Origin of the sequence: Vibrio sp. A11, assembly GCF_013048705.1 — a bacterium.
In the GTDB taxonomy this organism is placed as follows: Bacteria; Pseudomonadota; Gammaproteobacteria; order Enterobacterales; family Vibrionaceae; genus Vibrio; species Vibrio metschnikovii.
The window spans coordinates 1-57,671 of the sequence record NZ_VHSI01000009.1; the positions used below are offsets into that span (position 1 = coordinate 1).

The following is a 57,671-nucleotide window of genomic DNA, read 5'->3' on the forward strand; positions in this document are numbered from 1 at the left end:
TTGGGGTTATACTCATTGTTGGAAGGGTATGAAACATTGAAAATCTATTCGGAACCGCCGTATGCGATCCACGCTTGTACGGTGGTGTGAGAGGACGGCGGGAGTGATCCCGCCTCCTACTCGATTTGCAGCGATGGTTTGACATTTCTGATTGATAGCTACAAAAAAGCGGCTCTCCTAAAAAGCCGCTTTAATAATGGCTGAATCTGAATCAAGATTAATTAACTCGATTCAACGTCACGACTGGGTAATCCAACGCTTCTAATACAGGTTGTTGTTCTGCGATATACTTAACCACAGCACGCGCATCGGTATTACACACGACATTATCCGCCTTACAATTGAGTTCATTGCCTTGATAGCGTACTTGATAACGCCCAGCGGCTTCTTCAATGTGACTGACTGGGAAAGCGGTCAAATTACCATCGACATAAGCAAAATCGACTCGACCAGATTGCTCTTTTTGTGCTTCAAATAATGGTGTCCAACCATCATTACCGGTCGCGTTGTAGCTATTCATCGCCACATTGTAGATTTTATTATCCTCTAATGGGCTCCAGATTGGCTCATTCAATGTACCGGTATTAACTTCAATTAAACTGAGAGTCCCTGCTTGGTGTTGAACGGTTTCATCAAACACATAACGCAAGTTACCCCCATACGGGAATTTCCCTGCATGAGCGGTAGGCGGCAACGTTTCACTGACGGTTTTCGCGATCAACGCTTTAATTACCGAACCTTTCACTGGCACAATCGACATAAAGTTAGCAAAAGGCAACATTTCTAACGTCACGTCCCCTTCACGGTATTCCCCTTCAGCAATATTGGTGCGAATGCCACCGGCTCCGGTCAGTGCAAAGTCGGCTTTCATTCCTGTCAATCGCACGACTTCATCGCTCGCCGCCCAATAATATTGTCCCAATGCGACAATCGGTGCGACTCGCGAGCCGTGTTGATCAGAGTTATTATCGCCTGGTCGACGAGCATGGCGAATTTCCTGTGGCACATTGGCGATCACATCACCATACGCTTTCTCAACCGCAGGCTTGTATTGTCTATCGATATGAGCACGCAATGCGGCTTCTTCGGCGGCTACTGCAATGTTACGCTGACGCTCAATAAAACGGAGGGCTTTACTGCGTTCATCGTCGCTAAAGGCACTCTCTTGCTGACGATTAGCTTGATGATAAAACTCGTCGTTGGTCAGCAAAGTATTATGGCCAGCACACGAAATCAGTTCGCCGTCACTATCAAACGCGACCGTCGTTTTACCAATCGCTTGCGCAAACTCTCCGGCTTGAACGACACAAGTTTTACTGGTGCCATTCGGGTTAGTGACTAACTGAGCATAAATACCGTTATTGCCCAAACCTAGATTGGTAAAATCACCCAACAGTGAGTGAGAGTGACCACCAACAATCAAATCAATCCCATTCACTTTACTGGCAATGTCTAAATCAATCGCATTACCGACGTGGGTGACGGCAATGATGTTCTTAATACCCAGTGCTTGCAGTTCATCAACGGTCGCTTGCGCAGATTTAACCATATCAAAAAATTGAACGTCTCCAGTATTCGGAGCAATATTAGGCATATCATCCAATGCTAATCCGAAAACCCCTACCAACGGCTTATCGGTTGGTAATTGGCTCATATCATCAAAACGCTGTTTCGTATAACCATCGAACGCGTACACGACATAAGGTTTTAGATTGGTTTGATCTTTTAAATCTTTATCTAAACTAGTATCAATATTGGCAGCAAGAACGGGAAAGTTGATCCGATCTAAAAATGCATTCAGTTTTTGGTTATTTAAATCAAATTCATGGTTACCTAGCGCCATAGCGTCGATACCCATTCGGCTCAGAATATCCGCATTCATCAGCCCTTCATTCAATTTAAAGTACGCGCTACCCTGCCACGCATCACCGCCATGTAAAAACAGCATGCTTTGATTGTTTTTTTCAGCTTGTTCACGGTAGGTATTGGCTTTGGATAAAATGCGTGGATGGCCGCCAAATTCGTTGTACACACGCTGTTGATTGATATAAAAGCTTGAACGAACCGCATCAAAACTGGAGTGGGTATCATTAATATGGGCAATAGTCAGTTCAAAGGCCGCTTGTTCGGCACTCTCTTTATCTGTTTGACTGCATCCTAATAACGCCAGAGTGATAGTACTGGCGAGTATGGCATATTTAAATTGCATAAACTTATTTCCTTATTTCGCTTAAAGTCACAGAGCCGCTGTAATTTACCGGAAAAAACATTAAAATTCCGTGATATCACAGAGATTATTTAGCTCAACCATTCTATTCAAGGTTTGAATAAATGATTAATTGGTCCACTAGCGCTGACTGCCGATTCGTTTTTTATCGCCATCATCTGCTACTATAAGCAAACAAGCATCATCCGCCCTAACTACAGGTAAACTTGATGAATATCGTTATATTAGGCCCTGGTGCAATCGGACGTTTATGGGCTTATCAATTACATAAATCTGGCCATCAAGTCGCCTTATGGGGAACCCAGCCAGCGGGAGAGCGTTGCCTTATTCTGGATGATCTGCCGCCGATCACTCTCGCTTATAATCAACCAGCGACTCTTGAACAGGCTGACTTACTGCTCGTTTGTGTTAAAGCGTGGCAAGTAGAAACCGCCTTGCTTCCTTTGCTCGATAAGCTTGCTCCACAAACTATATTACTGTTTATTCATAATGGGATGGGGGCACTCGACACACTCACAGAGCGGCTCTCTGATTATCCACTACTGATGGCAACCACCACTCATGGGGCGTTAAAACAGGGCGCACATCATGTGATGCACACCGGACAAGGCACCACCCAATTAGGCGCCGTCAACGCTCAAGGTGAGCGCTGTGATTTTTTGGTTGATGTTCTCAACCATGCCTTCTCCCCCGTCTTATGGACAGAGAATATTCACCATGCTTTATGGCAAAAGTTGGCCATTAACTGCGCGATCAATCCGCTGACTGCGATCAATAACTGTCGTAATGGTGAGCTAATGAAAGCTAATTATCAGCCATTAATCAAAAGCTTAATTGCAGAGATCGTCAGTGTCATGCAAGCCGAGAAAATTCCTGTGGATCAACAAGCGTTGAGCGAGTCTATTTGCCGAGTGATTGAAGCAACCAGCGACAATTACTCCTCAATGCAGCAAGATGTTGCCCATCAAAGGCCAACCGAGATAGACTTTATTACTGGTTACGTCATAAAAAAAGCGGCTCAGCATGGTTTAGCGGTTCCCGTGAACCAGAGCCTTTATCGACACATTCACTCACTACAACAACGTTGGACACCTTGATGACAAAACGCATATTAGTTCCCATCGCTCCCGGAACGGAAGAAATGGAAGCCGTGACCATTATTGATATTTTGGTTCGAGCGAATTACGACGTAGTGGTCGCTAGCGCGGATTTTTCAGGTCAACTAACGATGAAAGCCTCACGCGGCGTGACCTTAACAGCAGATTGTAAGTTAGTGGATGTGGCTGATGAAGAATTTGCGGCGATCGTACTACCGGGTGGCCTTGGCGGAGCAGAAGTATTTCGTGACAGCACTTTACTGGTGGAAATCGTCAAACAGCAAAAATACGATGGCCGCTTAGTCGCGGCTATTTGTGCAACCCCTGCCGTGATGTTAGAACATCACCAACTTTATCCAAAGGCGATCATGACTTGTCACCCAAGCTTACAAGAACGTATCCCAGAGCAACGCTGGCGTAATCGCCGAGTGACCTTTGATGTTAATCATAACCTATTAACCAGCCAAGGGCCGGGAACGGCATTGGAGTTTGCAATTGAAATTATTGCTCAACTTTCAGGCAAACAACGAGCCAAAGAGGTTGCTCTCCCCCTGATCCCACTGCCGCAATTGCATTACGATAAACAGGAAGAAGCGTAGCCTTAGGCAATTTCTGTGCGTATTTTTTCGACAATCGCTTTCAGGCCATTACCACGAGAAGGGCTGAGATGGTCAAGTAATCCCAAATCGGAAAAATACGCATCCATATCAAAAGCCATTATCTGCTCACCAGTTTTGGCGTTTAATGCCGCTAAAACCACAGCAATCAAGCCACGTACGATACGCGCATCGGAATCGGCGTAAAATAACCAGCCATCCTGTTCATCTTGCTCGCTGACTAACCAGACCTGACTTTCACATCCGGCGACAACGGCTTGATCACTTTTTAAACTCTCCTCCATAACAGGCAATTGCTTACCCCAGAGGATCAGCTGCCGATAACGCGCTTCCCAACCTTGTAATGACTGCATAGTGGCAAGAATGTGCGCATCAGTAATAGTGAGACCAAACGGATGGTTAGGCAAACTGGACATCAATAATATCTCCGCAACGAATGATGAGTTAAAGGTCTCGACACTGCAGCAACTGACTCAATTGCTACAGAAATTTAAGCTGAATGTTTCTGGATAAGTTTATCAATGATCCGGGCAACCGCGACAAAACCAAAGGTTGCCGTCACCACGGTTGCGGCACCAAATCCAGTGGCACAATCCATACGCTTAGGCCCTTCCGCGCTTGATTTAGCGGCGCACACCGTACCATCCGCTTGAGGATATTTAAGTTGCTCGGTAGAAAACACGCACTCAATGGCAAATTTACGTGCCGGATTAGTTGGAAAATGATGATCACGACGCAAGCGATCTTTAAGCTTTTTCGCTAAAGGATCTTGAATGGTTTTCGTTAAGTCAGCGACTTTAATCTGGGTCGGATCCGTCTGACCACCAGCACCACCAATAGTAATCACCTTGATTTTATTGCGGCGGCAATAAGCCAACAGAGAGGCTTTAGCGGATAAGCTATCAATCGCATCCAACACATAATCCATACTGTCATTGAGGTACTGAGCTTGATTTTCAGCGTTGATAAAGTCATCAATCAGATTGATTTTACAGTCTGGGTTGATCAATGTCACTCGCTCAGCCATGACCTCAATTTTGCTTTTGCCTATCGTGCCCGTCATTGCATGGATTTGACGATTGATATTGGTGACACAGACATCATCCATATCGATCAGTGTCAGTTCGCCAACACCAGAGCGAGCCAGAGCTTCTACTGCCCATGAACCGACACCACCGATGCCAATCACGCACACATGTGCGGCACGCAAAATCTCCACTTGGCGATCACCATACAAACGGCGAGTACCGCTAAAACGCTGATTGTAATTGTCTGAGGCAGGCGTATCGAGTTCACGCATAACAAGCATCCACACTGTATAAAAGAGGCAAAAAGAAAGAGTGCGATTTATACGCACTCTTGATAAAAAAGTCTAGGCTGTGTCGTGTTATTGTCGTTTTTCAGGCGGTAAGGCCCAAGGCGCTTGTGTCGCAGAGTTTTCCAATCCCAGCTTCCATACTCGGCCAAAGTGCTTGTAATGCCCCGCTTCAATACCAGCGCGATACCCCATGCCGTGGTATAAATCGAGATGATTTTGCTTCACTGCGCCGCCGGTATCAAGCACGATTAATAAACGTAACTGGTGAACCCCTGACCAGCTTCCATCGGCATTCAGTAAAGGAACTTCTGCTAAAATAGGCGTGCCCATCGGTAAAATGGAGCGATCCCCTGCTACCGCAGCCATTGGCAATAGAGGGATACCCGCGCTGCCAGTGACTGGAGCGGCAGCACTGGGGCGGAAAAAGACATAAGAAGGGTTTTGCTCTAATAACTCGCGTACCGTCGGTTCATCATTCGCCAGCACCCACTCTTTAATCGCTTTTAATGACATATTGGCGCGCTCAACCAAACCTCGTTCAATTAAAATGCGGCCGATACTGACATAAGCTTTATTATTTTTACCGGCATAAGCAAAGTATTCGAGCGTGTCATCATCTTCAAAATGAACAAAACCGCTGCCTTGTACTTCCATAATAAACGGATCGATTAAGTTGGCCGCATAACCAATTTCTAAGCCTTGCCCCGCTAAAGCCCCTGCGTAGATTTCTGCTCGGGTTGGACAGTTATCGCTACAATCCGGTAGAGCGTACACCGGATAACGATAGACTTCATCGGCGGTATGGCGCAGTTCCATCACTGGTGAAAAATAACCCGTAAAAAGAACATTACCTCGTTTGTCTCCTCCGCCCATTTGCGCGGTTTGCACACCGAATTGCGCCAGATCAGCGGGATCGCCGCTTTGCATCGCCCACTCATTAAGCTTTTCATACAAAGGTTGATAGATCGCCGCCATAGAAGGCGAATTAATCACCACTTGCTCACTTTGTGCGGCAAACTTAGAAAAATCACGCGGGGTATTGGAATGGAGCAGCTCAACCTGATTTAAGATATGAGGAAATTGATCATCAGTATATTGTTGCGCGCGGTCGGTCGGCTGAGCACAGCCAAACAGAAGCGCTAACGTAGCACAAGAAAATAATCGTTTTATCACTGGGAGTTATCCATGTTGGGTTTCATCAAAAAGCATGACAAACTCCACAGTGAAGCGCAATGGCTGAATTGTTAACGAAGGTTTTTTTGATGCTTTCCTGACAATTGAAACGTCGGGTTATAATGCGCTTTGGAGACTAGCCGCATTTCTGTGTATTCATCATTGAGCATCCGATATTCCATCTTTTGATCGCCGATATAAAAACTCAAATGCCGCCCGTTAAAGTCATAATGGGTTGTCACCATACGTCCATCAATCATAATCGCATCCGCTTGGACATAAATTCTTTGCGCGGCATACGGCGCGACATTCTGCTCTATCCACAATCCATAAATATCACTTTTTGATGGTGAAAAAGAGTCTGCTAGGCGATTAAACACTTGGCTATACAGCAAAATAACCACCGAGACGCCCAGTACTACCGCGAGGATTAAGATTCGCTCTAACCATTTTTTATTACGGGTTGAATTCGTGTTCACTTTCTTATTCTCTCATCATCAATGAGTGATTCCAAACCTAACCAATAAGAGTCTCTCGTTCATCACTTCCCTTGGAGATGTTAGCGTAGAACTACGTAACGACACCCCAAGAGATGGCTAAATCTTTTTATTGACTAAACCCATAACAAATAATCTCCCTATTATCGATAAAACCGCTTGTTAATAGGTGAATAAAAAGTCATTATTTAGACATATTTAAACACCTCGGTATGATAAAGTGAAAATTCGTAGCACAGCCTTAGTCAAAGGATTTAGACAATCCGCGCCTTATGTTAACGCTCATCGCGGTAAAACCATGGTGGTCATGATTGGCGGCGAGGCAATAGCAGATAAAAACTTCGCTAATATTATTAGCGATTTAGCCTTACTGCATAGCCTTGGCGTTAAAATAGTATTGGTTCACGGTGCTCGTCCACAAATCAATCAAATTTTGCAGACTCACCAACGAACCACCCCCTACCATAAAGGTATTCGCGTGACTGACGAAGAAGCGTTAAGGTTGGTTATGCAAGCCGCTGGACAATTACAACTAGCGATTACTGCTCAATTATCCATGAGTCTCAACAATACGCCAATGGCTGGCACCCAACTTAACGTCGTAAGTGGTAATTTTGTTATCTCTCAACCATTAGGTATAGACGATGGTGTTGACTATTGCCACAGCGGTCGTATTCGTCGCATCGATATTGACAGTATTAATCGTACCCTTGAGCATGGATCGATTGTGTTACTGGGGCCTATCGCCAGCTCAGTCACTGGCGAATGTTTTAATCTGTTATCCGAAGAGGTCGCGACTCAAGTCGCGATTCGCCTTAAAGCCGATAAGTTAATCGGTTTTTGCTCTGAACAAGGCATTATTGATGAGCAGGGCAATGCGATTGCCGAGCTGTTACCCAATGAAGTCGAACACATTGTCGAGCGTTTAGAGTCATGTCCTGTTGCAAAAAGTGAGGACCCAACAGGGACCTTACGTTTTCTGCGCGCGGCGATTGCCGCTTGTCGAGCTGGCGTACCACGCAGCCATTTGATCAGCTACAAAGACGATGGCGCACTGATTCAAGAATTGTTCTCTTTTGATGGCATTGGAACTCAAGTAGTGATGGCGAGTGCCGAACAAGTCCGTCAGGCGAGCATTGATGATATTGGTGGTATTTTTGATTTGATTCGTCCATTGGAAGAGCAAGGCATTCTCGTGCGCCGCTCTCGCGAACAACTCGAACAAGAAGTACATAAATTTACCATTATTGAAAAAGATCGCTTACTGATCGGCTGCGCCGCTCTTTACCCCTATCCTGATGAAAAAATGGCAGAAATGGCTTGTGTGGCTATTCACCCTGAATACCGTGATGGCAATCGAGGGTTACTGTTACTCAACCATATGAAACATCAAGCAAAACAAATGGGTATTCAACGTTTATTTGTATTAACTACCCACAGCTTACATTGGTTTAGAGAACAAGGCTTTATTGAGGTCGGGGTCGAATCCCTCCCAGTGGCTAAACAAAGTTTATATAACTACCAACGTCGCTCAAAGATTTTAGTCTTGCGTTTATAGTCCAAGAATAGCCAAGGTACGGCGCGCCCCAAAAAATAGCAACGAACTGCATATTCATTGCACAGTAAATGAACGCTTTATTTCTGTGTAGATTATGGGTAGAATCCGCCTCCTGATGAGATCTGTACAATTAATATACAGATCTCGTCCATACCCTCAATGCTTCAGGAAACCAATGCTTGAGGGTACGACCTAACCATCGGTATGCAAGGATTGCTTTTACGACCACACGTACTTAAGAGCAACAATTGATGAAAACTGTTATTTGTAACTCATTACAAAGCTTTTGGGATATGGCCGATAACCAGTTCCTTGAAGGTCACGCGGTACACTGCGTATTTCCAACCAGCGACCAACTTCGTGCTTTTATCCTGAGCTCTCAAAGCCGCTATAAAATCAAAAACATTACCTTTACTCATGCCTTTTAGCGCGTTTGGCTTACCCTTTATGATGCAGATTGTGGACGGTAAGCCTAGGGTCTGTTGACCTTTCGCGATAACGGATTAAGAGACGGTTAATTTAGCCACTAAACCACTGGCACGCTCCGTTTTTAACTGAACCGCGCGTTTCATGATCGGTAAATCACTCAAGAGGATTAATCGTTTTTTCGCACGAGTTACTCCAGTGTAGATCAACTCGCGAGTTAAAATAGGACTAAAATCAGGCGGTAAAATCAGTAACGTTAGGTCAAATTCACTGCCCTGGGATTTATGTATGGTCATGGCATAGGCGGTTTCATGTTCAGGGACGCGGCTCGGTAAAATCGCCTTTACACTGCCATCAGGTAATTCAAAATAGACCTTCAAACGGGGTTCGTCTTCACTCCTGTCTAATATGCATAAACCAATATCGCCATTGTATAAACCTAAGCTGTGATCATTACGAGTGACCATCACGGGTCGGCCGTGATACCAAAGCTCATCTTGCATATCAATCAAGCGACGCGCCGCGAGTGCTCGCTCGATGCGTTGATTTAAGCCATTCACCCCAAAATCCCCTTCACGGACTGCGCACAAAACACGACACTGATTGAAACAATCCAGCGCCGCTTTCGCTTGTTGGGCCTGCGTTTCTGGCGCAGCGCTAGAGGGATCAATCATAACGCGCTCAAGACGACGTAAATAGTGACCATACTCTTCAACCACTGTTTGCAACATCTGATTATACTGGTCGCTGGTGAGTGGATGATGAGTAATGTCGCCATAATCCCGTTTTAATACCTCATCGACCGCGCTCGGTTGGCCACGATTGATCGCTTTAGCCAACTGACCAATGCCAGAGCGTACATCAAAGCGATAGCTTTTTTGCAACATGCATAAACTGTCAGCGATAGGGTTGACATTCGCTTGCGAATGTCCGGTGAACCCTTGATAGCCGGTTAATGCCGATAGTTGTTCACTTTGCGAACGACTGTATCCTAAGGCCAAAAACGAACAAATATCCCCCAACACCGCCCCTGCTTCCACAGACGCTAATTGATCTTTATCGCCTAATAAAATTAAACGGGCGTGTTTAGGCAGCGCTTCGATCAGTTTCACCATCATGGGTAAGTCCACCATCGAAGCTTCATCAACCACTAAAATATCAAGATGCAGCGGGTTGCGCTGATGGTGACGAAATTCCACGCTGTGAGGGATCGGACCGAGTAATCGATGTAACGTACTTGATTCACTAGGGATCGCGGCTTTTAGCGCCGGCTCAACCGCTAACTCAGCCACGGCTTTACCAATCGACTCTGTTAAACGTGCTGCAGCTTTGCCAGTCGGCGCAACAAGCTTAATACTAGGCATGCTACCGTTTTGCTGAGCTTGAGCGATTAACGCGGCGAGTAATTTGGTGACCGTGGTGGTTTTTCCCGTCCCCGGCCCTCCGGATATCACCGCAAAACGACGCGTAAGCGCCACCGCGGCCGCCACTTTCTGCCAATTAATACAAGCCTGTTGCGGGATCAGCGTATCTAAGTGGATCAGATCTTTCACGTGACGAGCTGCGCTGACTACAGAATCAATCGCACTCCAATCCAATTCTTGCGGACTCACCACATCCAGAAAGTCACACACCAGCTGTTGGCGAGTTAATGGTGTCGCAATGGCAGACTGTGCCAGCAAAGCCTCAAGTAACCGATGGTATTGACGAGCAAATAAGCCATCGAGCAGCGTTTTCAGCTTTTGGACATCAGTAGGCTTTAAGCTCATCGGTGACCCAAAGCTCAGTAAACGCTGCGCTAAGGTCACTTCATAGTACCAATAACGATGCAGATAAAGACGCTGACCATCAAACATTAACGGGACCGCTTCCCCTTGCTGACCAACCAAACTTGAACGCTGCAAAACCCCAAGCCAATTTATGGCTTGCAACTGCTGATTAACCACCAACGCAGCATCACCAAATAAACCTAACTTGGCACTAAAATCAGCCGCTGTAAGTAGCAAGGGCTCAGAATCAGTAGGGTTTTCACGCCATAAGGGTAAACAAATATGCCCCTTAGCTAACTCAACACTGACCACTCCGGCAATAAAACCAAGTACTTGGCTATCTTCATCGCCTAATTGATCTCGGCTCTTTTCAGCAATAAAACGGGCAAATTGATAATCCAGTTGCCGCACCGTGCCTTGTTGTGCCAACTGCTGTAGTGTGCAGAGCAAAGAGTCACTCATAAATCTAACTCCATTTGTCCCACCTCTGTCGTGCGAGTTTCCAGTGTTTTACCATCGATTAACGCATCTATCTCAGTCAGTAATTCAAGGCTCGGCTTAGTTGAGAAAATACCGTGCTCCGAATGACCATCAATACCGCGTAAAAAAAGATAATACACGCCGCCAAAATGACGCTGATAATCATAATCGGCGAGACGACTACGCAAAAATCGATGCAGCGCTAATGCATAAAGCTGATATTGCAGATCATAACGATGCTCGACCATCGCCGCTTTTAAACGCTCGCCATGATAAGCACCGATCTCATCTCCAAGATGATTGGATTTCCAATCCAACAAATAATATTTACCTTGATGTTCAAATACCAAATCAATAAAACCTTTGAGCATGCCTTGTACAGGATAAAACCCCAGTTCCCCAGCCTTAGCGGACAAGGGATCATAGCGTTGAATTATTCGATTTAAAGCGGGAGCGCTCAGCACTTCGACCGGTAATAAAAACTCCATTTCCACCAATCGTTGTTGGGCGGTTTTTTGATTCAAGCGTAATGCTTTTCCATCGAGCGGCGTAGCTAATACGGTATCAACTAACTGTTGTAAAACCGGTAACCACTCAAGCTCAATGTGCTCTCGTTCCATCAATTCAATGATTCGTTGCTGATTCTCATCGCTGCTGGCCGATTCGGTAAACTCAACCTCTTCAAACAAACTGTGTAAAAAGGTTCCCGGTGTCGCGCCGCGGGGAAAAGTAAAAATAGAGCGTTCTGGTTCCAGTAATAGAGCTTGATTCTGTTCATCGCCCGAATCGATATCAAAACCGGATATTTCCAAGCTCGCCTCATCATAAGCCAGCTTGCTCGAATGTTTTACCAACGCCGAGTAACTGGTCAAACGCCAATGGCGATCGATATGCGTATGCAAAGTCTGAGCTTTCAAGATCGGTTTCTCCGCCACCAACGCCGTGAAAGGTTCGCCCTGTGGTGGCGGAGGAGCGGTGACCACAATAGCATCCCTTACTTGCGCGTTAAGCGCCGAATGGAGCTCGGCAATACCCGCCTCTTGACCATTTTGCAGTAAATAACCAATCGCACTTAAGTGAACGCCTGTCGGCTCTTTAGTCGAGCGGCCATTACGCAGCGGTGCCAAGCCAATAAAACAACCATACACCGCGCGAGTCAAAGCTACGTAGAGCAAGCGTAGGTCTTCAGCCAGCCGCTCTTTATCCGCTTGCTCAAGCGCTGCCGAGCTGTCAGTAATATCGAGCACGGTTTGATCGTTGACTGAATCATAATACTTACCTTTGCTGGCCTCTCGATAGCCAGCCACAAACGGCAAAAAGACTAAGTCATACTCCAATCCCTTCGATTTATGAATGGTGACGATTTGTACTAAGTTTTGTTCCGACTCTAAACGTTGAATCTGCTCATCTCGACCACCGATCCCTTGCTCGGCATCACTGATCGCCTGAGCCAACCAACGCAACAGGCCGTGATCACTCTCTATCTCTTGTCGTGCCTGCTGAAGTAGCTCACCGATGTGCATGAAATCCGTCAGTAAACGATCGCCATTCTGCTCTTCCAACCAACGTTCGGCGAGATGACGCTTACTCATCACACTGCGCAGCATCGGCAATACACCACGTTCAATCCACAGTTGTCGATAGGCTTTAAACTCATTGACTGCGTTTTCCCAAACCACTTCGTCATTGTTGAGTGCATCTAGGCTGGCAGCATCGAAAGCAAATAAGGGCGACGCTAAACAGGCGCGCAAAGTACGATCATCGTCTGGGGTTAATACCGCTTGCAATAGGCGTTGGAGATCCTGCGCGACATCACTGCTAAAAACGCTATCACGATTTGAAAGATAAACACTGGCAATCCCTTGTTCGGCGAGCGCTTGTTTGATCATCCGCCCTTCGTTACCCGTACGCACTAATACAGCAATATCGCCAGCTTGAACTATTTTTTGGCCTTTGCCCGTTTCAAAATACGCTTGATGGTGCTGCGCCGCACTCAAAATGGTTTGAATGTGACTCGCACACGCTTTAGCCATACAGGATAGGTATTCATTTTTTGGAAGTGGCTTATCGGCCTCTTGCAGCCAGTAAGTTAATGCCGGTTGACTCAGCCCGTTAAGTAACCATTGTCGCTTATCCGCATTCGGGCTAGCGGCAACAGGCAAAAACGGAATGTCTTGATCATACATAAAAGGGCTAGCAGATGAGCTAAATAACTGGTTAACCGCGCTCACCATCTGCGCACTAGAGCGCCAGTTAGTGCCTAACGTGTAATGCGCACTGACCTGCTGACGAGCTTTGATGTACGTGAAAATATCCGCCCCCCGAAAACCATAAATCGCCTGTTTCGGGTCGCCAATCATCAATAAACCACACTCTGCTTTGGGGAGATAAATTCGGCTGAAAATGCTGTATTGCAGCGGATCGGTATCTTGAAACTCATCAATCATCGCTACTGGATAAAGTGTGCGAATCCGCTCAGTCAGTAAACCAAGCTGATCGTGATCAATCGCCGCCGATAACTGAGTTAACAGATCATCAAACGATAACCACTGTTTTTGCGCTTTGGCTTCAGCGAGCCGCTCTCGACAATGGAGGATCGCGTGGGCCAATAATGGCGCAGCTAAACTGATCGGCGTTTGTAAAAACTGCTCAATAATCGTAAACAGAGCATGTTGGGGGGGATTGCCTTTTTTAGCTTTAGCCTCCAGCGCACTTTGAGCAAAGTCTGATAATTCACTGGGTAAATCGAACTGATGGTGAGGCTGATTTGCCCACACATTCAACAACTCTAGCCGTGTCAATAGCGCTTTTTTAGTCGCGGCATGTAAATCAGAGTCTTGAATCGATGAAGGGAGATCGCGACATGACGCCAACCATTGCTGTTTCAAATCAGCAATCCGTGATAAGCCATCGTGATAAAGTGCCGTTAAATCACCCTTCATGGCTTCAACCGATAGCGTTAGCGGAGCCCCCGTTAAATAACCACCAATTTTATCCAATAAGGCTTGTGGCGAGGGCCACAAACGACGGACTTCGGCCGCCAGGTTCAATGGTAATGGATAAAACTGACGACGCCAATAATCGGCCACGACTTGCGCTTTCAACTGGCTTTCATCGGTGACAAATTCGTTACTAAATCGGCTTCCTGATTCAAAGGCATTTTGCGTCAGCATCCGCTGACAAAAACCATGAATCGTATAAACGGCGGCTTCATCCATTTGTCGTTCGGCTTGCAGTAATACTTTTGCGACCCCAGGTCGATCGGCATAATCGGCCAACAAACCTTGAATGACGGGATCATCACTAGAACCACGTAAAAAAGCGATTCGCGCCTGATGGATCCGCTGACGAATGCGATCGCGCAATTCAGCGGTTGCCGCTTCGGTAAACGTCACCACCAAAATTTGATCAACCGTCAGCGGCGTTGGATGACGAGTGTCTGCATTACCATGGCCCAGCAGCAAACGTAAATATAAAGCCGCAATGGTAAAAGTTTTTCCAGTTCCTGCCGATGCTTCAATCAATCGCGCGCCATGCAATGGAAAAGTAAGCGGATCTAACGGTGTCACCACCGCTGGTGAAGTGATACTCATAACTCGTTAACCTTTGAATGCACGGGTGTGTACCAGCACACCGATGTAAGACGAAACCCCAATAACGATCTAAACGTAAGCTGGCTTTGCATCATCCGATTAATGCTCAACATCTGCCGCTTGCTGAGCCGCAAGTCTGGGTCCTTGAATGACTAAACTGGCCAATAACCGGACTTGCTCAGCTAACTCTTCATGCCATTGTGGCCAAATACGCGCAATATAAACATTACTGCCTTCACCACGAGTCATATAGCCATCATGAAAAGTCTCCGCCATTTTTTTCAGTGATTTTTCGCGATCATCGATCCACTTTCCACGGCTAAACCCCGCTTCAATACTGGCTAATGCGGTATTAGGAAAATACGCCAACGGTTCGGTCATGCCTTGATAAAATAAACGCACTAACTCCGTCAGTAATGCCTTGGCGTGATCGGCATCCGCGATGGGGGGATAAACCCAATGCTGCACGCCTTGTTTGCGATCGTAACCAATCACATGAGTCGGTTTATTGATTCCCATTGCGGCAAGAGCAAGATGATCGATCCACGCCGCGAGATAATGCTGAGCACGAATCGCACCACTGCGATAACGCATTAATCCAGCTTGATAATTCTTAGTCAGCCAGCCAGTCAGTTGAACCGATTTGCCCTCACCGAATAAATCAAAACGCAGATTGAGCTCTTGATCATCAAGTGGTGAGTGACATAAGAAACCGATTTTCTCCGCTAGCGCTTGAGCTTGTGCACGATTGGTCTCAAATTCTAGCTCGCCAAAGGCACCGATCGGTAATTTACCCTGCGCCCGCTGCTCAACCAATACACGTTCGATCGCATGTTCAGAATTCGGCTGCTCAAGAAAAACATCAAGGAGTTGATCGCGTAATTGATAACTCTCTAGCCCATCCAAAGTAAAAGGCTCTGCATCTTCCATCACTGGCTGCGGCGCTTCAAAGGTGACTTTCAGTCGGCGATTAAAAAAGTATTGCACTGGCAAACGCCAAAAACGTTGTAGCTCTACAAGCTCTAAATTCAGAGGATATGTTGCCTCAATTAAGTAATCACTGAGCGCACGATTAAATTCACCACGGGATTGTCCCTGACGATTAGCCGCAGGTAGCCACTCTTTAGCGTAACTGCCGGGTTGGGTCAAAAATGCGTCTGGACTGAACGGGACCATGGCATGAGTTGTGGTTAACGCATCAACCAATCGTTCCGCCGACCGATCACTGCTCAACGATTGATCGCCCTGCAAGCAGTAATTTTGTTGGCAATACTCCATTAACTCTGCGACTAAAACTGAAGGGACACGTTCAGTATTGTCTTGAATCGAACGACCAACGTAACTGATGTACAACGTTTTTTGTGCCGAGAGCAACGCCTCTAAAAATAGGTAGCGATCATCATCTCTCCGCGAGCGATCCCCCGCTCGTGGACGTCCATTGATTAAATCAAAACCATCTTTCGGCATGGTTCGCGGATACACACCATCGTTCATGCCCAATAAACACACCGTTTTAAAGGGGATCGATCGCATCGGCATTAAGGTACAAAAGTTCACTTGTCCTGCCAAAAAGCGCTGGCTGACTCGTGTACCTAATAATTTGTTGCGTAGATACTGGATGATGATACTCGGTGCCAGTGCTTGATCGTATTTAGCATCCGCCAGTTGTTGTTTTAATTGCGCTAAGGTATCGCGAATCGATTTCAGCGCCAGCTCACCTTGCAGATCAACCACAAAAAAGTCATCCAGTAGCTCCCCTAACAGCGCTCGCCACTGTTCAATACTCTGAGTGTTGGCGAGCCGCTCACGGTAATCACTCACTCTCTGAATAAAATGCGCCAATTTGCCCGCCAGATCCGCATTCAATCCTTGCACTTCATTGTAAGGCGCTAAAGCCAGTTCGCCTTGCTCAAATAAGCCCGCAGAGGGCGGCATGGCATAACCGAGTAACATCCGCTCAACGCCAAATTGCCAAGTATTTTGTTCGGTTGGCGGCAGTTCAAATTGATCTGCCGTACGAGCATTTAGCCCCCAGCGAATCCCAGACGCTTCTACCCATAATTTTGCTTGCGCGAACTCTTGCTCATTAAGCGCAAACTTAGCCATCATCGCTGGCGTTTCGAGTAACTCCAGTAACTCTGAGGCTAAGCAACGTGATTCTGGCAAACTAACCAAATGCATAAATGCACTTAAGATAGGACTTTCTTGATCGGCTGTGCGATCTGAAATGGCATAAGGGATATAACGCTCACCAGGCGCATTGCCAAATACGGCGCTAATCGCTGGACTATAGGCATTGATATCCGCCACCATAACAATAATGTCACGCGGTTTTAAATCTGGATCAGCATCAAACATGGCCAGCAGTTGATCGTGCAAGACTTCCACTTCTCGCATTGGACTATGGCAGACATGAAGCGAGAGAGAAAAATCATCAACCTCGATGATCTGTTTGTGCAGGCTATTATCAAGTTGCTGATCATCTTGATGTTCTTCTAAATGCAAAATATCCGCTTGCAGATGATGCAGTAAACTATCCCGAGCAGGGGCCATAAACAGCTCCAGCTCTTCGCAATCCAATAGCGACAGCAAATAGAGATTATCACGGCCCAATTTGCCCATCGAGGCTAATAAACCATTGCCGACCGAAGCTTCGTTATGCTGCTCATCAACAAGATTCGCTTCAATGCCTCCTTTCAGTGGCGATCGCTGACCTTCAACGTGGATTGCATTGGCTTGTAACGCTAAAGTTTTACGCTGTCGACTGTCCAGCTTAGCGAGGGTTTTTCGATCGCGAATATCCCCCCAATAGTGCTGACAAGGGTTGGTAAACATTAGGTGGACATCTATCTGCTCACCTAATGCCTTTAGTGCATCAAGATAACGGGGAGGAAGAGAGGCGATACCAAAAATAAATAACCGCTTGGGTAACAGACGGGTATCTAATGCCCCCTCTGCCAATTGCTCAATAAAGCTTTGATACAGATTGCCACGATGATAATGGGACTGACCTTGATAGACAGTGTCTTGATATAAGGCTTGCCACAATATTGGCTGCCAAGGATGCTCGTCATCGAGTTCTTTAACGACCTCCCCCGCTTCCCACTGAGCGATCCAATCCGGACGATACACCAAATAACCATCGAAAATATCGGCAATTTTCTCTGCCAATTGGTATAGCTTAGAGTGATCGTCGTCTTGCTCAAGATAGCGTTGCAGGGCAGTGAATTGTGGATGAGTGAGTAGGTTTGGCAGCAGACGCATTAACTTCCACGTCATTGCTTCTTTATTAAATGCACTGCGCTGTGGTACCTGAGGCAAGACTTGGGTAAACATCTCCCAAATAAAACTGGCCGGTAATGGAAACTCAAGATTCGCAGCCACTCCCAGCTCTTTGGCTAACGCCATCTTTAGCCATTGCGACATGCCCGAGCTTTGTACCAAGATTTTTTCTTTGTCAAACGGGTGCGCTAACGGGTCGTTTTTGATCAACTGCACTAACAGCGTTTTGAGGATTTCAACGTTATTCGAATGATAAACGGTAAACACAATGCACTCACACTACTCTGCCCTTAATGAAGGTTCAGAGTAGCATAAGTGCCGTTAACTGGATAATTTTCCTCGGGTCTGCTAACCCTAATGCATGACGATTATCCCGCCTGACCAGCCAATGAACGAGCTGGAAAATAGAACATCAAGTAACGTAGCGCTACGTATCCAACCACCACGGTCGCCACGATCAGTTCAAAGCTGGCAAGGGCATGTATCTGCTGTACATAGTGAGGGGCGATATTTACGCTTTCCATCCAATGAGCGGTTTTAAACAGCGCCGTGGCACCAATCACCATTGGAAAGGTAAACGCGGCATAACCTGGGCTAAAAGGTAAACGCAGTAATTGAGTGAACGCGAGGTAAATAATCGCCGTCATCAACACCGCAATACCAAACAGTAAAGCAATGATCACCGGGGAAGGCTCAGCGGTAACCGTTAAATAACCCGCCAAAGAGAGACTCGCTGGCGCTGCCAAGATCGCTAAGGTGGGTTTAGCCGCATCTGGCACTTGATGGGTAAACATGAAACGATAAATCATCATCGGTAACATTACCGCATAAGCCAACATACCAAAGATTAAGGTTACATGAGCAATCGGAGCCAATAGCGGGTTACCAGAAAATGACACGTCAGCCACAATGATCCCCACGGGTGGCACGAACCAACTCGGCACCATATGATGCAGTTCAAACGCTTTAGCACGATGATAAACAAAGCTCACCAAGAAAATGACATGCAGCAACACCGCCAGTAACCACAGTCCATCACCGAAAAATGGTGAAAATTGGCCCACCGAATGAGACACCACCATACACGCCATCGCAAAAGTCGGCACGACGCTGCCCACCACTGGGTGCGCCAAATCTTGGCGGAGTAAATGATTATGCAAAAGAAACTTAAACGCTAAAACAATCAATAACACACTGGCTAGCGCAGCGCCAAGCCACTGACCGTAGCCTTGTAAATTGGCAAGGTTTTCCCAGCTCCAACCTAAACTGGCAATACCTAATGCCAATCCTGCCATGGGAGTGGGCGCTCCCATCACTTTTGTTTTTGCTGCTTGAATCATACTCACCTCAACACGGCTTATTATCGCAATACGCGCATGATACCCTTGCTTAATGTTTGAATATATCTGATTATTTATAACCTACGTTCGATAAAACTAAACAACCTATGGCCAGCCCGATTTCGCTCAAACAACTCAATGTGTTTATGACCATCACCCAACACAAAACGCTAACCGAAGCCGCAGACGCTCTGTTTCTCTCTAAAGCAGCGGTGAGTTCAGCTTTAGCGGAATTGGAGAAACACTTAGGACATGCGCTGTTTGATCGAGTCAACAACCGGTTAATCCTTAATCAAGAAGGACAAAAACTATTGCCTTTGGCCGATGAATTGCTGGGACGCGCCAAAGATCTGCATCATCTGTTTGATCAGCAAAATACCCTCTCTGGGCAATTACGGATTGGAGCCAGTGACACGATTGGCAACCAGTTAGCGCCTTATTTAATTAGCGTCTTTCGCTCCCAATACGATCATCATGCACAAAGCCTATTTATTTCTAATTCAGCACTGATTTGTCAAAAACTGGTCGATTATGAGTTAGACGTTGCTTTAATCGAGGGCAAGACCCTGCATCCCCAATTGATTTCGCGTCAATTTGGTCAAGATGAAATGTGTATTATCTGCGCCCCTGATCATCCGCTCGCCAAAAAATCAACGTTAACGCTCAGCGATTTTGAACAGAGCCAGTGGGTGCTAAGAGAGGCCGGTTCTGGTTCTCGAGAATTTTTTATGCGCGTCGTTGCGCCGCGTATTGAGCAATGGCAAGAGAGTTTCGAGCTCAATACCACCGAAGCATTGATTAACAGTGTCTCAGCTGGATTAGGCCTCGGTTGTTTGTCACAGCTGGCGGCCCACTGCGCGTTACAAGATGGGCGAGTCAAGCAACTGACTGTCCCTCTCGATATGCAACGGCGTTTTTGGGTGTTGGTGCATAAAGAAAAGTACCAAAGTCCGCTGTTGAAAAGCTTTATCGCCTTTTGTCATCAATCCAATGCCTAGCCTCTCAGTTTGATGGCTTCATCTAGACTTTATTGAATAAAAACTGTATAAAAAGCCAGTAATTATTTAGCACAACATAGAGGATGAACCATGGCCGTCATCGTTAAGTACGTGGTGGAGCGCAACGGAGAAGAGAAAATGACTTTTACCTCGAAAGCCGAAGCTGATGCTTATGACAAAATGCTCGATATGGCAGATGAGCTGTTCGAATTATTAGGTAAAAGCGCTCTGATTGAAGATGAAAGTAAACAAGAAGAGTTAGCGCTGTTCTTGGCACAGAACAAAGAAGACGTGCTGGTCGCGCTCGGTGCCAAGCGCAAGCCTACGCCACCGAAAAAACCGAAAGCGGTCGAGAGTGATGACTCTGTCGACGATGCTGCTTAACTGACTCTGACCGCTGCCTAGCAGCGGTTTTTTATCCTAGAAAGGATATCTATCGCTAAAAAGACAGACGATATCGTTCGATGGACGGATAACGTATTGCACCTTTCCTCTGAATAAAACTCTCTTTAAGATAACAAATCATCTTACGGTCATTGACCACGAAATTGACACCACCAAAATGGAGAACTCATAATGGCGAATTTTGCCCTAGGCTTTGGTACGGCCACACTCAATCGTGACGGAAAAATCATTGAGGCATTTTTCCCTCATCCAGTTCTAAATCCAAGTGATGATTTAATCAAAGTATTAGCTGATATTTGCAATTATCAATCGGGGAATCAAGTAGTTGAGATCTTACCAGAGCAATGCGGTCAACTGGCTCATGCCTTTGCGACTCATGGTCAAGCGGACAATGCCGCTTTTGCCAGCAAGGCCGCGCTGTCTACTCAACCACTGATTTTGGTGGTGCTCGCTAGCGATCAACAACCAAGCTCAATCGCTGAAGGCTTTTTAAAACTACAGCTTATCTCTCATCGTCTCGTGCAACCACACGGCACAGTACTGGATGGCATTTTTGGTCTATTGCATAACATTGCTTGGACCAATGAAGGCCCGATTGATTTGCCAGAGCTTGCCGAGCGTCAAATCGAAGCTCGCCTTGCTGGGCGTCAGTTAAACGTCGATTGCGTCGATAAGTTTCCGAAAATGGTCGATTACATTGTCCCAACGGGTGTACGTATTGCTGATACCGCTCGCGTTCGTCTTGGCGCACATGTTGGCGAAGGGACGACTGTCATGCATGAAGGTTTTATCAACTTTAATGCGGGTACCACAGGGGTTAGCATGGTGGAAGGACGAATTTCCGCTGGGGTTGTTGTCGGTAATGGCTCTGATATTGGTGGCGGTGCGTCAATCATGGGCACCTTATCTGGCGGCGGCAAAGTGGTGGTTTCGATTGGGGAGAACTCACTACTTGGCGCCAACGCCGGTCTTGGTTTCCCACTTGGCGATCGCTGCACGGTAGAATCCGGTCTGTACGTGACTGCTGGCACCAAAGTGCGCATGCTCGATAACCAAGGTCAAGAAGTTGAGATCATCAAAGCACGCGAGCTAGCAGGTGTCTCTGACCTGTTATTCCGCCGCAATTCGATCACCGGTCAAATCGAGTGTTTAGCCAATAAATCAGCGGTTGAGCTAAACAGTGAGTTGCATAGCAATAACTAAGTTTCATCCAATGAGTTCAACGGCTTAACCCGTTCGATTATCCAAACAAAGGCTAGCGTCAGCTAGCCTTTGTTATTGCACTATTGTTCGCTGATGAACCGAATTAACGGGCAATATTGGCTGGGCTAATCACCACACAAGCGGTTTGCTTTTGCTTACCAAAACCGATGATCTGAGACAGGGCTTTTTTACCAACCGGAACATACGCCGAAGCCATCGCATGCTGTTCAGATTCCGCATGAGGATCGTGGAAAAAGAAAAACTTTTCACTCATGCCACTTAAAATGATCCAATGAGGTTCTTTTTTGCCATCAAACCGATAGGTGCTAATCAACAATAATACGCAAGCCCCTTGTGTCACCCACGCTTCCAGTTGCTCCTGAGTGGGTGGAGCATCAATCATCGCCACATCTTGATGAGCCAGTTGCTCACAAAAATCCAGATGCACTAACTCAATCACCTGTTTTTTATTGAGGTCTCGGACACTATCAATGAAAGGGGTACTTTGTGATTGGCTCCATAACTCGACATGAAAACCTCGTTTCGCTGCTGCTAACGCTAGGCCTTGGCCACTACAGCCACCGTGCCCCGCCGCCATGAAAATCGTCGTCGCTTCTCGCCATAACTGAAGCTCTTGGGTGCGACTCAGTTCAAAAGAGGGTCGTAAACAAGAGAAACTCATCAATAAGCAAGCGGCACCACAGGTGAAGGGTGTGGTTTGCACATAAAGGGGCATCGGTAGCAAAATTTTAGGTCCATGAGGAGTCAAACGTTTTTGCATCCGACGACCATCACATAAATCGTCGTAATAGTGGATCAAACACTTCAAAGTGCGATAACCCATTTTTTCATATAATTTTATTGCGACTATATTGTCTTCACGAACTTCTAGCCGTAATGTAGTGAAACCTTGATCAAGAGCAGCACGCTCGCATTGTTCAACTAACGTTTGAGCAATCCTCCGTCCTCTGAAATCAGGTTTAACGGCAATCGAATACAACCTTGAGAGCTGTGTACCTTGATGAAATAGTAGCAATGCATATCCAGCTAACTCCGTACCGGAATCGGCGACAAAAATCACCGAATGGCTAGAATGTAAAAAACGCTTCATTTGACGAGGAGAAATTTTATCTCCATCAAACAGCTGTTGTTCTAACGCATTAAGCGCAGCGAGATCAGTACTTTTCGCAAGACGAAAGTCCATACGACGTCCTTACAGGATGAAAAGAGTGGTTGGCAAGATTGTGACTCAATAATAGACCTATTGATTTAGGAAGAATATAGCGATGGCAAACCTTTTAATCGTGACCGATCAGGCCAGTGACTGGCAACAGTATTTCCCTTCAGAACAAGTCGTCAGCGTTGATCAATATTTAGATGCTGACTGGAAAGCTTCACAGCGCAGCGTACAGGTGGTGAACCTTTGTCGCGATTATGATTACATGAGTACGGGATATTACTGCTCTCTGTTAGCTGAAGCCCGTGGACATCGAGTGATCCCACGTGTAATGGCAATTAACGATATTAACCAGCCGTTTTTACTGTCCTCTGGACTCTTAAAACTTAACAAGCTGTGCAAAAATATCGACTCTATCCACTGTAAAATCTACTTTGGACGCACACCAGAAGCTGGTCTAGAAAAACTGGCTCAGCGCCTGTTCGAACAGTTTATGGTGCCAGTAATTGAACTGAAAATGACCAAAATTCAGGGACAATGGCAAATTCACAGTATTGCGCCATTCCCTTTTCAAGATCTGCAAGACAGTGAACAAGATTTCTTCATTGAGTCATTAGAGCTGTTCTCAAGTAAAATCTGGCGCAGACCGAAACAAGAGAAGAAGTATCGCTACGATATCGCGATGTTGGTCGATGAAGAGGAGAAAATGCCGCCTTCCGATCCTTCTGCATTGAAGCGTTTTCGTCGCGCCGCCAATCGCTTAGGTATGAACTTAGAATTGATCTCCCCTGATGATTTGTCGCGTTTGGGCGAGTTTGATGGCCTATTCATTCGCGCCACCACTAATATTAGCAACTACACCTATCGCTTTGCGAAAACAGCGGAAAAAATGGGCCTGATCGTGATGGATGATTCAGAATCGATCATGAAATGTACCAATAAGGTATTTTTGACCGAGTTACTGCAACGTAATAAAGTTCCTGCGCCTAAGAGTGTTATCGTACAAGGGTTTGATAACGATTGGAAAAGCTACTTGATGGGACAACTGGATTTCCCTATGGTGCTGAAAATCCCCGATGGTGCTTTTTCTCGCGGTGTGGTTAAAGTTCGTAATGAGCAAGAGCTTGAAAAAGAAGCCAATGCGTTATTTAGCAAAAGCGCGCTGATCCTAGCTCAAGCTTTTATGCCGACTGATTTTGATTGGCGAATTGGCGTCATGAACCGCCAAGCGATTTATGCCTGTAAATACATGATGAGTCGTGGACACTGGCAAATTTATCAGCACCACAGCAGTGGCCGAGTCTCATCGGGTGGGTTTGAAACCTTCGATTTAAAGCAGGTGCCTAAATCGGTGGTGGATGTGGCGGTAAAAGCGGCAAACTTGATCGGTAGTGGTCTGTATGGCGTCGATCTTAAAGAGATCGATGGACAGGTTTATGTGATTGAAGTCAATGATAACCCGAGCATTGATCATCAAGTTGAAGATGCGATTCTCGGCGATCTGCTCTACGATCGTATCATGACAGAATTCTTACGCCGTATTCAGATGCGTGGTTTTTAGTTTATTCTGATTCGATGAACACTTTTCCCCAAGTGATGTTGATAACTCATCACTTGGGTTTATTTTATCAAGGACAAGGATTCTCAATGGATTTTCTTCTCGATCATTGGTCTTTTGCCACAACTCCTACGATACAACTCTCTCTGCATCCCCAAAAAATTGAAGCGGACCACTGGTACCACTGCCAACGAGATAAAGCTGGGTTGCGTGAATGGCTAATCGATAATGCCATTCCTCTCTCTATCGTCGATAGTTTACTCGCCGAAGATACTCGACCTCTATTTGAACAGTACGACGAACAGCATTTTCTGCTGATTCTACGAGGGGTTAATTTGAATGATAATGCCGACCCTTCTGATATGCTCAGCGTGCGAATTCTCTATTATCATGGCGCCTTAATTACCAGCCGTAAAATATCTTCAAAAACCATTAATTTAATTAGCCAAGCACTACAAAAAGGCAATGGACCGAAAAATCTTGCTGAGGTAATACTCGCCATCATTGATGGGCTGAGCAAAAATATTGATGATTATCTCGATACGGTGGAAACCAAAATTGCTCAATTTGAAAGTGAAACCGAACTGAGTGAGCAATTAATCCAAACTCATAAAGCGCTGCTAAAAATTAAGCGATTTATAAAACCTCAACAATACGCCCTTGAAGATTATCAAACCGGCCAAATTGCGATAGCCAAAAGCAAACAATTGAATTTACGTCATAGCGTAAATACCATTACTCGGATTAATGAAACCTTAGATTTTTTCCTGAGTGAGTTGGATATTATTAAAGGGGAATTGCGTCAGTATCACGCTGAAAAAATGAATCAAAACACTTACTTATTTTCAGTCATTACGGCAATTTTTCTACCTGCGACATTCCTGACTGGCTTACTTGGGGTCAATGTCGGAGGTATACCAGGCACCGACTCTCCTATCGCTTTTGGGGTCTTTTGTGCTGGTCTGCTTGCTATTTTTGTGATGGAATTTTGGATATTGCGCCGTTTGCGTTTTTTAACCAATTAAATGGGGACTCACTATGTATATTTTCGGTTACGGAAGCTTAATGAACTCAGCTTCGCGTCAACTGACAGGCCAAACCGGACAAGCGATTCCAGCGATTGTTCATGGTTTAGTGCGTTATTGGGGAAAAGTGGATGATAGCTATCTGATTTCACCTTTAGTGGTTAACCCGGGACAAGGCCAAGTGAATGGCGTACTGCTCGAAATCGATGAGGCTGGATTGGCTGAATTTGATCGCCGAGAACGTGGATATCAACGTATCGCACTTTCTCATCAACAAATAGACTGTCAGCATCCTCTTAAAACCGATCAAGCGATTTGGGTCTATGTCACCGAACAATATCAGCCCCCTTGTCCACGCAGTCCGATTGTCCAAACTTACGTTGATACCGTGCTCGCCGGGTGTTTGGAAGTTTCTGAGGCGTTTGCTCGCCATTTTGTCGAACATACCTTAGGCTGGCAAGCACCATGGGAAAATGATCGGTCCATGCCTAAATATGGCAACTTAGCCGGTGTCAACGCCACTGACCTTGAACACATCGATCAACTGATTGCTCAGGTTCGTTAAATATTCAATTCGCGCTTGGGACGATGAACAAAATGTGGGAAATATTCATACGCTTTTTTACGCTCGGTTGGATAAGTTTTGGCGGCCCAGCGGCGCATATTGGCTACTTTCGACACACGTTTGTTGAAAAATTGAAGTGGATGAGCGATCAACAATATGGACAGATCGTCGCTTTAAGTCAGTTTTTACCCGGCCCAGGTTCAAGTCAAGTTGGCTTCGCGATCGGCTATCAGAGAGGCGGATTACCGGGCGCTGGTTTAGCCTTTATTGGCTTTACTCTCCCTTCGATCATACTAATGGTATTACTCGCCACTTTCAGCCGCTATTGGCTTGATACATCACAATATGCACTACTGATCCATGGATTAAAACTGCTCGCTGTCGTGGTCGTTGCCGAGGCAACATGGGGGATGTATCAAAACTTTTGCCGAACAAAAACTACCGCCAGCTTAGGTCTGTTTAGTGCGGTCATTTTGTTGTGTTTTCCCGGTATCTTAGCGCAAATCTTGGTCATAATCCTTGCTGCCATCATCGGCATGAAGTGGCTAAAAAATCCGTTTGCCACGACAAGTCTCATTCCATTTCGACCAACGTGGTGGCCTTTAGTTTTATTTGTAGCGATTTTATTTGGCCTACCATGGCTAGTCAGCTCCAGTGCGAGTTTAATGTTATTCGAACAATTTTTTCATGCTGGTAGCTTAGTATTTGGTGGCGGCCATGTCGTCATGCCTCTGTTGCAAAATTTGTTAGCCGATCAAATAAGCAGCGATACTTTCCTTACTGGTTATGCCGCCGCTCAAGCGGTACCGGGGCCAATGTTTACACTAGCAACGTATCTGGGTTACTACTTGCTACCCGCATCGCCGATCACCGGTGCCATCATCGCTACCATCGGCGTCTTTTTACCGGGATTTTTACTGCTTTTAGGCGTGCTCAAACACTGGCAAAATCTTGCTAATATTCCCTCCGTTTCAGGTGCTCTCACCGGAGTCAACGCATCTGTAGTCGGATTATTACTCGCTGCTCTTTATCAACCAGTGTTTATCAGTGCAGTATTCAACGCTTGGGACGTTGCTTTACTACTGATCGGTTTATGGTTACTTAAAATTATGAAGTGGCCCATTCTTGGTTTAGTCATGTTCTATTTGTTAACGGCACTTATTCGTGGCGTTTTGTAACAAAAAGAAGTGATTTTTTGCACATCAAACAAGGTGAATTCTAAGGGATCGCCTAGACTTACTAGAGACGATGATGACACCACCGCAAGGAGGGCGCATGAACACGCACCATGAAGGAGAAAAACCCAGCTTCTTTGCTAAAGTGGGCACACTCAACCAACAGTTAACCGATATCCATCAACGGATGCTAACGGTAGAGCCAAATATCGCTCGTATCTCCTTCGCTCTATTCGATGAAGAGAGCAACGAGTTAAAAACTTATGCTCATAGTGATAATCAAGGGAGTGAGCTACTCCATTACTCACTCTCGCTCGATAATCTGCCAAGTTTAAAAGCGTGTGCACAATCTGCTGAAGTTCGCTATCTCAATGATATTTCAGTCGAAGTTAATCATACCACTCCACATAGCCAATGGTTATTTGAACAAGGTTTTCAATCCTCAATGACCTTACCGGTTTACCATGATCAAACGTTCATTGGTTTTATTTTTTTAAATTCAAAACAAAAAAATACCTTTAGTCCAGAAAAATACGCACAACTCAAATCGTTTATCGATATTGTACGTTTTGTCGTCAGCTCAGAATACGATTTGGTTCAATCGCTACTCAATGCAACCAAAGCCATTAACGCTAAATCGCCTGAACACTGGTTAGATTCAAAAGAACACAAAGAACGAATTAGTCGTTATGCGCGTGTCATAGCTCTAGAAGTAGCAGCGGTCTACCAATTGGATGATGAGGTAATAGAGAATATCAGCCAGTTTTCTAAATGCCATGATATTGGCAAACTGGCCATTCCGGCAGAATTACTGAATAAACCTTGTTCACTCGGTCAGGATGAAAGACAGCAACTCAATCAACACATCGAAAAAGGCATTGAGATCATCAATGATATTATTGATGATATTGGCGCTCCAGAACATCCAAGTATCGCCGTACTCAAAGAGATTGTTGCCTACCACCATGAGTTTCTTGATGGTAGTGGCTATCCTTATGGCTTAACCCAAGAAGCCATTCCTATCTCAGCTCGCATTATTGCTGTCGCCAATATTTTCGATGCACTAACAAGCCATCGCCCCTACAAACAAGCTTGGTCTGTTCCATTTGCCTTGTTGGAACTAGAAAAAATGGTCGTATCCGGTAAGCTAGATAAACACTGCGTTAACGCGCTGCGTTATCATCAAGATTATTTAAAGCGGGTTAGCGAGACTTATCCAGAACTCGATCCGAAAGATAGAGAATCCCCAGCGTCTTAATTTGAGTAATTTTTGTGAGGTATCACTCTGTTGTCATTAACAAATGTGAGTTAATTAACCTTCATCACTCCTATAGCCATGCTACTATTTACAAAATTTTAACATAAATAGAATAGCCATTGCCTCATACATGGAGTTAGAGAATGAATCCGTTAACAAATCTAAGTCAAACTAAGTGCGCTCTCCCCCCCCCTAATGAAATGATCTTAACTTGGGCGCAAACTCGCCCCAACGACGTTTACTTGAAACAAATTATTAATCGGCAGTTTGTTGAATACACCTTCGCTCAAGTCGCTGATCAAGCACTACGTCTCGTTTCAGCACTACGCGCCTTAGGGGCTGAACCTGGTGATAAAGTGGCGCTTATATCAAAAAACTGCGCCGAGTGGTTCATATGTGATTTAGCAATCATGCTCGGTGACTATGTCAGTGTGCCCATTTTCCCTACTGCCGGCGCTGACACCATTGAATATTGTGCGAGTCATAGTGAAAGTAAAATAATCATTGTCGGTAAATTAGACGACAGTAAAGCCACCGCCCAAGTTTTAGCTAAAATGCCAGAGCTGATCAGTATCGCTCTACCTTACGCTTCAGCACCAGCGTGCCACCATCAATATCTAGACTTAATTGCTCAGTATCCCCCAAGTGAAGAACGGCCTGAACATTATGATGATAAACTGATGTCGATTGTTTATACCTCAGGAACCTCAGGCGTACCAAAAGGTGCCATGCTAACCTACGGTGCTTTTGCTTGGGCAGTACAACAATTGATTGCTCAAATCGGTATTCAAAAAGATGATCGCCTGTTTTCTTATTTGCCTCTCGCACACATCACCGAACGTGTTTACATTCTTGGCACGTCAATTCAAGGTGGTGTTTTAACCGCTTTTCCCGAGTCACTTGATACGTTTATTGAAGATGTGAAAATGCATCGCCCAACGTTGTTTATCTCAGTACCAAGGCTATGGACTTTGTTCCAACAGCGTATTCAAGACAAACTTCCGCAGAAAAAGCTGAATATTCTGCTCAAAATCCCTTTTATAAATAGCTTAATTAAACGCAAATTAGCGGATGGTTTAGGGTTAGATCAAGCACGAGTCCTTGGTTGTGGCTCAGCCCCAGTCTCTCCTGCCTTGTTAGAGTGGTACCACAGCCTTGGCTTAAATATTACTGAAGCATGGGGAATGACCGAATCATTTGCCTACAGTACGATCAATTACCCCTTCCGGGCCGATAAAATAGGAACGGTTGGCCATGCTGGACCAGGAGTTCGCTTAAAAATTACCGATGACGGTGAGATACTCGTTCATAGTAAAGGGGTATTTTCTGGGTACTACAAAAATGACATTGCTTCCAAAGAAGCTTTTGATGCTCAAGGTTGGTTACACACTGGAGACTTAGGTTCAATAGACTCTGATGGTTATCTTACGATCCAAGGACGAATCAAAGATACGTTTAAAACAGCCAAGGGTAAGTTTGTTTCTCCCGTCCCCATTGAGAAAAAATTGTATGAATACAGCCGAGTAGAAATGCTGTGTTTAATTGGCTTAGGGCTGCCAGCGCCGATACTTTTGGTTGTACCGCATAATTTCTCTGATTTTGATCGAGAGCGTTATGAACGCACGACGAAACGCGTTATCGAAAAAATGAATACTAAACTCGAATCTCATGAGCAGATAAAAGGCGTATTGATGATCAAAGATCCGTGGAGCATCGATAATGGTATTCTTACGCCAACACTAAAGATAAAACGTCATGTCTTAGAGCAAAAATATCATGACGTTGGCCAGAATTGGCCTAAAGACAAACTCGTGGTTTGGGAAGAGTAATCTCACTAACTGTCCTTCTTTAGAACAGTGAAAAACGATGATCAAAGTAAAAACTTAGTGATCCATCTTACTACTGAAAACTTTGCCCCTATTATCATCAGTTAGGATTGGGGGTATTTTAGTTTTTCTCTTTTTCATCTTGTACAACATAAAACGCAGCAAACAAAACGCCCCGAACAGCATTCACTGTTCGGGGCGTTTTTAGCGCTTAAAGTGAAGAATTATTTCTTCTCTTTTTTCGCTTTAGCTTCAGCAATAACGGTTTCTGCTACGTTAGCTGGACATGGTGCATAGTGTGAGAACTCCATAGAGAACTGACCACGACCAGATGTCATTGTACGTAGAGAACCGATATAACCAAACATTTCAGATAGTGGGATATCCGCTTTAACACGAACACCAGTCACACCAGCTTCTTGGTCTTTGATCATACCACGACGACGGTTCAAGTCACCGATAACGTCACCAACGTGATCGTCTGGAGTGAACACGTCAACTTTCATGATTGGCTCAAGAAGTTGTGGGCCAGCTTTAGGCATTGATTGACGGAATGCACCTTTCGCTGCGATTTCAAATGCAATTGCAGATGAGTCAACGGCGTGGAAGCCACCATCAAACAGTTCAACTTCGACGTCTAAGGTTGGGAAACCAGCAAGAACACCTTCTTGCATCATACCTGCAAAACCTTTCTCAATCGCTGGCCAGAATTCCTTAGGAACGTTACCACCAACAACAGTTGAAGTGAATTTGAAGCCTGAGTTTGGCTCGCCTGGTTTGATACGGTAATCGATCTTACCAAACTGACCAGAACCACCAGACTGTTTCTTATGCGTGTAGCTATCTTCAACAGCTTTCGTGATTGTTTCACGGTAAGCAACTTGAGGAGCACCAACAATAAGATCGATACCGTGCGTACGCTTAAGGATATCTACTTTGATATCTAGGTGAAGTTCACCCATCCCTTTCAGGATAGTTTCGCCAGTCTCTTCGTCTGACTCAACTTGGAATGATGGATCTTCAGAAACCATTTTACCAAGTGCAACACCTAACTTCTCAGAACCACCTTTATCTTTAGGCGCAACCGCGATAGAGATAACTGGGATTGGGAAGATCATTGGCTCAAGAGTACATTCGTGTTTAGGATCACACAGAGTATGACCAGTTTTCACGTTCTTCATACCAACGATAGCAATGATGTCACCCGCTTGCGCAGAGTCGATTTCATTACGGTCATCAGCGTGCATTTCTACCATGCGGCCAATACGTTCGGTTTTACCTGTCGCACTGTTCAAAATGGTATCGCCTTTCTTCAGTTTACCTGAGTAAACACGAACGAAGGTTAATGCACCAAAACGGTCATCCATGATCTTAAACGCAAGAGCACGGAATGGTTCATCAACAGAAACTTTAGCGACTTCGCCAGTGGCTTCACCAGTATCTGGATCCGTCAACTCTTGTTCATGAACTTCTGTTGGGTTTGGTAGGTAATCTACAACCGCATCAAGGATAAGTTGCATACCTTTGTTTTTGTATGCAGAACCACAGTAAGTTGGGAAGAAAGCAAGTTCACGAGTACCTTTACGGATACAACGTTTGATGTCTTCTAGAGAAGGCTCTTCACCTTCCATGTAAGCCATCATTAACTCGTCGTCTTGTTCAACAGCAGCTTCAATCAACATTTCACGGTATTCTTCCGCTTGGTCAACTAAATCAGCTGGAATATCCGTTACTTCGTAGTTTTCTGGAAGACCTGAGTCATCCCAGATGTACGCTTTTTGGCTCAGTACATCAACAACACCTGTAAACTCATCTTCACGACCGATTGGTAGTGTCATGACTAGTGGTGTAGCGCCAAGTACATTTTTGATTTGGCCAACAACGCGGAAGAAGTCTGCGCCCATGCGGTCAAGCTTGTTGACGAAGATCAGACGAGATACTTCTGAATCGTTCGCATAACGCCAGTTGGTTTCTGATTGAGGTTCAACACCGCCTGAACCACAGAATACACCGATACCGCCGTCAAGAACTTTTAGAGAACGGTATACTTCAACTGTAAAGTCAACGTGCCCAGGAGTATCGATGATGTTAAAACGGTGGTCTTTCCAGAAACAGGTAGTCGCAGCAGACTGGATTGTGATACCACGTTCAGCTTCTTGATCCATGAAGTCCATGGTTGTAGTACCATCGTGGCTGTCGCCCATTTTATGGATTTTACCAGTCAGCTTAAGGATACGCTCCGTGGTAGTGGTTTTACCCGCATCAACGTGCGCGAAAATACCAATATTTCTGTATTTTGATAAATCTGCCATTGTCTTACTCTGTTAATAAGGTATAAAGTGCGCGCAGAGTATAGCATAATCTGTCAAGACTGATACCCCTGCGATCGCTTGCTGAAAAAAAATAGTCAAGGACTACCTGTTGCTGATGAAATATAGGTGATGCGCACACAAGACGCGAGCAAATATCGACAAAACTCTCCGTTTCATCACACCTAATCTTTCGAAAAACACATACGCATTGTTTATTTTGCTATCACAGCTCATCAAAAGCGGCAATCGCTTCGGAAAGTTTTCGCACGCCATGAATTTGCATACCAGAAATCCCGCCCTTGGGCATATTGGCCATTGGAACAATTGCGCGGCTAAATCCATGTTTGAGCGCCTCGTTAAGACGCTCTTGCCCACTCGGCACCGGACGAATTTCCCCAGCTAATCCCACTTCGCCAAAAACCACCACATCTTTAGGTAACGGCTTATCACGAAAGCTAGACAGTAGGGCCATTAACAGGGCGAGGTCTGCACTGGTTTCGGTAACTTTTACGCCGCCAACGACATTGACAAAGACATCTTGGTCGGCCATTTGCAAACCACCATGCTTATGCAATACAGCCAGTAACAAAGAGAGCCTATTTTGCTCTAAGCCAACCGCAACACGACGTGGATTGGCCAATTGAGAGTAATCGACCAATGCTTGAATTTCGACTAAAAGCGGACGGGTACCTTCCCAAACCACCATAACCGAACTGCCTGAGGTCGCTTCTTCACCACGCGACAGGAATATCGCCGAAGGGTTACTGACCTCTTTTAGTCCCTGTCCAGTCATTGCAAACACACCCAGTTCGTTCACCGCACCAAAACGGTTTTTATGACTACGAAGGGTACGAAAACGACTATCAGCGCCCCCATCAAGCAACACCGAACAGTCAATAATATGCTCAAGCACTTTAGGACCAGCAAGAGTACCGTCTTTGGTCACATGACCAACGATAAACACCGCAACATTATTTTGTTTGGCATAGCGAGTTAAGGCCGTCGCCGATTCGCGAACCTGAGCGACACTGCCCGGAGAGGATTGCACATCGGCGACGTGCATAACTTGAATCGAGTCGATAACCATTATTCTCGGTTGCTCTTGCTCGGCAATTTGGCAAATACGATCGACGTTGGTTTCGGAAAGCATTTTCAGGTGTTCTTTGGGTAACCCTAAACGGGCGGCACGCATCGCAACTTGCTGTAATGACTCTTCTCCAGTGACGTATAAAGTTGGCATCTGCGCAGAAAGCAAACACATGGTCTGTAAAAGTAACGTCGATTTACCAGCCCCTGGACTGCCGCCAATCAGAATAGCAGCCCCTGGTACCACACCTCCGCCTAGCACTCGGTCAAACTCTTTAAAGCCACTGCTAAAACGAGGCACTTCTTGTAAGTTGATTTCGGCTAACGTTTGCACACTCGTTTGCGTAGCATTTCCCGCATAACCGGATAATCGTTCATGGCGAGCAACTTGAGGGGAAGCGGCTAAACGAACTTCAGAAATGGTGTTCCAAGCCCCACATGCATTACATTGACCTTGCCAGCGCGGAAAATCTGCCCCACACTCATTACATACATAGGCTCGTTTTGCTTTAACCATGAATCCTCAATACTTAATTAAAAATGGTAACTTAGCCGCTTGCGCTATCTTAACGAAACGGACAACTGTGCCTACATTTTACTTCGGTTATCGTTAAAGATTAACTGCATGATGCCGATATCATTCAAGAACCTAACTTTAACAGAAAAGTATGCAGCAATCTGACATTCTCTCTTTCACTGAAAAACTCATTCCGGTCTATCGCTCTCCGGACTTTGAGTTCATCCTCTCTCAGATCACGGATGGGCAGCCTGCCTCTGCTAAACTATTGATAAAAATGGAACTCAATCGACTGATGGCGCCGTGTAAAAAAACCATTGATTTACGCAGCCGAGTTGATACTGAGTGTCGAGAATATGAAATCGACGGTTTTAAACACTGGTTAGATGATATTGCATTAAATGATTACCAAAAAGGGGTAAAAAAGTTTTCTGGTTATACTGAAGGGGTTTGGGAAACGGTTTGCAAAGCGCGAATCAGCCAACGGGATAACACCAAAACCGATCAAGCCACTAATAAAGCATCAAAAAGCTTCCAAGCTGAGATCATTAAACTGGGCTATGATTTAAAACGTAAAGAAAATCGCCTCAGCCTAAATAGCCAAGTCTTGATCACTCTTAATAATCAAGCCATTCATGCAGTAACACTGGATCTCTCGCCTTCAGGCGCAAAATTTAAAGTACCCGCGGCATTTAACTATAAATCTGGACAAACGTTTAAAGCACAATTCACTGAACTGGAAAAATCGCTCGATATTCCTGGCTTAAATCAACCGATTGAATACCGCATACTGGCTATTGATGATTCCTATGAAAACAATGCGGTGAAATACTTGCGGGCATTACGTATTACTGAGACGACATTAATCGATAACGTGATTGCCGAGTCACTAGCTAGTAATATTAAGAAAAACCGTCACGATAACCAAGATAAAATCATTCGCGCTCGCACCCGTGGCTATGAGCACGTCTATCTCAAACACACAGGCCATTTACCGCTGTTTTTTAGTGGCAACCAACTGAAATTGGTACTGCTGACGGAAAACAATCGTCCTATTTGGCAATACTGGCATGATGAACGAAATCAGCAGAGTTTGGGCAGCTTATTTAATGCTGAACGGATGGGGCTGCTCACACAACCGGGCGTGAAAAATTGCAGTAACGTACTGTACTCGTTTAAACATGAGTATCAGGATAAAACGTTGTTTTTCTCGATGTTCATGCCCGAAGCCTCAGCAGAGCAACGAAAACTGTTCTGGCATATTGGCGCAAAAAAAGACAGTTGGAAAGCGTTCCGTTTATCGGTTTTTGAATTGTCAGCCGAAGAGCAAGCCGAGCTAGCCAACCATTCCGAAGAATTATTAGAGCACTCCAGTCAGCTAACGCATTGTGGGATTTTACAAGAAATTGCCGATATCAGTTCAGCACAAGATTATCTATTGGTAGCAAAACCCCCTCTACCTGGCAGTGAGTTGAATCCTTTTCGTCATAGCCGCCAAGTGATCGGTCAACCGTTAGGAGTGTATTTTGATGCTTGCTCTCGACGTAAAGAACTTCGCTACCGCTTTCGAACACCCTTACAGCTAAAAGATCAACAGCAAGTATTAGGGGAAGGCTTGAGTGTTGACCTCTCTAAACGTGGATTAAATCTGATTCTTAATGCTCCAGTGGCACTCAAAGCTGGTGATAAACTGCAGGTGAATTTTACTGAACTAAAACGCTACGATGAAAAGTTACCCTTGGATGTCCTACCTTATCAAGTGGTTCGGATTAGTCCTGAAGGGCGACGTTTACAATTAAAGATTGAAGAGACATCCGCAACCATCAAAAGCATTGCGTTTTTTAATTCTCTTATCGAGCATAATCAAGACAAATTGTTACCGCAAAAAGAGCAGTTACCGAGCCCCTCTCTCTTAGAGGGCTTGCATGATCTGTTGTTAGACAAAATGGTTTGTTCACCGATTTTCGTTGATAAACCTGGCGCAAATTTGCGACCACGAGTGATTGGCGTTAATTTTCCACTACCCGCTCACCTCATGTTATTGGCTAAACTCGGACAAGATGGTTGTTTTTCCCTTGAACCTATCTTTAAAAACCACACCAATACTCTACTCGCTTCCCCGATGAGACGGATTGATGGTGCCGAACCTCAGCATCATGAAATCTATATTGCAGTGGTCAAGTTTGCTGACCGTATTCAGTCGGTAGAATCTTGTTTGAAAAGTGAATTTAGTAGTATTAAAGAACGCATTCAATTTATTCGTAGAGCAAGAGAAACGGGCGAGTTTTATGCATTGCGTATTTCTGGTTCGCCGGTATTTGAACCGATGACCACCTTACTGCGCGAAGATCTCAATCAATTACTATTAGTTAGCTTAAACGATGCCAAAGCCTTAGAAAAAGAACTCAGTGCGATTGTCGGTTATTGCGAATTAACCGATATCACGCAAGAGGTGATCACTAGACTGGAACTCACGGACTAAGTCAGAACGCCTGCTCTCTCAGCAAAGCGTGAGTGGGAATCCATCACTCATAGTAAAAATAGATTCCCACTCTGCACTTAAGGCTGACTTTTCCAACTGATCTTTTGCTGTCTAATCAGACCCGCCGAAAGAATACACAATACACCACCTAAGCTTGCAAAACGTACCGCCGTTTGTGCTTTCGCCTCTACTTTTGGTTTCGCATGATAGGCAATCCCGAGTCCAGCCACCTCCATCATCACTAGGTCATTCGCCCCATCTCCTACTGCAACGGTATTATGCAATTCAATATCAAACTGCTGAGCAAGTTTTAACACAATCTCTGCTTTAGTTTGCGCTCCTACAATCTCGCCCTTAACTTCGCCACTCAGTTGATTATTGATGATTTCTAATTGATTGGACTGCGCATAATCTAACGATAACAACTGTTGCAGGTGATCCGAAAAATAGGTAAAGCCACCGGAGGCTATCGCGGTTTTCCAACCCATCGCTTGTAGGGTGGTGAGTAACTCCGGCAATTCAGGCATCAAGGGTAAATCGTTGCGTACCTTTTCAAGGATTGCCGCATCCGCGCCTTTGAGCTTCGCGACTCGCTGACGTAAACTCTGCTCGAAATCCAGCTCACCTTGCATTGCTCGCTCCGTTACCTGAGCGACCTCATCACCCACACCCGCTAATTTGGCAATTTCATCAATACACTCAATTTGAATCGCTGTGGAGTCCATATCCAAGACGATCAAGCCGGGTTTAGACAGATCAGGCACTTCGTCGATTCGAGCATAATCCAAGTGTAATTGTTGTAGAATAGGTTCTAGCGCAGCGTCGAGCTCTCCCGCCATTAAAGCGACATCATAATTGCCGACTTTCCATGTATCGACTATCACTAATCCTTGACCACTCCATTGCTCAATATCCATAAAATAAGCAGGAGTCAGTGGCTGAGCAAAAATAATCCAATTAGCGTGGGACTTATCAAGAGCGCTACTCTCTCGCGTTTCTGGGTAGCGATTCAGCAGCGTCGTATGTTTTCTAATTGAGAGGGGTTTTACAGCATCCATGTTTCGCTTCCTTAACTATGATTCCCTGACGTTACCCTATTGCAATTTAAAAACGCAAGTCTCAATATGAGCGAAATGTCATTTTTTAGGTTTACGATCTATGGATAGCTCACTGTTTTCATTTCGTGTCGTCGTGCGCAGCTTAACCGTTGTGCTATTGATGGGCATGTCGGTGTTCACGATTCAAAATAGCGTTGTGATCAGTAAAGGCAATGAGCGCATTCAAGCCAATCAATTAGAAACCTTAACGAAAGTGTTAATCAATCAAGCCTCCCTGTCGGCCAGCAGCATGCTCGCAGAACAAGATCAAGAGCGATTACTGGCACTCACCAATCAACTTGCTCAAGAACGTTTAGTGTTTGATGCGACAATCTATGATGCTGAAGGCGTTAAGCTAGCCGCAAGTGACGGAGCACTCAGTGTTCGAGAGATATTAGGGCTAGATACACCACTACAAACGGCCAGTATTGGCCGTCAACAACTGGTTGAGCCGGTCTTGTATGATGGCAGCATTATTGGTTTTGTCCGCTTAACGTTTGAAACGGGCCGAGTAACGGCAATTTCTGATCATCACTATCGAAAAAGCGATCGATACATGTATTTAATGTTATTGATGAGCTTTACTGGTGGGGTTTTGATCACTCTCTTGTTGCGTCGTCAATTTAGGCCGAAAGAGCAGAAAGTAGAAAATGTGCTGCTTAAGCACGTTTAGCGATTAAACGATCACAATCACCAAAGCGCGAAGATCCCGATGAGTAAAGATAGACTTAACTCATCGGGACAAATGACGCAGAATATAACGTTTAACTGTCTCTATCGAAGCGGTATAACGGGCGTCAAAATCAAGATTAATTAATACCCGGCTTGATCACCAATTAAAATGGAATCTAACGCAATTTCAATCATTTCATTAAAGGTATTTTGACGCTCTTCAGAGGTGGTTTGCTCACCGGTTTTAATATGATCAGAAACCGTGCAGATAGCCAGTGCTTTTGCGCCGTATTCAGCGGCAACGCCATAGATACCAGCCGCTTCCATCTCAACGCCAAGGATGCCATATTTATCCATCACATCGAACATGCTTGGATCTGGAGTGTAAAATAGTTCAGCCGAGAACAGGTTACCGACTTTCACATCAACACCACGAGCTTTCGCCGCTTCTTCTGCCGCTTTAACCATTTTATAATCAGCAATCGCAGCAAAATCATGATCTTTAAAGCGGATACGATTCACTTTTGAATCCGTGCAAGCGCCCATACCAATCACAACATCGCGTAATTTGATCTCTTCATTCACAGCGCCACAGCTACCGACACGAATGATCTTTTTCACACCGTAATCTTTGATGAGTTCAGTCACATAAATCGAGCATGAGGGAATACCCATACCGTGGCCCATCACTGAAACTTTACGGCCCTTATAGCTGCCTGTGTAGCCGAACATGTTACGCACATCACATACCTGTACGACATCATCTAAAAAAGTCTCTGCGATGTATTTAGCGCGCAGTGGATCACCTGGCATCAATACAACGTCAGCGAAATCACCCAGTTGAGCATTAATATGTGGAGTTGCCATGTCTTTTCCTCTTCATCTTGGTGATTGTGTTGCTCAGTCAGTCGAGCAACACAATTGAACAATAGGCTTAGCCTTGCTAATAGCAAGACCAATCATAAAATACAGTCTTCTATTCCAGCACTGCAGGTGATGTTACAAAAATGATTTTCCGTAATCCATTGGTGAGGTCGCAAAATAACTCGCTAAACTCTGGCCAATATCAGCAAAGGTTTCACGGCGGCCAAGGCTACCCGGCGCTACTTTTTGACCATAGACGATCACTGGAATGAATTCGCGTGTATGATCGGTGCCAGGCCAAGTAGGATCGCAGCCATGGTCAGCGGTTAAAATCAGTACATCTTGCTCTTGCATCTGCTCTAGAATTTCTGGCAGACGCTGATCAAAATACTCTAATGCTGCCGCGTAACCGGCGACATCTCGGCGGTGACCGTAAGCAGAGTCAAAATCAACAAAGTTAGTGAAGACTATCGTGTTATCACCCGCTTGTTCAATTTGATCTAATGTGGCATCAAACAAGGCAGGAATGCCGTTGGCTTTCACTTTTTTACTGATCCCACAGTTAGCATAAATATCAGCTATCTTACCAATCGAAACCACTTCACCTTGTCGCTCTTCAAGCAGTTTTTGCAATACGGTAGTTGCAGGTGGCTCTAAAGATAAATCACGGCGGTTACCAGTACGAGCAAATTGTCCTTTACCAGGACCGGTAAATGGACGGGCGATCACTCGACCAATGTTATAATCTTCTAACTCTTCACGAGCAATCTGGCACAGTTCAAGCAGGCGGTCTAAGCCGAAAGTCTCTTCATGACAGGCAATCTGAAACACTGAATCCGCTGACGTGTAGAAAATTGGCTTACCTGTCGCCATATGCTCTTCACCCAAATCATCAAGCACTTGAGTACCAGAGGCATGACAATTACCAAGGAAACCATCCAAACCGGCACGCTTTAAAATGCGGTCGGTTAGCTCAGTAGGAAAACTGTTTTCTTTGTCACTGAAATAGCCCCATTCAAATAGCACTGGTACACCAGCAATTTCCCAGTGTCCTGATGGGGTATCTTTACCAGAAGAAAGTTCAGCAGCGTGGCCGTAAGCGCCAATAATATCTGCATTTTGATCTAAGCCTGGCGCAAATTGTCCTGTGGCTTCTTTGTGCGCCATTGCTAAGCCTAACTTAGAAAGATTAGGCAAACGTAAAGGCCCTTGGCGATCGGCATTATCCGCTTTACCTTGTTGGCACTGCTCGGCAATGTGGCCTAAAGTATCAGCGCCAACATCACCAAACTTTTCAGCGTCTGGAGCGGCGCCAATACCAAATGAATCTAATACTAAAACAAATGCTCTTTTCATTACTTTTCCTCACCGGAGTTACACATCTTCAGGTCGAATTTGACGATAGATTTCCGGAGTTTCTTGATAATTGCCGCCAATCTTAACGGCTTGTTGAAGTGCTTTCGCAGCAATCTCCCACTGTTCTTCATTGCGGGCATGAATCACCGCCAGTGGTTTATTGCTATCAGCTATTTCACCTAAACGAATGAATTGATCAAAGCCGACCGCATAGTCAATCGTATCGGTCGCCACTCGGCGTCCGCCGCCCATACTGACGACCGCCATACCAATCGCGCGCGTGTCCATGGCCGAAACTACGCCGGCTTGCTGCGCATAAACGGGTTTTACCACCTCGGCTTTTTCTAAATAACGGTCGTAGTGTTCAACAAAGTCATTAGGGCCACCCAGTCCTGCGACCATTTTACCAAACCGCTCTGCCGCTTGACCGTTATCGAGCACGGTTTGTAATTTAGTGCGCGCTTCTTGAGGATCTTTGGCTAATTTGGCTAACAATAACATCTCGATGCACGAGGCCATGGTCACTTCTAATAAACGCGGGTTGCGATATTCACCGGTTAAGAAACGAACCGCTTCACGAACCTCGAGAGCATTACCGGCAGATGAAGCCAATACTTGATTCATATCGGTTAAAATAGCCGTAGTATTGGTGCCAGCACCGTTCGCCACCGCAACAATCGATTTCGCTAACTCTTCAGACGCTTGATAGGTTGGCATAAACGCACCTGAACCGACTTTGACGTCCATCACTAAGGCATCTAGACCTGCTGCGAGCTTTTTCGATAAAATCGATGCAGTAATCAACGAGATATTGTCCACCGTGGCGGTGATATCACGGGTCGCATATACCCGCTTATCCGCTGGTGCTAAATTGCCGGTTTGACCAATGATCGCCACGCCTGCGTGTTTGGTCACCTCACCAAACAGCTCATTACTGGGCATAATGTTGTAGCCGGGGATCGCTTCTAGCTTATCTAGCGTACCGCCGGTGTGCCCCAAGCCTCGCCCAGAGATCATAGGAACGTAGCCACCACAAGCGGCCACCATAGGGCCGAGCATTAATGACGTCACATCGCCAACGCCACCGGTAGAGTGTTTATCCACGATCGGGCCATCAAAATTCATGTGCGCCCAGTCGATAACCATTCCCGAGTCACGCATCGCACAAGTCAATGCGATACGCTCTGGCATGGTCATTTCTTGAAAATAAATGGCCATCGCAAAGGCAGCAATTTGCCCTTCTGAAACGCTATTATCAGCCACACCTTGGATGAAAAAATAAATTTCATCGCGCGTTAAAACTTCACCATCGCGTTTTCTACGAATAATTTCTTGTGGTAAGAATACATTAGATGTAGACATATAAGCCTCCTAGATGCTTTTGCTAATCTTTCAGGCCCTCTTTAAAATCGCATGTCTTAATGGTTAGCACCATTGTTAATTGGACTCACACTTCGCTGTATGAAGTCTTCTGCTTAGTACTTTGCAGATGCTGAAATTATCGAGGGAAAAACAAAGTAAGTAATGCTTAACACTACTTACTTGCTCGTTAATGATTAATAAGCGCTAGGATCGGCTTGTTGATCGGTCACCTCTAACGTATTTAATAAGTTAGTTAACAGACTCGAAGCGCCGAAGCGATAATGGCGGCTATCAGCCCAACCTTGGCCAAGAATGTCATCCGCCATGGCCAAATATTGCGCAGCATCTTCTGCGGTACGTACGCCACCGGCAGGTTTAAAACCTACCTGTTTGGCAACGCCTAAATCACGGATCACTTCAAGCATCATGCGCGCATACTCAGGTGTCGCATTGACAGGCACTTTACCGGTTGAGGTTTTAATAAAATCCGCACCCGCTTCGATACTGATTTGTGAAGCTTTCTTGATTAAGGCTTCTTGTTTTAACTCACCCGTTTCGATGATGACTTTCAGTAAAATATCACCGCAAGCTTGTTTGCACTGCTTAACCAGTTCAAAACCGACTTGTTCATTGCCAGCAATCAAAGCTCGGTATGGGAATACGACGTCAACCTCATCAGCACCATAAGCAACCGCGGCTTTGGTTTCAGCCACCGCGATGTCAATATCATCATTACCGTGTGGAAAATTGGTGACTGTGGCAATGCGAATCTCTGGAGTACCTTGCTCACGAAGGGTCTTCTTAGCAATAGGAATAAAACGTGGGTAGATACAGATCGCCGCCGTATTACCTACTGGGCTTTTTGCATCATGACAGAGCTGGATCACTTTGGCGTCCGTATCGTCATCATTTAATGTGGTTAAATCCATCAATTTCAGTGCGCGTAGCGCTGCGGCTTTTAAATCGCTCATTTCTATCTCCGATCAATATATTCAATTCATTGACTAGTGAGTAAGACGTCACTCGACATAGTCACAAAATGAACGGACTTGGTTCCTTGAAGACTCGGTGTTTTGCACCAATTGCTATCCCTGTCACCGCACAATGCCAATAAGCTTTATGGCATAACCGTCTGTGATTGCGGTACACAATATTGCTCAAGCAACCACTTGTTGGAAGTTGATGGTTATGCCACAAGCTTCCATTACAATCGATCGCTCTGATGCTCTGCTTCACCCTTGTTCGATAATAAAAACCGTGAATCCATCACTCGTTTTATTGTCACAATATTGGGGGCATATAAAGGCGAATAAGCTGTGATCTACAGTATAACTCTTCGCAACAAAACCCTAGCACAACACTCAGAGCAAACGGTTTGTATCTCAAAATAATCGTTATCATCCATCATGGACAATTCATTTATTAAACTGTCTTAGCGAACCTTATCGTGTGAAAGACAAGGAACTGTGTTTTCTTGGTCAACAAAACAGAAAAACCCCGCAGCAATCTCTTGCTACGGGGTTGTGTTAAATGGCGTCTATATCGTTTTCTTTACTAAATTAGAAAGAAAGGAATAGGCCAGCAATGGTTGCTGCCATCAAGTTAGATAGCGTACCAGCAACCACAGCCTTGATACCCATACGAGCGATATCACCACGGCGTGAAGGAGCCAAGCTACCTAAACCACCCAACAAAATCGCAATTGAAGATAAGTTAGCAAAACCACACAATGCAAAGGAGATGATCGCTTTGGTTTTCTCAGTCAGTACAACTGGTGCTGCATCACTTAGGTACGGTGCAAATTGAGAGTAAGCTACGAATTCGTTAGCAACGGTTTTTAGACCGATAAACTCACCAGCGATAGTCGCTTCCGCCCATGGCACACCCAATAGGAATGCAAGTGGAGCAAAAACAAGACCTAGAATCATCTCTAGTGTCAGCTCTGGCATACCGAACCAACCACCGATACCACCAAGCATACCGTTGATAAGAGCGATCAAACCGATGAAAGCAATTAACATCGCACCAACGTTTAGTGCTAGTTGCAGACCAGCTGAAGCACCGCCTGCCGCCGCATCAATCACGTTAGCTGGTTTATCAGCTTCAGCCGCTTCGATACCTTCGATTTGATCAACCGGTTTATCGGTTTCAGGCATGATGATTTTAGCAAACAGTAGACCACCTGGTGCCGCCATGAATGATGCCGCAACTAAGTATTCAATTGGCACGCCCATTGATGCGTAACCCGCTAGAACACCACCAGCAATAGAAGCTAGACCACCACACATCACCGCAAACAGTTCAGATTGCGTCATCTTAGGTACAAACGGACGAACCACAAGTGGTGCTTCGGTTTGACCAACGAAAATGTTCGCAGCCGCTGACATTGATTCTGCGCGAGAAGTGCCTAATGCTTTCTGTAACGCACCACCTAAAATTCGGATAACCCATTGCATAACGCCGAGGTAATACAGAACTGAGATTAATGCAGAGAAGAAAATAAGTGTTGGTAGTACGCGAAAAGCAAAGATGAAGCCTCCGCCACCAAATACTTCAAACATTTTACCAGAAACTAGGCCACCAAACATAAACTCAGTACCGTTATTACCATAGTTGATAACATTCGACACTGCGTCAGAGAGACCACGAAGGAGTTCCTGACCCCATGGTACATACAAAATGAATGCGCCAAGGGAAAATTGGATAGCAAAAGCACCACCCACGGTTCTGATATTGATAGCTTTACGGTTTGATGAGAGTAATACTGCGATTCCCAGTAATACAACCATTCCGATTAGGCTCATAAACAGGCTCATAGTTTATGGCTTCCTTATAAGTTAGAAGTTAATTAGGTGTTGGCGTGTGGCAAAATAGAGCTCAAAAGCGAAGCGATTATACTTATCTCAACCACAATAAAATAATGCCTTCCTCACACTTTCTTATAAGATTAATAATCCATTCACACACTTATGTGACACGAATCACTATTGATAAACTTATTTGTTACTCTCATCACGCTCATCGGCGGTAGAAAGACCAAACAACCTATGGCTGGTTTGCCAAATAATGGGCGCAATCTGCTCAGGCTCTGTTTGATGTAACCTGGCCAACTCCCGCAGCACCAAAGGCAGTCGTAAAGGACAATTAGCTTGACCTTGATAGCCCAATAGCGGCATATCCGGTGCATCGGTTTCAAGCACTAAGTCTTCAATCGATACCGAAGCAATAGCTTGACGCGTTTTATTGGCTCTTGGATAAGTAATCACACCGCCTACGCCTAATTTAAACCCTAAATCAATAAACTGCTTCGCCTCTTGCCTACTGCCTGAAAACGCGTGTAAAACACCACCTTGGGTAAATTTCATCTGCTTTATCATCTGTATGAGCCGCTGATGGGTTTTACGACTATGAAGAATGACTGGCTTCTGAAAAGCTTGAGCGATGGAAAGCTGTCCAATCAGGAGTGCTTCTTGACGCTCTGCGGGTTGATCAATCAGCGCATCCAAACCACATTCGCCAATCGCCACACAGGCGTGCTGAGCAACCGAAAGCTTATGCTCTAATTGTTGTAATAATTGGGCAGGAGTTGATAAAGGAATAAAATGAGGGTGAATGCCAAGCGCATAGAAAATACAATCTGAGTCGCGTGACACTAACTGCTCAATTCTCGCCCAGCTCTCAAGACTTGTCGATGGAATGAGAAAACGCTCAACGCCTTGCGTTTTAGCTTGAGCTAAGTCGCTGGCTAATGTCGATTCAAAAACAGGTAAGTCCAAGTGACAGTGGGTATCAAATAATTGCACAGTACTATACCTTAAGCGCGCGAATCGGATGAACCATCACGCTCAGTACGACGCGCTGGATCCGCTCGATAAGCCACACAACTGCGCTTTTGTTCGGGCGTTAACCCCATCTGTTGACACCATGCATCGTAGCGAGCCAGTGTCTGTTTTAGCCATTGCCACATGGTTTTTCCCTCTCCAGCGTCTGTGGTTAATGCCATCTATTATTCCACAAAATCATCGTGGTTTTATTGCTCTTCACGCTTAAAGACCAGCTCGGTAGGGCTCGACTCTTGAGGTACAAAGTAATAGCCAGCGGTGGTGAAATGGGTCAGCTCTTCAACCGAGGTGACTTGATTATCAATAATATAACGCGCCATCATGCCGCGAGCTTTTTTAGCATAAAAACTGATCACTTTATATTGTCCGTTTTTGGCATCTTTAAAAATTGGCGTGATCACTTGTGCATCAAGCTGATTGGTTTTCACCGCTTTAAAATATTCATTAGACGCCAAATTGATCAGTACATTATCACCTTGCGCTTCAATCTCTTGATTCAGCTTATCGGTAATAATAGAACCCCAAAATTGATACAAATTACTGCCTCGAGGATTGGTTAATTTGGTGCCCATTTCTAAACGATAAGGCTGCATTAAATCGAGCGGCTTAAGTAAACCATATAAGCCTGATAACATACGTAAATGCTGCTGAGCAAATCGCAAACTCTCTTCAGATAAGCTCTGAGCATCAAGACCGGTATATACATCGCCTTTAAAAGCGAAAATCGCTTGGCGGGCGTTGTCCAAGCTAAACTGCTCACTCCACTGTGCAAAACGAGCGACGTTTAATCCAGCAATCGTATCACTGACTTTCATTAATGCTGAAATATCGTCAGGTGTTAATTGACGACAGACGTCAATCAGCAGCTTGGAGTGCTCGATCAGTTCCGGTTGAGTGTGCTCTTGACTTGGTAAAGGCGATTCATAATCAAGGGTTTTAGCAGGAGAAACCACAATCAGCATTGTTCTATCCTAATATCGTTTTACTTAGAGAGTTGAATCGTTAGATTAACAAAAAAAGCCACACATTGTCTGCATGGCTTTTTCTATCTTATTCATTGGGCCTAACGATAGGCTTAACCACTTTCAATGGCAAATCATCATAAAGGGTAATTCTTAACGATTATTTGCTTTTGCTATCCCAAATCCCGTCTTCTAGCTGAGATTTTAGCTCTGGGTAATCGTTGGCATCAAAGGTTGGTAACTTACCGGCTTTCAGTTGACGGTTGTAGTCTTTCGCCAATTTAACCACCGTTCCAGAGAGCAGCAAAATCGCAATTAAGTTGACAATCGCCATCAAGCCCATCGTAACATCAGCCATCGACCAAACGGTAGGTAATGTCGCAAGCGAACCGAACATCACCATGCCCAGCACGATCATTCGAAAAACCACCAAGCCTTTTTTATTATTATGCTCAAGGAAAATCAGGTTGGTTTCAGCATAAGAGTAATTGGCAATAATGGAGGTAAAGGCGAAGAAGAAAATCGCTAAGGCAATAAAAATACTTCCCCAATCACCAACTTGTGAACTCAGTGCACGCTGGGTAAGCTCAATACCGGTAATTTCACCGTGAGGAACATACTCTCCAGACATAAGAATGATCGCAACGGTCGCCGAACAGATGACTATCGTATCAACGAAAACCCCAAGCATCTGTACGTATCCTTGTGAGGCTGGATGCGGAGGATAAGGCGTGGCAGAAGCTGCCGCGTTAGGTGCCGAGCCCATGCCCGCTTCGTTCGAAAATAACCCGCGTTTAACACCATGAATCATTGCTTGAGCAATCGCATAGCCTAAGCCACCTGCCGCCGCTTGCTCTAAACCAAACGCGCTTCTAAATACTAAGCTTAGTACTGACGGTAACTTTTCGATGTTTAGGATCACCACGACCATAGCAATCAAAATATAGGCCAAGGCCATGATCGGTACAATCAGCTCGGCAGTACGAGCAATCTTACGAATCCCACCAAAAATCACAAACGAAGAGATTAAAACAATCGCGATGCCAACATAAAGCGGATCAAAACCAAAAGCAGTGTGCATCGCACTGGAAATCGAATTGGCTTGCACTGCATTGAACACTAAACCGAAAGCGATGATAAGGAAGATAGAAAACAGCACGCCCATCCAACGCATGCCTAAGCCTTTTTCCATGTAATAAGCGGGACCACCACGATAGTTTCCATCTCTATCACGGGTTTTATACAGCTGAGCTAGAGTACTTTCCGCGAAAGACGTCGCCATACCAAGCATCGCCGTCATCCACATCCAAAAAATGGCACCAGGACCACCTAATGTCAAAGCGACCGCAACCCCGGCCATATTACCGGTACCAACACGAGCCGCTAAGCTGGTGCATAAGGCTTGGAAAGAAGAGATACCAGATTGGTCTGATTTTCGGCTGTTTCTCAATACACTGAACATATGACCGAAATGACGAAACTGGATAAATCCTAAACGGACCGTAAAGTAAATCCCTACCCCGACTAAAAGATAAACCAGAATCGATCCCCAAAGCAGGTCGTTCATTAAATTAATTAAGTCTGTCACAAGAACCTCTCTTAGAATGTGTGTTGAGTTGACCAGCCGATCAGCACGAAAAGGTGAATGAGCATCCCAGAAAATAATTCGTATTACGGGAGCCATTAAGCGTGATTCAACACTTTTTAGGTCGTTAAAATAATGCAGTAAATTTTTTGACGGGCGGATAATGCTACCTCAATCAGCAAAAATCAATATGCAACACAACTCATCTTTATGTTATTTTTTACTATAAAGTCACCATTTATTAACACAAACGCGACCATTAAACCCCAAAAAAACCAACAAAAAACAAACAAAATACCAACAAAACAGAATAAAAAAACCGCACAAACCTCATGTTGCATAATCCTAATCTCATTGGCTGAGAATCTAGCTATCACAGTGCATGACTGAATTTTTTGTCAGTAAAATGTCATAAAACACAACCAAGCGAGCAATAAATCATCAAGCAGTCAATTGCTAGCGTTAAATGTAACGTTTTATTAACAAGATTTTTCTGGCAATAAAAACGTTTGCGCGAATCGGTTGCGTCTTTTTTGTACAGAAAAAAGTTCAAAAATGTGAAAGAACAACGAAAAAAAAGCCGTTCAATCGATAAAAAGTCATAAATGAGAAATGAATCATGGCTAAGATTAAGTTTCATATGCTATACCCAAATCGCAATGAGATGCAGCGCGGACTTACATCATAAAACAAGCTGGTTGATGTAAGATCTTAACTTAAGTGCTGTAACTTCAAGTAGGAAGGGAATATCTAGCATGATGTTTACGATGTAGACCCAACCCACAGGATACCTGCGATAGATGCCGTCCGTTGTGCTCTTTAATGAACGAGTATCTCATCAGCGAAGCTATGGCGGTATGCAGTGGAGAGGGAGAATGACTTATGACAATGAGGCTTGCTTATGGATGACTTGCACTTTGATCAACTACTAGACATGGAAATGACCAAGATTCGCGCTAGCCGCAGTAAACCAGTGAAACGAATGTGGAGAGAAATTGAAGCAATACGGGATAAAAAACGCTTAGAGAAAGAGCTACTTGATATGGATGTCTGCTTGGATCTCGACAGCATAAAACTGTAACTATACCCAAACAACTTGGAGTTGCAGGTAGGCGGCAAGTGAGTGAGTCCCCATGAGCAGTGAGTCCCTATGAGCATAGATAGACTCTATGATTGGGGCGAACGAACGTAGACATCCCCTCCTGCAGCTTCAAGTAGGAAGGGGATATGTAATAAGGCGCACTCAGCTATTCGGTGCGCCTTATTATTGATGGTCATCTTATTATCTAAATGCACTCTGACTCACTTTTCCTGACTCGCCGAGCCAACTGGGTGAATCGATCAGCGATGGTTTCGCCAAAGACAGGATCATCTTCGTGGCCACTCCAGATAGATTCAACCTGCTGCCAATCTGAAATACTAAAAGCATCTTCAATCAATGGAAAAACCGACTGCTCTTCTAACTCTAGGTGACGCTGCTGCTGTTCAATAAAATCGGTCAATTTTTCGATAAAGACATCTTGAGGCACGACAGCATCTTGCAAAATCATTTCTACGATCAACAAAAATGCTTGCGTCTGCTCAGCCAGCAACTCATGTTCTTGCTCCAAGTTTTCGACCATCGGAGTCGTGGGGTAGTTCTGCTGATAGTAGTGATAAAGCACATTCTCTTTCGGGTGATGAACTGATTGAGAATGAGAGCCTAAATAATCAACAATTTCTTTAATCAGACTATAGTTGATCAGCTGCTCTGTATTGAGCAACTGTAACTTTTCGCGCAGTATGGTGAGTAGACGAGCCATGTACTCATGTTCGCGACGGATCCTTTCTAACATCATGATGAGCCTCCCTGACTGATCGTAAACCAATCGTATTCTTTGGTTTGATTGTTCAGTATAGCTCAAAAAACAGCCAACCCTTCAAGATCTCGCGCTCTCAGACATCCAATTTCGGTTGCCAATCGATAGCTTGCTTACCTTGCTGTTCAAGTAATTGATTCGTCATTGAGAAGTGTTTGCAGCCTAAAAAACCACGATGGGCAGAGAGGGGGGAAGGATGCGGGGCCTCTAAAACATGATGACGCTGACGATCGATCATCTTGCCTTTTTTTTGTGCATGAGCTCCCCATAATAAAAAGACAATCCCTTGTCCGTGTTGATTTAATGCTTCAATGACACGATCAGTAAACGTTTCCCAGCCACTATTGGCATGAGAGTGAGCCTTACCCTGCTCGACGGTTAATACAGTATTGAGTAGAAGAACGCCTTGATCGGCCCAACTTTTTAGGTAGCCATGGTTCGGAATGCTAAACCCTCTGATATCTTGTGCCAGCTCTTTATATATATTCACTAATGAAGGCGGCGTCTTAACTTGTGGTAACACCGAAAAACAAAGACCATGAGCTTGGTTTGGCCCATGGTAAGGATCCTGACCAAGAATCACTACCTTAACATCATGAAATTCCGTTAAACGAAAAGCGTTAAAAACCTCTGCTGCCGGAGGATAAATTACTTTTCCAGACCGTCTTTCTTGTTCAACAAAGGCTAGCGTATTTTTAAAATAGCCTTGCTGTTTTTCATGACCAATAACCTCATGCCAAGTCAATGATTGCCCCATAAAAAAGCCCTATAATATGAATAGTCAGCCCATTGTATACTCAAACGACCTCCGATTGCAGATAGGCAGATCGACTAGATTGATCAAACCGACAACGCTTGGTGATGATAATCTCGTAGTGTTTGAATTTCTTGCGCCCAGATATCGGGATCAATCGTTTCTAAAATCAAAGGGATACCATTAAATCGGCCATCTTGAGCGATATACTCAAAGCATGTCCACCCAATCTCACCCTGCCCTAATGAGTGATGACGATCGACTCGGCTACCCAAGGGGGATTTTGAATCATTAATATGCATGGCACGCAAATAATGCATACCAACGATCTGATCAAAAAGTGCGAAAGTCTGCTCACAATCGGCTTTAGTTCGTAAATCATAACCCGCGGCAAAGGTATGGCATGTATCAAGGCAAACGCCGACTCTCGATTGATCATCCACTTGTTCGATGATTTCGGCAAGCTGCTCAAAACGCCAACCTAAATTGCTCCCCTGACCGGCCGTGTTTTCAATCACCGCAACAACGTCAGGAACGGCCTGATGAGCTAAGTTTATCGATTGAGCAATATGACGAAGGCATTCACTTTCAGAGATTTGCTTCAAATGACTACCCGGATGAAAATTGAGTAGTGATAATCCTAATTGTCGGCAACGTTGCATCTCATCAATAAACGCCGCTCTTGATTTGGCAAGCTTATCCACCTCTGGTGCGCCTAAATTAATCAAATAAGAATCATGCGGCAAAATGTGGTCATGGTTAAAACCTAGTCGTGCGCAATTGGCTTTAAACGCTTTTATCGTCTCGATATCTAAAGGCTTAGCCGCCCATTGGCGCTGATTTTTAGTAAATAAGGCAAAAGCATTCGCTCCTATTTGGTGAGCGCGGATCGGCGCTTGATCAACACCACCAGCAGCAGAGACATGAGCACCAAAATATTTGGTTTTTGAAGGTTCTATCGTACTTGTCATTGAGTCACTTTTTTACTTTCAGTTTTATTTAGATAACTGTCTGATGCTACGTAATACAGGCTAAAAACACACCTAAAAATGTAGTAATTTTACAAGAAAACAAGATTAAAATTTATTTTAAACATTCAAAAAATAAATGGACTCATTGTTTATTATCAACTTATTGATTGAGATCAATTCTACAGCCGATTCAAAAACAAGCAATATTGATGTTTTTTGACCCAAATCAATACTTAAAGTGGGGATATAAGCTATATAATACCCAGCTCAACACGTATTGAAAATTAACACCAATAATGCCACATTCAGTGGGCAAGGAGACAGTAATGATCCAAGGTATCCAAATCACTAAAGCCGCCAATGACGACCTGCTTAACTCTATCTGGCTGATCGATAGCCAAACCAATCAAGCACGCTGCGTAGCGGCAGTCAAAGGCTATGAAGCAGACCAAGTCGTTGCGCTGAGCGAATTTGGCGATTATGAAAGTCGTGAAGTGGCTGTTGAAACCACTCCTCGTATTGAAGGTGGTCAACACCTAAACGTTAACGTACTAAAACGTGAAACGTTAGAAGATGCCGTCGCTAACCCAGAAAAATACCCACAATTAACCATTCGTGTTTCTGGTTATGCTGTGCGTTTTAACTCACTGACGACCGAACAACAACGCGATGTGATTGCACGTACTTTTACTGAATCACTATAATCGTGAGTTGAGTGGTTATCTTGATATGATAACCCTGAATATAAAAACGGCGTCTATGACTATAGACGCCGTTTTCTATTTATTCCGACACGACTTTGCATGACAGTTCAAGCGTAAACTCAATATTACAAAGCCACTAAGCGCGCTTTTAATTGCGCAAAATCCGCATCAAGCTGTTCAGAAAGCAAAGTCATCACGGCATGTTTAGCAAGCGGGGCAGGAAGATCAATATCGCTACCTAAAATATCATCAACCACTTCTTTAAACTTCGCAGGATGCGCGGTACATAAAAATAACCCGGTTTCACCTGGTTGTAATTGCTGAGTTAAGAGACGATAACCAATCGCGCCATGTGGCTCACACAAATAGCCAAGCTCATTGAGTTCTTGTACCGCTTGAGCGCTTTCATTATCCAAGACTGAGCCTTTACCTAACGTATCTAAACCCCAGCTTTGTAATCGACATAGCTCTTCAATACGTGGCCAGTTGTTCGGCTGACTCACATCCATCGCATTGGCGGTGGTGGCGACGGTTGGTTTCGGATCCCATTTTCCCGTCTCAAGATAACGTGGCACGGTATCATTGGCATTAGTTGCGGCGATAAAACGTTTGACCGGTAACCCCATGGCTTTAGCAAATAAGCCAGCCGTCAAATTACCAAAATTACCGCTAGGGACACTGATGACTAAGTTTTCTCGCTCCGCTTTACTAAGCTGAGCAACCGCTTCAAAGTAATAACAAATTTGCGCCATTAAGCGACTAATATTAATCGAGTTAGCTGAATTAAGGCCGATTTGCTGACGCAGATCGGCATCATCAAAGGCTTGCTTGACTAGTGCTTGGCAAGCATCAAAGTCACCGTTTACCGCAATGGTATGAATGTTGCCGCCTAGGGTACAAAATAGCTTTTCTTGTAACGGACTAATTTTTCCTTTCGGGTACAAAATCACCACATTAATGTTAGGCATACCATAAAAAGCATGGGCAACAGCCGCTCCTGTATCACCGGATGTCGCAGTGAGAATAGTAATTTTACCGCCATCAGAGACCGCCGCGAGAGATTGAGCCATGAAGCGGCCACCAAAATCTTTAAACGCTAGCGTCGGTCCATGAAAAAGCTCTAATGCATAAATATCTTGGTTGATCGCTTTAATCGGCGCGGGAAATTGGAACGCCTGATTGACCATCTCAGTCACTTTTTCCGCGGCCAGTTCATCACCAATTAACGCAGATAAAATTTTACTGCTACGCGAGATAAAATCTTCATCTAATAGCGCGTCAATATCACTAAATTTAGGTAACTCAGCAGGGAAAAACAACCCCTGATTACGACCTAAGCCTTGGCGAACGGCTTGGGCAAAAGAGACTTGTTGATCATTTTCTTTGATGTTGTACAGCTTCATAATTGACTTCCTGTTACTTGTGATCCTTGCTTGTCTAGACGACAAATATGCACGAATCCTTGTTCATTTTGTAAATAATTTTTTTCAAGCCACTTCGCAACGCGCTCGGCAACGTCTTGCTGCTGACAAATACTAAATAAAGTTGGCCCGCTACCTGAGATCCCCGTGACCAGAGCCCCGGCAGATTTGGCATACTCGCGGGCTTGGCTAAAACCAGGTAACAGTTTTTCACGATATGGCTCAGCAATCACATCTTTGATCATCGTGGCAGCCAATTCCGGTTGCTGAGTATGGCAGGCATGGATAAAGCCAGCCAGATGACGGCCATGAGCAATCACATCTTGACGACGATATTGAGCGGGTAAAATAGCCCGAGCTTCAGCGGTTGAAACTTTAATCCCAGGGTAAGCCATGACCCAAAACCACTGATCAAAACCCGGTACAGGTTGGCTGATTATGCCTTGCTCCTCAATCATCAACTGCAAGCCACCTAAGTAGCATGGTGCGACATTATCATAATGAATGCCACCGGAGATTTTTCCTTCCATTTCCCCCATTAATGCCAGTAATTCAGTCTCGTTCAATGGTTGGCCATGAAAGCGATTTAAGGCATCGAGCGCGGCAACAATTGAACAAGCGCTAGAACCAAGTCCAGATCCAATCGGCATGTTTTTCTCTAGGGTCATCACGAGAGGCTTTACGGCGATCTGCTTGATGGTTAATTCACGAACAAATACCGTCCAACAGTCATAAACAATATTTTGCTCAGGATCGCTAGGCAGTTTATCGACAAAGCGCCCCGCGGTTTTGAGTTCAAAAGGCAGGCTTCCCGCTTGAACGCACACTCGGTCGCCTAATAAACTGCCATCAATCGGAGAGACGGCGGCACCCAGAACATCAAAACCGACGCTCACATTCCCAATCGAGGCTGGCGCGTAAACTACTACACTCATATCACTTGAACTCATCGCTTAAACCCCTAACTTCCAGCCTAATGTCCGCATCACATCGGCAAAAACACCCGCAGCTGTGACCTCAGTACCAGCACCATAGCCACGAAGTACCAACGGGATCGGCTGATAATAACGGCTGTAAAATGCCAGTGCATTCTCACCATCTTTGACCTTAAACATCGGGTCGTTTTCATCAACCATTGCGAGACGAACTTGACAACGCCCAGCGCAAATTTCTGCTACGTAGCGAAGTACATGGCCTTGCTGACGCGCTTGATCAACTAACTGTGCAAAATAGTGGTCAGCTTGGGGTAAACGAGCAATAAACGCTTCGACACTGCCTGAAGTATCAAAACCCGGTGGTAAAGCTGGCTCAACCTCGACATCATTCAGTTCAAGCGCTAAACCAGATTCACGAGCCAAAATTAGTAACTTACGCGCTACATCAATCCCAGACAAATCATCTCGGGGATCCGGCTCAGTAAAGCCTTTCTCTTTGGCTAATAACGTCGCCTGACTAAAAGTCAGTCCCTCATCCAATTTACCAAAAATAAACGAGAGAGAACCGGATAAAATACCGTTAAATTGCTCAAGTTCATCCCCTGCGGCAATCAAGTTTTGTAAATTTTCAATAACCGGTAGACCAGCACCGACGGTAGTTTCATACATTAATTTACGGCGCGACTGACGAGCTACATTACGTAATTGCTGATAGTAAGCCATGCTACCTGTATTGGCTTTTTTATTAGGCGTCACCACATGAAAGCCTGCGGCAAGAAAATCGGCATATTGACTAGCAATCACTTCGCTAGACGTACAATCGACTAATACTGGATTAATAATATGATTGCGTTGAACCAGAGCGGTTAAATTGGCTAAAGAGAAAGCCTCCGTCGCGGCGCTCATTCTGTCTCGCCAATGCTCTAATGGCAGGCCGTCAGCATCGAGTAATAACCCTTTACTATTCGCTAAACCACAGACGCGGATCACGATACCTTTGGCAGCAAGTTTGGTTTGTTGACGATAAATTTGATCCACCAGTTCACCGCCAACACCACCGATGCCAACCACAAACACATCAAGAAAATGTTTTGAGTTAAACAAGTTTTCATGACACGCTTTAATGGCAGGTGAGACTTTATCTTCTGGGATCACTGCAGAAATCGCTCGTTCGGAAGAGCCTTGAGCAATGGCAACAATGTTGACATGTGCTTCGGTTAACGAAGCAAAAAACTGCGCCGCCACGCCACGTGAGGTGCGCATGCCATCACCAACCAATGTAATGATCGACAAATCGTTCATAAACTCAACCGGCTCCAACAAGCCTTCTTTTAGTTCCAACTCAAATGCTTCGGCTAATGCTTGTTGAGCTAACCGTTTATCTTGGGCTTCAATACAAAAGCTAATGCTGTATTCAGAAGACGACTGAGTGATCAAGACAATGGATACCCCAGCAGTAGACATTGCACCGAATACACGACTCGCCATACCAACCATGCCCTTCATACCCGGTCCGGATACGTTAACCATGGTCAAATGATTCAAGGTCGTGATGCCTTTGATCGCCAGTTGATCTTCACCCGTATCTTGACCAATTAATGTCCCCGCCCCTTGCGGATTAAAGCTGTTTTTGATCAAACATGGGATATGGAATTGAGCGATTGGGGCGATAGTTTTGGGGTGCAACACCGAAGCACCAAAATAAGACAACTCCATTGCTTCTTGATAGCTAAGCGACTTGAGTAAGCGAGCATCAGCAACCAAACGAGGGTCACAGTTATACACACCATCAACGTCGGTCCAGATTTCACAACATTCTGCGCGTAAACACGCCGCCAATACTGCCGCAGAATAATCCGATCCATTACGCCCTAAACAAACCAGCTCACCTTTTTTATTACCTGCGGTGAAACCAGGCATGATATGGACATGTTGCTTGGGTAATGGGGACTGTAAAAAGTTTTGTGTCGAAAGTTCAACATCGACCATGGCTTCCAGATAATCACCTTTAGCGATGAGATACTGAACTGGATCAATTAAATTGACCGCTAAACCTTTGGCTTGGATGACCGCTTTCATTAGCTGTATAGAAATACGCTCACCTTTACTGATGATCCGCGCATTCACATTATCAGGACACATGCCTAACAGATGAATACCATGCACAAACTGACGTAGTTGAGTCATAGATTGATCTACTTGTCGATGATAAGCAGCGCCGTCTATCTTGGGGAGCTGAGCTTGAATATCATTAAACAAACGTTGGAATGACTGTTCCAGTTCAAGCACTTGCCTTTCAACATCACCATGACGTAACGCCGTA

Annotated in this window: 45 protein-coding genes and 1 pseudogene (1 of these 46 running past the window's edge); 18 read left to right on the plus strand and 28 right to left on the minus strand. The window is 45.0% G+C overall.

Going from position 1 to position 57,671, the window contains the following annotated elements; translation table 11 throughout:
- Positions 1-90: pseudogene (locus tag FKQ60_RS17805) on the plus strand (RNA-directed DNA polymerase); the annotation flags it as partial.
- A gap of 127 nt (positions 91-217) precedes the next feature.
- Here FKQ60_RS17805 and FKQ60_RS10590 read toward each other — a convergent pair.
- On the minus strand, positions 218-2,209 hold the full coding sequence (locus tag FKQ60_RS10590) for a bifunctional metallophosphatase/5'-nucleotidase (protein WP_170906493.1): 1,992 nt from the start codon (positions 2,207-2,209) through the stop codon (positions 218-220).
- A 227-nt stretch (positions 2,210-2,436) separates the two neighbouring features.
- Between FKQ60_RS10590 and panE the strand changes: the two genes are divergently transcribed.
- Positions 2,437-3,324, plus strand: coding sequence for a 2-dehydropantoate 2-reductase (gene panE, locus FKQ60_RS10595; protein ID WP_170906494.1), 888 nt, complete (start codon positions 2,437-2,439; stop codon positions 3,322-3,324).
- On the plus strand, positions 3,324-3,923 hold the full coding sequence (locus FKQ60_RS10600; RefSeq protein WP_161438218.1) for a DJ-1 family glyoxalase III: 600 nt from the start codon (positions 3,324-3,326) through the stop codon (positions 3,921-3,923). The genes panE and FKQ60_RS10600 overlap by 1 nt, the downstream gene beginning before the upstream one ends.
- 2 nt (positions 3,924-3,925) lie before the next feature.
- On the opposite strand, the gene csdE is transcribed toward FKQ60_RS10600, so the two are convergent.
- The 4 genes from csdE to FKQ60_RS17810 form a co-directional block, all read right to left on the minus strand.
- Entirely contained in the window at positions 3,926-4,357 is a 432-nt protein-coding gene (gene csdE, locus FKQ60_RS10605; RefSeq protein ID WP_170906495.1) for a cysteine desulfurase sulfur acceptor subunit CsdE, read from the minus strand.
- Between the two features lie 74 nt (positions 4,358-4,431).
- The gene (gene tcdA, locus FKQ60_RS10610) at positions 4,432-5,241 is read right to left on the minus strand and encodes a tRNA cyclic N6-threonylcarbamoyladenosine(37) synthase TcdA (RefSeq protein ID WP_170906496.1); all 810 of its coding nucleotides are present in this window, start codon (positions 5,239-5,241) and stop codon (positions 4,432-4,434) included.
- 87 nt (positions 5,242-5,328) lie between these two features.
- On the minus strand, positions 5,329-6,432 hold the full coding sequence (gene mltA, locus FKQ60_RS10615; protein ID WP_170906497.1) for a murein transglycosylase A: 1,104 nt from the start codon (positions 6,430-6,432) through the stop codon (positions 5,329-5,331).
- A gap of 71 nt (positions 6,433-6,503) precedes the next feature.
- The gene (locus FKQ60_RS17810; protein ID WP_040904658.1) at positions 6,504-6,911 is read right to left on the minus strand and encodes a DUF2850 domain-containing protein; all 408 of its coding nucleotides are present in this window, start codon (positions 6,909-6,911) and stop codon (positions 6,504-6,506) included.
- Between the two features lie 238 nt (positions 6,912-7,149).
- Here FKQ60_RS17810 and argA point away from each other — a divergent pair, with 238 nt between their 5' ends.
- Both argA and FKQ60_RS10630 read left to right on the plus strand, forming a co-directional pair.
- Positions 7,150-8,487, plus strand: coding sequence for an amino-acid N-acetyltransferase (gene argA / locus FKQ60_RS10625; RefSeq protein ID WP_040904660.1), 1,338 nt, complete (start codon positions 7,150-7,152; stop codon positions 8,485-8,487).
- A gap of 251 nt (positions 8,488-8,738) precedes the next feature.
- Complete coding sequence (locus FKQ60_RS10630) at positions 8,739-8,915, plus strand: hypothetical protein (protein ID WP_004395889.1); 177 nt, start codon at positions 8,739-8,741, stop codon at positions 8,913-8,915.
- A 75-nt stretch (positions 8,916-8,990) separates the two neighbouring features.
- Here the strand turns inward: FKQ60_RS10630 and recD are convergent, their stop codons facing one another.
- From recD to FKQ60_RS10650, 4 genes are all read right to left on the minus strand, one after another.
- On the minus strand, positions 8,991-11,144 hold the full coding sequence (gene recD, locus FKQ60_RS10635) for an exodeoxyribonuclease V subunit alpha (protein WP_170906498.1): 2,154 nt from the start codon (positions 11,142-11,144) through the stop codon (positions 8,991-8,993).
- Positions 11,141-14,755: an exodeoxyribonuclease V subunit beta gene (recB, locus tag FKQ60_RS10640; RefSeq protein ID WP_170906499.1), complete on the minus strand. Its 3,615-nt coding sequence runs from the start codon at positions 14,753-14,755 to the stop codon at positions 11,141-11,143. Before recB ends, recD begins: the two co-directional genes overlap by 4 nt.
- 99 nt (positions 14,756-14,854) lie before the next feature.
- Positions 14,855-18,304, minus strand: a complete 3,450-nt coding sequence (gene recC / locus FKQ60_RS10645) for an exodeoxyribonuclease V subunit gamma (RefSeq protein ID WP_170906500.1) — start codon at positions 18,302-18,304, stop codon at positions 14,855-14,857.
- Positions 18,305-18,405: 101 nt separating this feature from the next.
- On the minus strand, positions 18,406-19,377 hold the full coding sequence (locus FKQ60_RS10650; RefSeq protein ID WP_170906501.1) for a TDT family transporter: 972 nt from the start codon (positions 19,375-19,377) through the stop codon (positions 18,406-18,408).
- Positions 19,378-19,484: 107 nt separating this feature from the next.
- Between FKQ60_RS10650 and FKQ60_RS10655 the strand changes: the two genes are divergently transcribed.
- The 3 genes from FKQ60_RS10655 (at position 19,485) to dapD (ending at position 21,983) form a co-directional block, all read left to right on the plus strand.
- Complete coding sequence (locus FKQ60_RS10655) at positions 19,485-20,375, plus strand: LysR family transcriptional regulator (RefSeq protein WP_161438228.1); 891 nt, start codon at positions 19,485-19,487, stop codon at positions 20,373-20,375.
- Between the two features lie 90 nt (positions 20,376-20,465).
- A complete protein-coding gene (locus FKQ60_RS10660; protein ID WP_004395895.1) occupies positions 20,466-20,759 on the plus strand; it encodes a YebG family protein in 294 nt (97 codons plus the stop codon).
- 192 nt (positions 20,760-20,951) lie between these two features.
- Positions 20,952-21,983 (plus strand): 2,3,4,5-tetrahydropyridine-2,6-dicarboxylate N-succinyltransferase, encoded by a 1,032-nt coding sequence (gene dapD, locus FKQ60_RS10665; protein WP_170906502.1) that lies wholly within the window; start codon positions 20,952-20,954, stop codon positions 21,981-21,983.
- Positions 21,984-22,086: 103 nt separating this feature from the next.
- On the opposite strand, the gene FKQ60_RS10670 is transcribed toward dapD, so the two are convergent.
- The gene (locus FKQ60_RS10670; protein ID WP_170906503.1) at positions 22,087-23,187 is read right to left on the minus strand and encodes a GNAT family N-acetyltransferase/peptidase C39 family protein; all 1,101 of its coding nucleotides are present in this window, start codon (positions 23,185-23,187) and stop codon (positions 22,087-22,089) included.
- 82 nt (positions 23,188-23,269) lie between these two features.
- On the opposite strand from FKQ60_RS10670, the gene FKQ60_RS10675 reads away from it, so the two are divergent.
- The 6 genes from FKQ60_RS10675 to FKQ60_RS10700 all read left to right on the plus strand — a co-directional run bounded on the left by FKQ60_RS10675 (position 23,270) and on the right by FKQ60_RS10700 (position 30,570).
- Positions 23,270-24,721: a RimK family protein gene (locus FKQ60_RS10675; protein WP_004395898.1), complete on the plus strand. Its 1,452-nt coding sequence runs from the start codon at positions 23,270-23,272 to the stop codon at positions 24,719-24,721.
- A gap of 86 nt (positions 24,722-24,807) precedes the next feature.
- On the plus strand, positions 24,808-25,743 hold the full coding sequence (locus tag FKQ60_RS10680) for a zinc transporter ZntB (RefSeq protein WP_170906504.1): 936 nt from the start codon (positions 24,808-24,810) through the stop codon (positions 25,741-25,743).
- A 13-nt stretch (positions 25,744-25,756) separates the two neighbouring features.
- On the plus strand, positions 25,757-26,308 hold the full coding sequence (locus FKQ60_RS10685; RefSeq protein WP_170904535.1) for a gamma-glutamylcyclotransferase family protein: 552 nt from the start codon (positions 25,757-25,759) through the stop codon (positions 26,306-26,308).
- Positions 26,309-26,340: 32 nt separating this feature from the next.
- A complete protein-coding gene (gene chrA, locus FKQ60_RS10690) occupies positions 26,341-27,486 on the plus strand; it encodes a chromate efflux transporter (protein WP_170904536.1) in 1,146 nt (381 codons plus the stop codon).
- A gap of 97 nt (positions 27,487-27,583) precedes the next feature.
- Positions 27,584-28,741, plus strand: a complete 1,158-nt coding sequence (locus FKQ60_RS10695; protein ID WP_170904537.1) for an HD domain-containing phosphohydrolase — start codon at positions 27,584-27,586, stop codon at positions 28,739-28,741.
- 143 nt (positions 28,742-28,884) lie between these two features.
- Entirely contained in the window at positions 28,885-30,570 is a 1,686-nt protein-coding gene (locus FKQ60_RS10700) for an AMP-binding protein (protein ID WP_170904538.1), read from the plus strand.
- A 221-nt stretch (positions 30,571-30,791) separates the two neighbouring features.
- Here FKQ60_RS10700 and fusA read toward each other — a convergent pair whose 3' ends face one another.
- Together fusA and radA are read right to left on the minus strand one after the other, a co-directional pair.
- Positions 30,792-32,879, minus strand: coding sequence for an elongation factor G (gene fusA / locus FKQ60_RS10705; protein WP_004395904.1), 2,088 nt, complete (start codon positions 32,877-32,879; stop codon positions 30,792-30,794).
- Between the two features lie 223 nt (positions 32,880-33,102).
- The gene (gene radA, locus FKQ60_RS10710; RefSeq protein ID WP_004395905.1) at positions 33,103-34,482 is read right to left on the minus strand and encodes a DNA repair protein RadA; all 1,380 of its coding nucleotides are present in this window, start codon (positions 34,480-34,482) and stop codon (positions 33,103-33,105) included.
- 151 nt (positions 34,483-34,633) lie between these two features.
- On the opposite strand from radA, the gene FKQ60_RS10715 reads away from it, so the two are divergent.
- Positions 34,634-36,964 carry a PilZ domain-containing protein gene (locus tag FKQ60_RS10715; RefSeq protein WP_170906505.1) on the plus strand — a complete coding sequence of 777 codons (2,331 nt, stop codon included), beginning with the start codon at positions 34,634-34,636 and terminating at the stop codon, positions 36,962-36,964.
- Between the two features lie 77 nt (positions 36,965-37,041).
- Here FKQ60_RS10715 and serB read toward each other — a convergent pair whose 3' ends face one another.
- A complete protein-coding gene (gene serB, locus FKQ60_RS10720) occupies positions 37,042-38,022 on the minus strand; it encodes a phosphoserine phosphatase (protein ID WP_170906506.1) in 981 nt (326 codons plus the stop codon).
- Positions 38,023-38,122: 100 nt separating this feature from the next.
- Between serB and FKQ60_RS10725 the strand changes: the two genes are divergently transcribed.
- A complete protein-coding gene (locus tag FKQ60_RS10725; protein WP_158137881.1) occupies positions 38,123-38,734 on the plus strand; it encodes a YtjB family periplasmic protein in 612 nt (203 codons plus the stop codon).
- 140 nt (positions 38,735-38,874) lie between these two features.
- Here FKQ60_RS10725 and deoD read toward each other — a convergent pair whose 3' ends face one another.
- The 9 genes from deoD to FKQ60_RS10770 form a co-directional block, all read right to left on the minus strand.
- Positions 38,875-39,600, minus strand: a complete 726-nt coding sequence (gene deoD, locus FKQ60_RS10730; RefSeq protein WP_004395908.1) for a purine-nucleoside phosphorylase — start codon at positions 39,598-39,600, stop codon at positions 38,875-38,877.
- Positions 39,601-39,732: 132 nt separating this feature from the next.
- Positions 39,733-40,953 carry a phosphopentomutase gene (locus FKQ60_RS10735; RefSeq protein ID WP_170906507.1) on the minus strand — a complete coding sequence of 407 codons (1,221 nt, stop codon included), beginning with the start codon at positions 40,951-40,953 and terminating at the stop codon, positions 39,733-39,735.
- Positions 40,954-40,971: 18 nt separating this feature from the next.
- Positions 40,972-42,315 carry a thymidine phosphorylase gene (deoA, locus tag FKQ60_RS10740; protein WP_154169057.1) on the minus strand — a complete coding sequence of 448 codons (1,344 nt, stop codon included), beginning with the start codon at positions 42,313-42,315 and terminating at the stop codon, positions 40,972-40,974.
- A gap of 194 nt (positions 42,316-42,509) precedes the next feature.
- On the minus strand, positions 42,510-43,286 hold the full coding sequence (deoC, locus tag FKQ60_RS10745) for a deoxyribose-phosphate aldolase (protein WP_004395911.1): 777 nt from the start codon (positions 43,284-43,286) through the stop codon (positions 42,510-42,512).
- Between the two features lie 588 nt (positions 43,287-43,874).
- Positions 43,875-45,131 (minus strand): NupC/NupG family nucleoside CNT transporter, encoded by a 1,257-nt coding sequence (locus tag FKQ60_RS10750; RefSeq protein ID WP_004395912.1) that lies wholly within the window; start codon positions 45,129-45,131, stop codon positions 43,875-43,877.
- Positions 45,132-45,311: 180 nt separating this feature from the next.
- Positions 45,312-46,118: a TatD family hydrolase gene (locus FKQ60_RS10755; RefSeq protein ID WP_004395913.1), complete on the minus strand. Its 807-nt coding sequence runs from the start codon at positions 46,116-46,118 to the stop codon at positions 45,312-45,314.
- 11 nt (positions 46,119-46,129) lie between these two features.
- Positions 46,130-46,318 carry a hypothetical protein gene (locus FKQ60_RS10760; protein WP_040904665.1) on the minus strand — a complete coding sequence of 63 codons (189 nt, stop codon included), beginning with the start codon at positions 46,316-46,318 and terminating at the stop codon, positions 46,130-46,132.
- A 27-nt stretch (positions 46,319-46,345) separates the two neighbouring features.
- Positions 46,346-47,119 (minus strand): peroxide stress protein YaaA, encoded by a 774-nt coding sequence (gene yaaA, locus FKQ60_RS10765; protein ID WP_004395915.1) that lies wholly within the window; start codon positions 47,117-47,119, stop codon positions 46,346-46,348.
- A gap of 160 nt (positions 47,120-47,279) precedes the next feature.
- Positions 47,280-48,707, minus strand: a complete 1,428-nt coding sequence (locus FKQ60_RS10770) for a sodium:alanine symporter family protein (RefSeq protein WP_040904666.1) — start codon at positions 48,705-48,707, stop codon at positions 47,280-47,282.
- An 898-nt stretch (positions 48,708-49,605) separates the two neighbouring features.
- On the opposite strand from FKQ60_RS10770, the gene FKQ60_RS10775 reads away from it, so the two are divergent.
- A complete protein-coding gene (locus FKQ60_RS10775) occupies positions 49,606-49,785 on the plus strand; it encodes a DUF3545 family protein (RefSeq protein ID WP_004395917.1) in 180 nt (59 codons plus the stop codon).
- Between the two features lie 205 nt (positions 49,786-49,990).
- Here the strand turns inward: FKQ60_RS10775 and FKQ60_RS10780 are convergent, their stop codons facing one another.
- From FKQ60_RS10780 to nfo, 3 genes are all read right to left on the minus strand, one after another.
- Positions 49,991-50,542 (minus strand): hemerythrin domain-containing protein, encoded by a 552-nt coding sequence (locus FKQ60_RS10780; RefSeq protein WP_004395918.1) that lies wholly within the window; start codon positions 50,540-50,542, stop codon positions 49,991-49,993.
- A gap of 97 nt (positions 50,543-50,639) precedes the next feature.
- The gene (ung, locus tag FKQ60_RS10785; protein WP_004395919.1) at positions 50,640-51,320 is read right to left on the minus strand and encodes a uracil-DNA glycosylase; all 681 of its coding nucleotides are present in this window, start codon (positions 51,318-51,320) and stop codon (positions 50,640-50,642) included.
- A gap of 83 nt (positions 51,321-51,403) precedes the next feature.
- Positions 51,404-52,288 (minus strand): deoxyribonuclease IV, encoded by an 885-nt coding sequence (gene nfo, locus FKQ60_RS10790; protein ID WP_004395920.1) that lies wholly within the window; start codon positions 52,286-52,288, stop codon positions 51,404-51,406.
- A gap of 326 nt (positions 52,289-52,614) precedes the next feature.
- Here nfo and grcA point away from each other — a divergent pair, with 326 nt between their 5' ends.
- Complete coding sequence (grcA, locus tag FKQ60_RS10795) at positions 52,615-52,992, plus strand: autonomous glycyl radical cofactor GrcA (RefSeq protein WP_004395921.1); 378 nt, start codon at positions 52,615-52,617, stop codon at positions 52,990-52,992.
- A 125-nt stretch (positions 52,993-53,117) separates the two neighbouring features.
- Here grcA and thrC read toward each other — a convergent pair whose 3' ends face one another.
- The 3 genes in view from thrC to thrA are tightly spaced (at most 18 nt apart) and all read right to left on the minus strand, a layout consistent with a single transcriptional unit that may run on beyond the window.
- Positions 53,118-54,395: a threonine synthase gene (gene thrC, locus FKQ60_RS10800; RefSeq protein ID WP_004395922.1), complete on the minus strand. Its 1,278-nt coding sequence runs from the start codon at positions 54,393-54,395 to the stop codon at positions 53,118-53,120.
- Positions 54,392-55,348 carry a homoserine kinase gene (thrB, locus tag FKQ60_RS10805; protein WP_154169075.1) on the minus strand — a complete coding sequence of 319 codons (957 nt, stop codon included), beginning with the start codon at positions 55,346-55,348 and terminating at the stop codon, positions 54,392-54,394. Before thrB ends, thrC begins: the two co-directional genes overlap by 4 nt.
- Positions 55,349-55,366: 18 nt before the next feature.
- Positions 55,367-57,671: the 3' portion of a bifunctional aspartate kinase/homoserine dehydrogenase I gene (thrA, locus tag FKQ60_RS10810; RefSeq protein ID WP_170906508.1), read on the minus strand. Its footprint extends 155 nt past the window's final position; 2,305 of the gene's 2,460 nt are visible here — the last part of the coding sequence; its start codon lies off the right edge, out of view — the gene reads right to left on this strand; the stop codon is at positions 55,367-55,369.

What these genes read in the sequence shown, in the direction of transcription:
- FKQ60_RS10750 (WP_004395912.1), bottom strand. Translation starts at nt 45,131, where the DNA reads ATGAGCCTGTTTATGAGCCTAATCGGAATGGTTGTATTACTGGGAATC.
- csdE (WP_170906495.1), bottom strand. Translation starts at nt 4,357, where the DNA reads ATGTCCAGTTTGCCTAACCATCCGTTTGGTCTCACTATTACTGATGCG.
- chrA (WP_170904536.1), top strand. Translation starts at nt 26,341, where the DNA reads ATGTGGGAAATATTCATACGCTTTTTTACGCTCGGTTGGATAAGTTTT.
- serB (WP_170906506.1), bottom strand. Translation starts at nt 38,022, where the DNA reads ATGGATGCTGTAAAACCCCTCTCAATTAGAAAACATACGACGCTGCTG.
- FKQ60_RS10650 (WP_170906501.1), bottom strand. Translation starts at nt 19,377, where the DNA reads ATGATTCAAGCAGCAAAAACAAAAGTGATGGGAGCGCCCACTCCCATG.
- nfo (WP_004395920.1), bottom strand. Translation starts at nt 52,288, where the DNA reads ATGACAAGTACGATAGAACCTTCAAAAACCAAATATTTTGGTGCTCAT.
- recB (WP_170906499.1), bottom strand. Translation starts at nt 14,755, where the DNA reads ATGAGTATCACTTCACCAGCGGTGGTGACACCGTTAGATCCGCTTACT.
- ung (WP_004395919.1), bottom strand. Translation starts at nt 51,320, where the DNA reads ATGGGGCAATCATTGACTTGGCATGAGGTTATTGGTCATGAAAAACAG.
- deoA (WP_154169057.1), bottom strand. Translation starts at nt 42,315, where the DNA reads ATGTCTACATCTAATGTATTCTTACCACAAGAAATTATTCGTAGAAAA.
- radA (WP_004395905.1), bottom strand. Translation starts at nt 34,482, where the DNA reads ATGGTTAAAGCAAAACGAGCCTATGTATGTAATGAGTGTGGGGCAGAT.
- FKQ60_RS10680 (WP_170906504.1), top strand. Translation starts at nt 24,808, where the DNA reads ATGGATTTTCTTCTCGATCATTGGTCTTTTGCCACAACTCCTACGATA.
- deoD (WP_004395908.1), bottom strand. Translation starts at nt 39,600, where the DNA reads ATGGCAACTCCACATATTAATGCTCAACTGGGTGATTTCGCTGACGTT.
- FKQ60_RS10715 (WP_170906505.1), top strand. Translation starts at nt 34,634, where the DNA reads ATGCAGCAATCTGACATTCTCTCTTTCACTGAAAAACTCATTCCGGTC.
- FKQ60_RS10780 (WP_004395918.1), bottom strand. Translation starts at nt 50,542, where the DNA reads ATGATGTTAGAAAGGATCCGTCGCGAACATGAGTACATGGCTCGTCTA.
- FKQ60_RS10775 (WP_004395917.1), top strand. Translation starts at nt 49,606, where the DNA reads ATGGATGACTTGCACTTTGATCAACTACTAGACATGGAAATGACCAAG.
- grcA (WP_004395921.1), top strand. Translation starts at nt 52,615, where the DNA reads ATGATCCAAGGTATCCAAATCACTAAAGCCGCCAATGACGACCTGCTT.
- deoC (WP_004395911.1), bottom strand. Translation starts at nt 43,286, where the DNA reads ATGAGCGATTTAAAAGCCGCAGCGCTACGCGCACTGAAATTGATGGAT.
- FKQ60_RS10735 (WP_170906507.1), bottom strand. Translation starts at nt 40,953, where the DNA reads ATGAAAAGAGCATTTGTTTTAGTATTAGATTCATTTGGTATTGGCGCC.
- fusA (WP_004395904.1), bottom strand. Translation starts at nt 32,879, where the DNA reads ATGGCAGATTTATCAAAATACAGAAATATTGGTATTTTCGCGCACGTT.
- dapD (WP_170906502.1), top strand. Translation starts at nt 20,952, where the DNA reads ATGGCGAATTTTGCCCTAGGCTTTGGTACGGCCACACTCAATCGTGAC.
- FKQ60_RS10685 (WP_170904535.1), top strand. Translation starts at nt 25,757, where the DNA reads ATGTATATTTTCGGTTACGGAAGCTTAATGAACTCAGCTTCGCGTCAA.
- FKQ60_RS10655 (WP_161438228.1), top strand. Translation starts at nt 19,485, where the DNA reads ATGGCCAGCCCGATTTCGCTCAAACAACTCAATGTGTTTATGACCATC.
- FKQ60_RS10760 (WP_040904665.1), bottom strand. Translation starts at nt 46,318, where the DNA reads ATGGCATTAACCACAGACGCTGGAGAGGGAAAAACCATGTGGCAATGG.
- FKQ60_RS10725 (WP_158137881.1), top strand. Translation starts at nt 38,123, where the DNA reads ATGGATAGCTCACTGTTTTCATTTCGTGTCGTCGTGCGCAGCTTAACC.
- FKQ60_RS10590 (WP_170906493.1), bottom strand. Translation starts at nt 2,209, where the DNA reads ATGCAATTTAAATATGCCATACTCGCCAGTACTATCACTCTGGCGTTA.
- recD (WP_170906498.1), bottom strand. Translation starts at nt 11,144, where the DNA reads ATGAGTGACTCTTTGCTCTGCACACTACAGCAGTTGGCACAACAAGGC.
- FKQ60_RS10660 (WP_004395895.1), top strand. Translation starts at nt 20,466, where the DNA reads ATGGCCGTCATCGTTAAGTACGTGGTGGAGCGCAACGGAGAAGAGAAA.
- tcdA (WP_170906496.1), bottom strand. Translation starts at nt 5,241, where the DNA reads ATGCGTGAACTCGATACGCCTGCCTCAGACAATTACAATCAGCGTTTT.
- FKQ60_RS10630 (WP_004395889.1), top strand. Translation starts at nt 8,739, where the DNA reads ATGAAAACTGTTATTTGTAACTCATTACAAAGCTTTTGGGATATGGCC.
- yaaA (WP_004395915.1), bottom strand. Translation starts at nt 47,119, where the DNA reads ATGCTGATTGTGGTTTCTCCTGCTAAAACCCTTGATTATGAATCGCCT.
- FKQ60_RS10675 (WP_004395898.1), top strand. Translation starts at nt 23,270, where the DNA reads ATGGCAAACCTTTTAATCGTGACCGATCAGGCCAGTGACTGGCAACAG.
- panE (WP_170906494.1), top strand. Translation starts at nt 2,437, where the DNA reads ATGAATATCGTTATATTAGGCCCTGGTGCAATCGGACGTTTATGGGCT.
- FKQ60_RS10670 (WP_170906503.1), bottom strand. Translation starts at nt 23,187, where the DNA reads ATGGACTTTCGTCTTGCGAAAAGTACTGATCTCGCTGCGCTTAATGCG.
- FKQ60_RS10700 (WP_170904538.1), top strand. Translation starts at nt 28,885, where the DNA reads ATGAATCCGTTAACAAATCTAAGTCAAACTAAGTGCGCTCTCCCCCCC.
- thrB (WP_154169075.1), bottom strand. Translation starts at nt 55,348, where the DNA reads ATGAGTGTAGTAGTTTACGCGCCAGCCTCGATTGGGAATGTGAGCGTC.
- thrC (WP_004395922.1), bottom strand. Translation starts at nt 54,395, where the DNA reads ATGAAGCTGTACAACATCAAAGAAAATGATCAACAAGTCTCTTTTGCC.
- FKQ60_RS10600 (WP_161438218.1), top strand. Translation starts at nt 3,324, where the DNA reads ATGACAAAACGCATATTAGTTCCCATCGCTCCCGGAACGGAAGAAATG.
- FKQ60_RS10695 (WP_170904537.1), top strand. Translation starts at nt 27,584, where the DNA reads ATGAACACGCACCATGAAGGAGAAAAACCCAGCTTCTTTGCTAAAGTG.